Annotated in this window: 39 protein-coding genes (1 of these 39 running past the window's edge); 22 read left to right on the forward strand and 17 right to left on the reverse strand. The window is 58.9% G+C overall.

Annotated features, from left to right (window positions below):
• Nucleotides 1–63, reverse strand: the 5' portion of a protein-coding gene (folP, locus tag BEN47_RS15360; protein WP_070729472.1) for a dihydropteroate synthase. It extends 816 nt beyond the left edge of the window; 63 of the gene's 879 nt are visible here — the first part of the coding sequence; its start codon is at nt 61–63; its stop codon lies off the left edge, out of view.
• A gap of 132 nt (nt 64–195) precedes the next feature.
• Between folP and BEN47_RS15365 the strand changes: the two genes are divergently transcribed.
• The 5 genes from BEN47_RS15365 to BEN47_RS15385 all read left to right on the forward strand — a co-directional run bounded on the left by BEN47_RS15365 (nt 196) and on the right by BEN47_RS15385 (nt 4394).
• The gene (locus tag BEN47_RS15365) at nt 196–732 is read left to right on the forward strand and encodes a DUF1599 domain-containing protein (RefSeq protein WP_070729406.1); all 537 of its coding nucleotides are present in this window, start codon (nt 196–198) and stop codon (nt 730–732) included.
• 120 nt (nt 733–852) lie between these two features.
• Nucleotides 853–2022 carry a BT_3928 family protein gene (locus BEN47_RS15370; RefSeq protein ID WP_070729410.1) on the forward strand — a complete coding sequence of 390 codons (1170 nt, stop codon included), beginning with the start codon at nt 853–855 and terminating at the stop codon, nt 2020–2022.
• A gap of 49 nt (nt 2023–2071) precedes the next feature.
• Nucleotides 2072–3130 (forward strand): ABC transporter permease, encoded by a 1059-nt coding sequence (locus BEN47_RS15375; RefSeq protein ID WP_070729411.1) that lies wholly within the window; start codon nt 2072–2074, stop codon nt 3128–3130.
• A gap of 3 nt (nt 3131–3133) precedes the next feature.
• Entirely contained in the window at nt 3134–3664 is a 531-nt protein-coding gene (locus BEN47_RS15380) for a shikimate kinase (protein WP_125921711.1), read from the forward strand.
• A gap of 55 nt (nt 3665–3719) precedes the next feature.
• Nucleotides 3720–4394 (forward strand): sterol desaturase family protein, encoded by a 675-nt coding sequence (locus BEN47_RS15385; protein WP_083322473.1) that lies wholly within the window; start codon nt 3720–3722, stop codon nt 4392–4394.
• Between the two features lie 78 nt (nt 4395–4472).
• Here BEN47_RS15385 and BEN47_RS15390 read toward each other — a convergent pair whose 3' ends face one another.
• From BEN47_RS15390 to BEN47_RS15405, 4 genes are all read right to left on the reverse strand, one after another.
• A complete protein-coding gene (locus tag BEN47_RS15390; protein ID WP_070729416.1) occupies nt 4473–4652 on the reverse strand; it encodes a hypothetical protein in 180 nt (59 codons plus the stop codon).
• A gap of 334 nt (nt 4653–4986) precedes the next feature.
• Entirely contained in the window at nt 4987–5853 is an 867-nt protein-coding gene (locus tag BEN47_RS15395; RefSeq protein ID WP_239691629.1) for a TPM domain-containing protein, read from the reverse strand.
• Nucleotides 5850–6308 (reverse strand): TPM domain-containing protein, encoded by a 459-nt coding sequence (locus BEN47_RS15400; protein WP_070729419.1) that lies wholly within the window; start codon nt 6306–6308, stop codon nt 5850–5852. Before BEN47_RS15400 ends, BEN47_RS15395 begins: the two co-directional genes overlap by 4 nt.
• Nucleotides 6309–6430: 122 nt before the next feature.
• Nucleotides 6431–7009 carry a LemA family protein gene (locus BEN47_RS15405; protein WP_070729421.1) on the reverse strand — a complete coding sequence of 193 codons (579 nt, stop codon included), beginning with the start codon at nt 7007–7009 and terminating at the stop codon, nt 6431–6433.
• A 186-nt stretch (nt 7010–7195) separates the two neighbouring features.
• On the opposite strand from BEN47_RS15405, the gene BEN47_RS15410 reads away from it, so the two are divergent.
• The 5 genes from BEN47_RS15410 (at nt 7196) to BEN47_RS15430 (ending at nt 12352) form a co-directional block, all read left to right on the forward strand.
• Nucleotides 7196–8197, forward strand: a complete 1002-nt coding sequence (locus tag BEN47_RS15410) for a sugar phosphate nucleotidyltransferase (RefSeq protein WP_070729423.1) — start codon at nt 7196–7198, stop codon at nt 8195–8197.
• Between the two features lie 59 nt (nt 8198–8256).
• Nucleotides 8257–8667 (forward strand): hypothetical protein, encoded by a 411-nt coding sequence (locus BEN47_RS15415; protein WP_070729425.1) that lies wholly within the window; start codon nt 8257–8259, stop codon nt 8665–8667.
• Nucleotides 8634–9350 (forward strand): hypothetical protein, encoded by a 717-nt coding sequence (locus tag BEN47_RS15420; RefSeq protein ID WP_070729427.1) that lies wholly within the window; start codon nt 8634–8636, stop codon nt 9348–9350. The genes BEN47_RS15415 and BEN47_RS15420 overlap by 34 nt, the downstream gene beginning before the upstream one ends.
• 80 nt (nt 9351–9430) lie before the next feature.
• A complete protein-coding gene (locus tag BEN47_RS15425; RefSeq protein ID WP_083322474.1) occupies nt 9431–11662 on the forward strand; it encodes a prolyl oligopeptidase family serine peptidase in 2232 nt (743 codons plus the stop codon).
• A gap of 174 nt (nt 11663–11836) precedes the next feature.
• Complete coding sequence (locus BEN47_RS15430; RefSeq protein ID WP_125921712.1) at nt 11837–12352, forward strand: hypothetical protein; 516 nt, start codon at nt 11837–11839, stop codon at nt 12350–12352.
• Nucleotides 12353–12426: 74 nt separating this feature from the next.
• Here the strand turns inward: BEN47_RS15430 and ahcY are convergent, their stop codons facing one another.
• Nucleotides 12427–13746 (reverse strand): adenosylhomocysteinase, encoded by a 1320-nt coding sequence (ahcY, locus tag BEN47_RS15435; protein WP_070729429.1) that lies wholly within the window; start codon nt 13744–13746, stop codon nt 12427–12429.
• 131 nt (nt 13747–13877) lie between these two features.
• A complete protein-coding gene (locus BEN47_RS15440) occupies nt 13878–14639 on the reverse strand; it encodes a DUF4397 domain-containing protein (protein ID WP_083322475.1) in 762 nt (253 codons plus the stop codon).
• A gap of 154 nt (nt 14640–14793) precedes the next feature.
• Here BEN47_RS15440 and BEN47_RS15445 point away from each other — a divergent pair, with 154 nt between their 5' ends.
• The 4 genes from BEN47_RS15445 to metK all read left to right on the forward strand — a co-directional run bounded on the left by BEN47_RS15445 (nt 14794) and on the right by metK (nt 19045).
• Nucleotides 14794–15405, forward strand: coding sequence for a hypothetical protein (locus BEN47_RS15445; protein ID WP_070729435.1), 612 nt, complete (start codon nt 14794–14796; stop codon nt 15403–15405).
• A 29-nt stretch (nt 15406–15434) separates the two neighbouring features.
• Nucleotides 15435–16679: a class I SAM-dependent methyltransferase gene (locus tag BEN47_RS15450; RefSeq protein ID WP_070729437.1), complete on the forward strand. Its 1245-nt coding sequence runs from the start codon at nt 15435–15437 to the stop codon at nt 16677–16679.
• A gap of 98 nt (nt 16680–16777) precedes the next feature.
• Entirely contained in the window at nt 16778–17512 is a 735-nt protein-coding gene (locus tag BEN47_RS15455; RefSeq protein ID WP_070729438.1) for an SDR family NAD(P)-dependent oxidoreductase, read from the forward strand.
• 270 nt (nt 17513–17782) lie between these two features.
• On the forward strand, nt 17783–19045 hold the full coding sequence (metK, locus tag BEN47_RS15460; protein ID WP_070729440.1) for a methionine adenosyltransferase: 1263 nt from the start codon (nt 17783–17785) through the stop codon (nt 19043–19045).
• A 97-nt stretch (nt 19046–19142) separates the two neighbouring features.
• On the opposite strand, the gene hpf is transcribed toward metK, so the two are convergent.
• The 4 genes from hpf to BEN47_RS15480 all read right to left on the reverse strand — a co-directional run bounded on the left by hpf (nt 19143) and on the right by BEN47_RS15480 (nt 22053).
• Entirely contained in the window at nt 19143–19442 is a 300-nt protein-coding gene (hpf, locus tag BEN47_RS15465; protein ID WP_070729442.1) for a ribosome hibernation-promoting factor, HPF/YfiA family, read from the reverse strand.
• A 38-nt stretch (nt 19443–19480) separates the two neighbouring features.
• A complete protein-coding gene (locus tag BEN47_RS15470; protein ID WP_070729476.1) occupies nt 19481–20359 on the reverse strand; it encodes a tyrosine-type recombinase/integrase in 879 nt (292 codons plus the stop codon).
• A 164-nt stretch (nt 20360–20523) separates the two neighbouring features.
• Nucleotides 20524–20718, reverse strand: a complete 195-nt coding sequence (rpsU, locus tag BEN47_RS15475) for a 30S ribosomal protein S21 (protein WP_035564799.1) — start codon at nt 20716–20718, stop codon at nt 20524–20526.
• Between the two features lie 189 nt (nt 20719–20907).
• Nucleotides 20908–22053: an acyl-CoA dehydrogenase family protein gene (locus tag BEN47_RS15480; RefSeq protein ID WP_070729444.1), complete on the reverse strand. Its 1146-nt coding sequence runs from the start codon at nt 22051–22053 to the stop codon at nt 20908–20910.
• 255 nt (nt 22054–22308) lie between these two features.
• Here BEN47_RS15480 and BEN47_RS15485 point away from each other — a divergent pair, with 255 nt between their 5' ends.
• The 6 genes from BEN47_RS15485 to BEN47_RS15510 all read left to right on the forward strand — a co-directional run bounded on the left by BEN47_RS15485 (nt 22309) and on the right by BEN47_RS15510 (nt 30238).
• Nucleotides 22309–23256 (forward strand): polysaccharide biosynthesis/export family protein, encoded by a 948-nt coding sequence (locus BEN47_RS15485; protein ID WP_125921713.1) that lies wholly within the window; start codon nt 22309–22311, stop codon nt 23254–23256.
• A gap of 68 nt (nt 23257–23324) precedes the next feature.
• A complete protein-coding gene (locus BEN47_RS15490) occupies nt 23325–25832 on the forward strand; it encodes a polysaccharide biosynthesis tyrosine autokinase (protein ID WP_070729448.1) in 2508 nt (835 codons plus the stop codon).
• 96 nt (nt 25833–25928) lie between these two features.
• A complete protein-coding gene (locus BEN47_RS15495; RefSeq protein WP_239691630.1) occupies nt 25929–26615 on the forward strand; it encodes a tyrosine-protein phosphatase in 687 nt (228 codons plus the stop codon).
• A gap of 76 nt (nt 26616–26691) precedes the next feature.
• The gene (locus tag BEN47_RS15500; protein ID WP_070729452.1) at nt 26692–27714 is read left to right on the forward strand and encodes an NAD-dependent epimerase/dehydratase family protein; all 1023 of its coding nucleotides are present in this window, start codon (nt 26692–26694) and stop codon (nt 27712–27714) included.
• 167 nt (nt 27715–27881) lie between these two features.
• Entirely contained in the window at nt 27882–29279 is a 1398-nt protein-coding gene (locus BEN47_RS15505) for a tetratricopeptide repeat protein (protein WP_070729477.1), read from the forward strand.
• A gap of 128 nt (nt 29280–29407) precedes the next feature.
• A complete protein-coding gene (locus tag BEN47_RS15510; RefSeq protein WP_070729454.1) occupies nt 29408–30238 on the forward strand; it encodes a phosphosulfolactate synthase in 831 nt (276 codons plus the stop codon).
• An 80-nt stretch (nt 30239–30318) separates the two neighbouring features.
• On the opposite strand, the gene BEN47_RS15515 is transcribed toward BEN47_RS15510, so the two are convergent.
• The gene (locus BEN47_RS15515) at nt 30319–33690 is read right to left on the reverse strand and encodes a T9SS type A sorting domain-containing protein (RefSeq protein ID WP_083322476.1); all 3372 of its coding nucleotides are present in this window, start codon (nt 33688–33690) and stop codon (nt 30319–30321) included.
• Between the two features lie 203 nt (nt 33691–33893).
• Nucleotides 33894–34817, reverse strand: a complete 924-nt coding sequence (locus BEN47_RS15520) for a bestrophin family protein (protein WP_070729458.1) — start codon at nt 34815–34817, stop codon at nt 33894–33896.
• A 526-nt stretch (nt 34818–35343) separates the two neighbouring features.
• Here BEN47_RS15520 and BEN47_RS15525 point away from each other — a divergent pair.
• Together BEN47_RS15525 and BEN47_RS15530 are read left to right on the forward strand one after the other, a co-directional pair.
• Nucleotides 35344–36018, forward strand: coding sequence for a DedA family protein (locus BEN47_RS15525; protein WP_070729460.1), 675 nt, complete (start codon nt 35344–35346; stop codon nt 36016–36018).
• A gap of 170 nt (nt 36019–36188) precedes the next feature.
• The gene (locus BEN47_RS15530) at nt 36189–36938 is read left to right on the forward strand and encodes a shikimate dehydrogenase family protein (RefSeq protein ID WP_070729461.1); all 750 of its coding nucleotides are present in this window, start codon (nt 36189–36191) and stop codon (nt 36936–36938) included.
• A 139-nt stretch (nt 36939–37077) separates the two neighbouring features.
• Here BEN47_RS15530 and BEN47_RS15535 read toward each other — a convergent pair whose 3' ends face one another.
• The 4 genes from BEN47_RS15535 to BEN47_RS15550 all read right to left on the reverse strand — a co-directional run bounded on the left by BEN47_RS15535 (nt 37078) and on the right by BEN47_RS15550 (nt 43557).
• Nucleotides 37078–39594, reverse strand: coding sequence for a TonB-dependent receptor (locus BEN47_RS15535; RefSeq protein ID WP_070729462.1), 2517 nt, complete (start codon nt 39592–39594; stop codon nt 37078–37080).
• Nucleotides 39595–39798: 204 nt separating this feature from the next.
• Entirely contained in the window at nt 39799–40539 is a 741-nt protein-coding gene (locus BEN47_RS15540; protein ID WP_070729463.1) for a LytR/AlgR family response regulator transcription factor, read from the reverse strand.
• Nucleotides 40536–41735 carry a sensor histidine kinase gene (locus BEN47_RS15545; RefSeq protein ID WP_083322477.1) on the reverse strand — a complete coding sequence of 400 codons (1200 nt, stop codon included), beginning with the start codon at nt 41733–41735 and terminating at the stop codon, nt 40536–40538. Before BEN47_RS15545 ends, BEN47_RS15540 begins: the two co-directional genes overlap by 4 nt.
• Before the next feature lie 415 nt (nt 41736–42150).
• Nucleotides 42151–43557: a serine hydrolase gene (locus BEN47_RS15550; RefSeq protein WP_070729464.1), complete on the reverse strand. Its 1407-nt coding sequence runs from the start codon at nt 43555–43557 to the stop codon at nt 42151–42153.
• Between the last annotated feature and the right edge of the window lie 540 nt (nt 43558–44097).

The raw sequence follows: 44097 nt of genomic DNA on the forward strand, positions 1-44097 counted from the left end.
GCCGTGGGGCGAGAGGAGCGAATTGGGGTAAGAGGGAAAGAGGGCAGGAGAGTAGGAGGGCATGAGCGTGGCCGGACGGAACAAGGGCTCAATATCCGTAGACGGTAGCGAACTTGCAGCGGCGATGGGCACCTGATTACATTCCCTCTTCCCCCTGCCCTCTTCCCCCCTGACCTCTTCCCCCCTGCCCCAACCGTGCAAACTCCCGACCACTACGACCTGCTGCTGGACCGCTGCCGCACCCTGTTTCTGGCCAAAACCCACGACTACGGCACGGCCTGGCGCATTCTGCGTCTGCCGTCGGTCACGGACCAGATTTTCATCAAAGCCAACCGCGTCCGCACCATCCAGGAAACCGGCGTGCAGCTGGTGGCCGACGACGTGAACGAGGAGTTCGTGGCCATCGTCAACTACTGCCTCATTGCTCTGATGCAGCTGCACCTGCCCGCCGGCACCCCGCTGGACATGAGTGCCGAGGCCGTGGCCGCCGCCTACGACCATGAGGCAGCCGAAAACCGCCGCCTGCTGCTGGCCAAAAACCACGACTACGGCGAAGCCTGGCGCCAGATGCGCGTGGCCAGCATCACGGACCTCATTCTGATGAAGCTGCACCGCGTGAAGCAGCTCGAAAACATCGGCGGCGACGCCTGGGTGAGCGAGAGCGTGGAAGGCAGCTACCGCGACATGCTGAACTACGCCGTGTTCGCGCTGATTTTGCGCGGCGAGGAATAGCTAACGCAGCAACCGCCAACAAGAAAGTCGTGTCCAGCACGACCGCGCAGTTATCGCGGCCCACCACCAAACCAAACTTTGCGCGCTGTCCAGCCGTTTGCCACGGACTTACTTTGTCTTATGTCAACTCCTAGTTTCAGTACCGAAACGGCACCAGTGCCGCACCCGCTACGCACCCTCACCCGCATTGCGTGGTTTTTGCTGGGGGCGTTATTCATCTTTTCCGGTCTTATCAAGCTGAACGACCCGGTGGGCACGGCCATCAAGCTGGAAGAATACTTTGAGGTCTTCGCCGTCGATTTTGGCTCGTTCTTTCTCTATTTCAAAGGCATTGCGCGCACCCTTTCCATTGTGCTCAGCTCGATGGAGGTGATTTTGGGCGTGGCCCTGCTCCTGCGCTGGCACATGCGCCACACGTTGTGGGCGCTGCTGACGCTGCTGGTATTCTTCACCTTTCTGACATTCTATTCGGCCGCTTTCAACAAGGTGACCGACTGCGGCTGCTTCGGCGACTTCATCAAGCTCACGCCCTGGACGTCGTTTGCCAAAGACGTGTTTTTGCTGGTGCTGTGGGCCATTGTGTTCTTCAACCAGCGGTTTTTGCGCCACGCCTACGTGCAGGGCACGCAAGGCATTATGACCATGACGTTTGTTTCGGCCATTGCCATTGGCATTGGGATGCGGGCGCTGGGCCACCTGCCGTATCTTGACTTTCTGCCCTACAAGGTGGGCAACGACATTGGTAAACTGATGAAGCCTGCCGAGCCCGCCCGCTACCGATACACCATGACGCGCAATGGCGAAACCAAGGAGTTTGACAAGTACCCCACCGATTCCACTTGGCAGTACCAAGCCATGGCGACCCTCAACCCGGAGCAGTCGCGCCCAGTCATCACCGATTTTGAGATTTCGGACGTGAACGGCAACTCCTACACCGGGGAATTGCTCAAGGGCAACAAGCTGGTACTCATCGTGCAGAACACTAACAAGACCGACCGCGACCGGTTTGAGGCCATCAACGCGCTGATGACCGCCGCCGCCAAGTCGCGCAAAGACATCACGGCGCTCACCATCACCAGCACCAGCCCGGCTAAGTTCGACTCGTTCCGGCACGACATGAACCTGTCCGGCCCCTACTACTTTGCCGACGCCACGGTGCTCAAATCCATCATTCGCTCCAACCCCGGCCTGGTCATTCTGAACAATGGCGTGGTACAGGCTAAGTACCATTACCACGACATCCCCGAGCTGTTTGAGGTAGAGAAAGCGCTGGCGCAAACCTTCCGATAACCCGGCAGCTGCTTCGGCGTCGGACTGCTCACACTGATTGGTTACCTCCATGCTTTCTTTTATCCTCCGTCGTTTGGCCCAGGGCCTGCTGGTTTTGGTGGGGGTGGCCTGCACGGTGTTCCTGCTGTTCAACGTGCTGCCCGGCGACCCGGCCGCCCTACTAGCCGGCCAGCGCACGGACCTGGCCACCAAGGCCGCCATCACCGCCGACCTGGGCCTGGACAAGCCGCTGCCGGCCCGCCTGGCGGGCTACCTCAACGACGTGTCGCCACTGGGCCTGCACCCGCGCGACTCGGCCGGCCAGGCGCGCTACGGCGGCGTGGCGCTGCTGCCGCTGGGCGGCCAGGCCCTGGTGTTGAAGACGCCCTACCTGCGGCGCTCTTTTCAAAGCAACAAGGACGTGCTGCGCATTCTGCTCGATTATTTCCCCGGCACCATGTGGCTGGCGCTGGCGGCCATGGTCATTGCCAGCATCGGGGGCGTGGCGTTTGGAGTGGCGGCGGCGCTGCGGCCCCAGTCCGGGCTCGACCGCACGCTGGTGACCACCTCGGTGCTGGGCATTTCGGTGCCGTCGTTTGTGGCCGCCATTGTCATTGCCGTCACGTTTGGCTTCTACTGGAGCCACTGGACCGGCCTGAGCCTGACCGGCCAGCTGTACGAAACCGACCCTTTCACGGGCGAAAGGCACCTGGTGCTGCGCAACCTGCTGCTGCCAGCCATTGCGCTGGGCATCCGGCCGCTGGCCATTATCACGCAGCTCACGCGCTCCAGCATGCTCGACGTGCTGAGCCAGGACTACATCCGCACGGCGCGGGCCAAGGGCCTGAGCCAGCGGGCCACCGTGCTGCACCACGCCCTGCGCAACGCCCTCAACCCGGTGGTCACGGCGGTGTCGGGGTGGCTGGCGTCGCTCATGGCGGGCGCGTTTTTCATCGAGTACATCTTCAACTGGAAAGGCCTGGGCACTGTGACGCTGCGGGCCGTGGAAAACCTGGACTTCCCGGTGGTGATGGGCGCAACCCTGTTTGTGGCGGCGCTGTTCGTGGTCATAAATATTGTGGTCGATGTGTTGTATGCAGTGCTCGACCCACGCGTAAAACTCAGCTAGACCGTGAAACTCTTCCTCATTGGCATGCCCGGCTCGGGCAAAACGACGCTGGGCCGGGCCTTGGCCGACCATTTCTCGCTGCCGTTTCTGGACCTCGATGCCGAGATTGTGGCGCGGGCCGGACAGGTCATTCCCGCTATTTTTCTGCAGCATGGCGAGGCGCATTTCCGTCAACTGGAGGCCGACACGCTGCGCGAAGTCACGGCGCAGCCCGGCCCGCTGGTGCTGGCTACCGGGGGCGGCACGCCCTGTTTCCACCACAATCTGGCGGTGCTGCAGGCCCACGGCGTCACCCTTTGGCTCGATGTGCCGGTGCCCCTGCTCGCGGCCCGGCTGGCGGCGGCGGCCGAAACCAAAAGCCGGCCCCTGCTGGCTACCAGCGGCCCCACCGAAAAGTGGCTGCTCGAAACCCTAAGCACGCGTACGCAGTTTTACCAGCAGGCCCGGCTGCGCTGCCCGGCCGATGCCTGCACGGCCACAGCCGTGGCTGCCCAACTGGCCGCTGCGGGCATTGTGCTGAGCGAAAACACGTGATTACCGCTTGGCGCGTAAATTTGTTAATTACTATCGTTCGACGTAAGCTACCTCTATGCAATCAGTAACCACCGAAGAACCAGGCGTTATGCCCACGCCTGCTGCTGCCTCGGCCTCCGTTCGGCCCAAGCACAAAGGCTCGGCACAGCTGTTCAAAAACCCTGTTCTGGAGCGTCTTTCGCACACGCACATCGCGCTGCCGGTAGGAATTTTCGCGGCCACGGCCGCTTTAAGTCTGTATTACGGCCTCACCCACGGCTTTATGACGGGGCTGGCGGCGCTGGGGCTTTTCCTGGCAGGCTTGTTTGCGTTCACCTTCGCGGAGTACGCGGTGCACCGCTACCTGTACCATATTCCGGCCACCACCCCGGGCCGGGCCAAGTTCCAGTACACCTTCCACGGCGTGCACCACGAGTACCCCAAGGATAAGACGCGGCTGGCCATGCCGCCCATTGTCACGGTCTTTGTGGCGTCGCTGCTGTTCTTTATTTTCCGCTTCAGCTTCGGCTCGTATGCGTTTGGGCTGCTTTCGGGCTTCACGTTTGGGTACGCCATGTACCTGTTTGTGCATTATGCCATTCACGCCTATTCGCCGCCCAAAAACTTCCTGAAAGTGTGGTGGACGCACCACAGCCAGCACCACTATCGGCAAGATGAAGTGGCTTTTGGCGTGTCGAGCACCCTCTGGGACCACCTCATTGGCACCATGCCTACCAAGAAAGCCGGATAGAGTTTTCACTGCTTTCTCACAACAAAAAAGGGCGCCTCCGCAGTGGAGGCGCCCTTTTTTGTTTGCGCTTTGATGGTCCTACACGCGCGGGCCGCGCATTTTTCTTACCACGAACCAGAGCAGGAACACCACCACCAACACCAGAATAATGCCGGTATAGGCACCCGCCTTAAAGATACCTGCAATGGCGTCGCAGCCGGTGAGCGTGGTAGCCAGTGCAAACAGGAACAAAAACAGGGAGTAGCGCGAGAGATTCATGACAAGGAAAAGAAGAGGATTAAAGAGGTAGCCGGGCGTCAGTGCGCCGGCAAGTACCTGCTGATACTGTAACAACCCCAAAAAGGTTAAGCTACGGCACGTGGGGGCACCAAATTGGCAAGCGTGGCACGGAGGGCCCAGTGAATTCGGAACGGTTTCGGAGCTGGTCAGCGTGGTGCGAACCCTGAAACCACTCAAGGCAGCCATCTAAAGATGCGCTGTCATGCTGATGCAGGAAGCAATTCTATCAAAGTAGAGCAAGTCGTTCAGCGGCGAGAGGATGCTTCCTGCGTCAGCATGACAGGGCGTTAGCCATGCGACTGTCCCACGTTGCTTACCAGCTGCCACTGGCGCCGCCGCCGCCGCTGCTGCCGCCTCCAAAACCGCCGAAGCCGCCGCCGCCGCCGCCAAAGCCGCCCCCACCGCCACCAAACCCGCCACCTCCAAAGCCGCCACCGAACAGGATGGGTGGAATAAAGCCCCCGCCAATGCCGCGGTTGCCGCGCCCGCCGCCCCCGCCGCGCTTGCGCAGCAAAACGAAGACGAGCACCAGAATGCCGATAATCAGCCAGAACGGCGGGCCCGAGCCGGAGCTTCGGCGCCCGCGCTGGGGCCGCACGTCTTCCGGGTCGGCCTTGTATTCGCCTTTGGCGAGGGCGATGAGCTGGTCGGTGGCCCGGTCAAGGCCGGCGTAGTATTGGTTTTGGCGGAAAGCCGGCACCATCGTGTTGCTGATGATGCGCTTGGCAATGGCGTCGGGCACAGCCCCTTCCAGCCCATAGCCGGTTTGGATGCGGGCCACGTGCTCCTGGTTGGCCACCAGAATCAGAATGCCGTTGTTGTTTTCCTTGCTGCCAATGCCCCAGGCCTGGTACAGCTTCTGGGCGTAGCTGGCTATTTCGTCGCCTTCCAGGCTGGGCACGGTCACCACGGCAATCTGTGACGACGTACTGTCGTTGTACGCCACCAGCTTGCGTTCCAGCGCATCGGCTTCGCCGGGCTGCATCAGGTTGGCCAGGTCGTTGACCAGACGCGGCGGGTTGGGCCGCGACGGAATGGTTTGGGCCGAGGCCAGCACGGCCGGCAGCACCCACAGTAGCAGAAGCAGCAACGGGCGCCACAGCGGCCCCATCGCCACCCGCAAGCCGGGCACTCCGCCACGTGGCTTCAACAGCTGGGCGTCAGCCACTTGATTTTTCATGCGTCGGAAGACGGCCTGGGGCCGCCGAAAGAAATGGAATCGTCCAGCTCGTTCTGGTCGGTGCGGGCGTCGTAAGGGAAGTAGCGCTTGAGCTGCTCGCCCACCATGGTAATGCCGCGCTCCAGGCCCAGCACGTATTTCTCGTGTCGGAATTGCTCCAGCACAGCTTCCTTGGTTGTCTCCCAGAAATCATCGGGCACGGCCGCGTTGATGGCCGAATCGCCAATCACGGCAAACTGCCGGCTCTGCCAGGCCAGGTAAAACAGCACGCCGTTGCGGGCCGCCGTCTTGTGCATGTTGAGCTCGCCAAACACCTGCGCGGCGCGGTCCAGTGGCTCGGGCGTGGGGCAGGAGTCTTCCAGATGCACCCGGATTTCGCCCGAAGTCATCGTCTCGGCTTGCCGAATGGCCGCCACCAGGGCCGCGTCCTGTTCGGGGGTGAGAAGGGATTTCATTCTTTTGAGTATTGAGTTTTAAGTGATGAGTGTTGAATCAGGAATGGCTGCAGGTAGGTCGCGGTCGACCCTGACTGGCTGGCAATCCTAACTCAACACTCAAAATTCACACCTCAAAACTTCTAAAATTGAACCGTGGGCGCCTTACCTGCACCCGCGTCGGCTTCGAAATAGCCTTTGGGCTGGAAGCCGAACATGCCCGAAAACAGGTTGTTGGGGAAGCGCTTGGTGAAGGTGTTGTAGTCCTGCACCGAGCCGTTGAAGTTGTCGCGGGCCACGGCAATGCGGTTTTCGGTGCCTTCAATCTGGGCTTGCAGCTCCTGGAAGTTGGCGTTGGTTTTCAGCTCGGGGTAGTTTTCCGACACAGCCAACAAGCGACCCAGGCCGGCGGAGAGCTGGCTTTGGGCTTCCTGGAAGCGCTGAATATTTTCGGGCGTGAGCTGGTCGGCGTTGAGCTGCACGCTGGTGGCCTTGGCCCGCGCTTCAATTACGGCAGTGAGAGTGGCTTGCTCCTGCTTGGCGGCGCCCTTCACGGTGTTTACCAGGTTGGGAATGAGGTCGGAGCGGCGCTGGTACTGGCTTTGCACCTGAGCCCATTTGGTTTTCACGTTCTGGTCGCGCTCCACCATGCCGTTGTAGCCGCAGGAAGATTGGGTGAGCAACAGGGCGATGCCCGCGAAATAAAGAAGAAAGCGTTTCATGGTGGGGTGGTGTGTGAAGGGGGTTGGGGAAAGAAGCTGCATGTTGTGGCCGCAGAAAACCACAGGCCCGCAAACCGGGTTGGTTCCGGGCTTGGCGCAAAGTACGTAGCTTGGCCGTAGTAGTTGTAGCTTGCTCCGTAGCCGGACTTGCTCGGCTGTGTCTTTTTCGCTTCCCCCTCTTCGATAATGAAAGCTGTTATCCCCGTTGCCGGCATTGGTTCGCGCCTCCGCCCCCACACCCACACCCAGCCCAAAAGCCTGGTGCCGGTGGCCGGCAATACCATCCTGGGTCACATCATCGACCGGCTTCAGGCCGCCGGCCTCACCGAGTTCGTGTTCATTGTGGGGTACCTGGGTGATAAAATTGTGCGCTACGTGCGCCGCCACTACCCCGACCTCAACGCCACTTTCGTGGTGCAGGAGCCCCGCGAAGGCATCGGCCACGCCCTGTGGCTGGCCCGCGAGGAGTTCCGCCACGACCCGGACGGCGTGCTCATCATGCTCGGCGACACCATTGTGGACGTGGACCTGCCCGCCCTGCTGGCCACGCCCGGCTCGGTGCTGGCCGTGAAGGAAGTGAAGACGCCCAGCATGTTCGGGCTGGTGGAAACCGGCGCCGGCGGCCGCGTGAGCAAGGTGGTGGAGAAGCCCAAAATTCCAAAGTCCAACTTCGCCATGGTGGGCCTCTACAAGCTGGCCTACCCCGAAAATTTCGCCAAAGCCCTGGAATGGCTGCGCGAAACCGACGTGCGCACCCACGGCGAATTCCAGCTCACCGACGCCCTCATGCACCTCATCGAGGAAGGCGAGGTGATGACCACAGCTTCGGTAGACAACTGGTTTGACTGCGGCCGCAAGGAAACGCTGCTAGAAGCCAACGCCCGCCTGCTCAACACGGCCGAGTTTCTGGAGCCGCGCGACTACTCCGAGTTTCCGGATGCCGTGATTATTCCGCCGGTCAGCATCGGGCGCGGCTGCCAGATTTCGCACTCCATCATTGGCCCCAACGTGGCCATCGGCGACAAAACCATCATCAAAAACTGCATCCTGACCGACTCCATCATCGGCACTTACTCGGAACTAAGCTCGGCCGTGATGCACGACTGCATCGTGGGTTCCGACGCCTCGTTCCGGGGCATGAACCACTCGCTGAACATCGGGGATAATACGGAGATTGATTATAGCTGAGAAAAGCGGTGCTGGGCAGTCTGTTCGTACTTTTCGGTCTCCAATTCCTTTTGCTGCGTATGATTTTCCGCCGTCTGCTTTTCGCCTGCGCTGTTGCTTTGCCCGTGCTGGCTTCGGCCCAAACGCCCCTTGGCCAGCCTTCCCTCGATGAATCGAAGGTGCAAATCTGGTGCGCCACAGTGCGGTTTGTGTACGACGATGCCGGCCGGCCCAACCTGAAGAGCAGCGTGCGCTGCGAAGGCGGCAATCTTGATGCGCTGGCTGCCAGCATTCGGCCCGATAGCCTGCGCGTATACAGCGTGCTGTACCAGCCCATTGAAGGCCGGGGCAGCGTTTACCAGGGCAAGAAGGATAACCCGGCGCGGCTCGCGGCCCTCAGCAAAGCCATTATCAGCAAATTGAAAGGCTCCCCGGCCCGCCGCCGCGACCCCGCCGCATGGCCCGCGTGGAAGCCCTCGAAGCCGCCTTGAACAACTACGTGGTATCGGGCACGCCGCTGGGCGACGTGAGCGCCGCCATGACGCCCGAAACCGCCGACACCACTGCCACCGGCGCCATGGCTGCCATGGGCCCCGCCGAGGCGGCTGAAGCCCAGGCCGTGGCCGAGCGGGAAGCCGCCGGCGGGGCCGCGGCCCCTACCGAAACGGCCGGTCCGGGCAACCTGCTCAACCAGTTTGCGGGGCCATTGGCCCTTATTCTGGGCATTTTGAGCCTGGTGCTATACATCATGCTCCGCGTGACGCTGGGCCAGTGGCGCCGCCAGCAGCGCCGCGAAACCCTCACGGCCAAGCAGGCGGCCCAGGCCGCGCAAGCCGCCGCCGCCGAAACCAGCGCCGCCGTAGCCGACTCGGTGGCGCGGGTGAAGCGGGCCGAGGCCCTGGTGCTGGCCGCCGTGCCCGCCGCCAGCGCCGCTGCGCCCGCGCCCACCAACCTCAGCCCGGCGCAGCGCCTGGAAGTGGAACGCCTGGTGAGCCAGCGCGTAGACGAAGAGCTGCACTGGCTGCGGGCCAATCTGCCCGAGCTGATTGCGGCCGCGGTTGCCGAGCCGGCCGGGCTGGCGCCTGCCCACCCGGATGAGCCCGCCGCGGCAGCTGCGCCATCGGAAAACAGTGGGCCAACCAAGCCCATTGCCGATGACGTGCAAATGGGTTAACTTCCGTAAGTGCTGATGCCGAAGGCTATTGTTCTACTGCGGGTTGCTGGCCCAATCGGCTTTACTTCCGTCCATATCATATGAAAGCTGCCATTCCCCTGCTTGGCGCCCTGGCGACCCTGGCAGCCTGCCGGGCCACTTCAAAGCCCGAGTCCAACACGCTGCCCGGCAACCAGGCCATTACTGAAATGACGACTCCCGAAAGCGGCGAGCCCAGCCGCAAGGCCGGCCTAGCCCTTATTGCCCTTCCGCCCGTGAAATACCCCGCAAGCCGCCAATCAACCATTACCGACACCTATTTCGGCGTTAAAGTCCTTGACCCGTACCGCTGGCTCGAAGACCTGGACTCGCCCGAAACCAAGGCCTGGGTAACGGCGCAGAACGAAATCACCTTTGCCTATCTAAACCAGATTCCGTTCCGGGATAAAATCCGGGCGCGGCTCACCAAAATCTGGAATTACGAGCGGTACGGCGTGCCGGAGCAGGTGGGCGAAGAACTGGTGTTCAGCAAGAACGACGGCCTGCAAAACCAGCCGGTGCTGTACCGGCAGCGGGGCACCGAGGCGCCCACGGTGCTGCTCGACCCCAATAAGTTTTCCAAAGGCGGCACCACCGCCCTGGCCGCCAGCGAGTTCAGCAACGACCACCGCTACCTGGCCTACGCCACCAGCAGCGGCGGCTCCGACTGGAACCAGGTCCGCATCCTGGACCTGAAGACCAACAAGCTTCTGCCCGAGGAGCTGAACTGGGTGAAAGTATCGAGCACGTCCTGGACCAAAACCGGCTTTTACTACAGCCGCTACGACGCGCCCAAAACCGGCGAAAACAACCTGTCCGGCAAAAACGAATTCCACAAGGTGTACTTCCACCAGCTGAACACGCCGCAGTCGGCCGACAAGCTGGTGTACGAAAACCCGAAAATGGCCCTTGGCTTCCGCATCGCGGGCGCCACCGAGGACGAGCGGTTTCTGGGCCTGTATCTCACCGATGGCAAATCGGATGGTAACCGCCTGCAAGTGCGCGACCTCACCGACCCCAAACAAGCCACCACCTGGACCACGCTCCTTGCGTCCTACGAATTCAACAATACCATAGTCGGCAACGTGGGCGGCGAGGTGCTGGTGCTCACCAACTACAAGGCGCCGCGCTACCGCGTGGTCCGCATCGACCCCAAGCGCCCCCAGGAAGCCAACTGGCACGACGTGCTACCTGAAAGCACCAACAAGCTGGAAAGCGTAAGCCACGTGGGCGGCCGCCTCATTGCCGACTACCTGCACGACGCCAGCTCCCAAGTAAAAGTATATTCGGAGCTGGGCCAGTTCCAGCACGATGTGCAGCTGCCCGCCATTGGCACGGCCAGCGGCTTTGGCGGCCGGCGCGCTGATAAGGTGGTGTACTACGCCTTCACTTCTTTCACCTATCCCACCACGATTTATAAGTACGACCTGGCTACCAATACCAGCACCGTATTCCGGGCTCCCAAGGTGGACGTGAACCCGCAGGATTACGTGACCACGCAGGTGTTCTACCCCAGCAAGGACGGCACAAAAATTCCTATGTTCATCGTGCACAAGAAGGGCGTGGCGCTGAACGGCAAGAACGCTACTTACCTCTATGCCTACGGCGGGTTCAACGTGTCGCTCACGCCGGGCTTTTCGGTGGCGCGCATGCTATGGCTCGAAAACGGCGGCATTCTGGCCATCCCGAACCTGCGCGGCGGCGGCGAGTACGGCGAGGCCTGGCACCAGGCCGGCATGACGCCCAACAAGCAGAACGTATTCGACGACTTCATTGCCGCCGCCGAATACCTCAAGGCCAACAAGTATACCGATTACGACCACTTGGCCATTGCGGGCGGCTCCAACGGCGGCCTGTTGGTGGGCGCCACCATGAACCAGCGCCCTGACCTCTGCAAAGTGGCCCTGCCCGCCGTGGGCGTGATGGACATGCTGCGCTACCAGAAGTTCACCATCGGCTGGAACTGGGCCCCCGAATACGGCACTTCCGATGACCGGGCGCAATTTGAAAACCTGCGCCAGTTCTCGCCCCTGCACAACCTCAAGCCCGAAACCAATTATCCCGCCACCCTCATCACCACCGCCGACCACGACGACCGGGTGGTGCCCGCCCACTCCTTCAAATTCGCGGCGGCCTTGCAAGCGGCCAACTACGGCGCCAACCCCATGCTCATCCGCATCGACGTGAACGCCGGCCACGGCGCCGGCAAAAGCACCAAGCTGCAAATCGATGAGTGGGCCGACGTGTGGAGCTTCTGCTATGCCAACATGAACGTGACGCCGGAGCTGCAGTAGCGCTAAGAGCAGTGCAGGCGTAGCATCTTACTTCCCGGCGTTTGCGTCTTTCTGAAAGTCATACACCCGTCATCGTTCAACGACAGGACGCAAAATGTTGCGTCTCTACATCCCGCACACTAACTGGGGATTGGCTCTGGATTGGTTTCGCCTCACCTTTTTCGCTTTCTACCCATGCTGAATCTACTTTGGTCACTTCCAAATGTACTGGTGCTGCTGAGCATCCTCTACATCTTCCTTCAGGCAGCCAAGCTGCTCAGGCAACACGTTGGCGTAGGGGCCGCGCTGTTTTTTGGGTTCGGCCTGTTGCTGATTGGCTGTAGCAAATCGGGAACGGGCACTCCGAATACCGGGGCGGCCAATTTGTTAACCACAGTACCTTCAAATGCGCCATTTGCTAACGCTTCTGCCTTAAAGCAGGTAGCGCTGGGCGGTAGCAACCAACTCTTTCTGCGGGCCGATTACTACACCGAAAACGGCCGCATCACCAAACCGCGAGGGCTTTATGCAGGGGTGTCTGGGTTTATGCTGGGCCATACCTGGCAACCAGTGACCGGATTCCTGGAAAAACGTGGCAACCAGTTGCACTACACGGCAATCATTAATCACCATTGGAGCTTACTTGGGGTGCGCGTGTTCACCCAAAGTGGGGAGCTTTTCGAGGGCGTAATGCCTCCAGCCAAGAACTGAGCACAGGCCGCATCTCATAAAAAAACCGCCTAGCGTAATGCCAGGCGGTTTTTTTATTATCTATCCAAGACGGCCTAGTAGCGGTACAGGTCCGACTTGAACGGGCCCTCCGTGGGCACCTTGATGTAGTCGGCTTGGTGAGTCGTCAGCTCATCCAGCTCCACGCCAATTTTGGCGAGGTGCAAGCGGGCCACTTTCTCGTCCAAATGCTTGGGCAGGGTGTATACCTGGTTTTCGTACTGGTCGGCGCGCTCCCATAGCTCCAGTTGCGCCAACACCTGGTTGGTGAACGACGCGGACATCACGAACGAGGGGTGGCCGGTGGCGCAGCCCAGGTTCACGAGGCGGCCTTCGGCGAGGATGATTACCTCTTTGCCTTCGATGGTGTAGATGTCAACCTGGGGCTTCACCGTGTCCTTGGTGTGGCCGTAGTTGCCATTCAGCCACGCCATGTCAATCTCATCGTCAAAGTGACCGATGTTGCAGACAATGGCTTTGTCCTTCAGGCTGCGGAAGTGCGTCTCGGTGAGGATGTCGCAGTTGCCGGTAGCCGTCACCACGATGTCTGCTTCCTTCACGGCATTGGCCAGCTTCTTCACCGCAAAGCCGTCCATAGCAGCCTGCAGAGCACAGATGGGGTCAATTTCGGTCACGATAACGCGAGCACCGGCACCGGCCAGCGAAGCCGCCGTGCCTTTTCCTACGTCGCCGTAGCCGGCCACTACGGCCACTTTGCCGGCCATCATCACGTCGGTCGCCCGGCGGATAGCATCCACGGCCGACTCTTTGCAGCCGTATTTGTTGTCAAACTTCGACTTCGTCACCGAGTCGTTCACGTTGATGGCGGGGAACAGCAACGAACCGTTTTTCACCCGCTCGTACAGGCGCAACACGCCGGTAGTGGTTTCTTCCGAAACGCCCTTGATGCCCGCAGCTAGCTCGGGGTACTGGTTCAGCACCATGTTGGTGAGGTCACCACCGTCGTCCAGAATCATGTTCAGCGGCTGGCGGTCTTCGCCGAAATACAGCGTCTGCTCGATGCACCAGTTGAACTCTTCTTCGTTCATGCCTTTCCAGGCGTACACCGGAATGCCGGCGGCGGCAATGGCAGCAGCGGCGTGGTCCTGGGTCGAGAAGATGTTGCACGACGACCAGGTCACTTCCGCACCCAGTGCTTTCAGGGTCTCGATGAGGACCGCCGTCTGGATGGTCATGTGCAGGCAGCCGGCAATGCGAGCCCCCTTAAAGGGCTGCGACGCGCCGAATTCCTCGCGCAGGCTCATCAGACCGGGCATCTCCGCCTCAGCCAAACGGATTTCCTTGCGGCCCCATTCGGCGAGGCTCATGTCCTTTACTTTGTACGGAACGTACGTTTTGGTCGTGGTTTCCACCATGATAGAATTATATTGTTGATTCGCGTTTCAACCGCAAAGATACTTGATTTGTTCGCCATTGGGCATAAAAAAACCCGCGTCTTGTAACGCAGGCTTTTCATGCGACAAACGCCGAAGCGTTAGACAGCCAGTTAGTTGTGCTGGAGGATGACGGCCTGGGGCTGCTGGGCGGCAGGAACGGCGCCACCGGCAATACCGCGCAGCACGATGCTGTATATTTTTCCTGCTTCGTAGTTTTTGGTGCCCGTTCCGGTACCCGAGCCATCGCCCACAGCCAGCACCTGCGTACGGGGACCCGCAGGGGTTGCCCCGGCAGCAGTAACCGTCAGGTTAATGGTACCAGCCGTCAGGGTCCGGAAACCGGAGGCGGCTCCAAAGGCAACGTCTCCACTCACGTCGGTGCCATTGGCGCCGGGCACGGGGTTGGGCACCGTGAGCTGCACCGGGCTGGGGGCTCCCACTGCCAGGTGCACCACCCGCACCTTCACCGTGCCCGTAGCCGGGGCCGTGAGGTCGTCAGACACAGTGAGCAGCGCCGCGCTGCCAATGGTGCCCGTGGGCGAAAATGCGAACACTGAATAGTTCTGGTTTTTGGCTACCGTGATGGCCTGGCTGGCCACGGCCTGTGAGCCGTTGTTGATGCGAAGTGTGGGGGTGCCGGCGTTTACGTCGAGGTAGGCCGTGGCTTGGCCGTAGTTGAGCTGGCCCACCTGCTGGTCGGCGATAAAGGCAGTGATTTGGGTATTGGCAGCGGCAGCGGAGTGCGAAATGAGCACCTTGCCGCGGTCAGGTGCCGGCGCAGCGGGCTCGTCTTCTTTGCTGCAAGCAGCGAGTAGCAGGGTGGCAGGCAGCAAAGCCTGAATGGCGCGGCGAAGAAAGAGTGTTGTTGCCATAGGAATTGAATAGGTTAGAGATGAAGTGCGCCGCCTGAAAACACCAGCCGACTTGGCCTGAACGTGCGACGCAACTTGTTTGTTGAGTCGCTGTTTATAAAAAATTGGGCTGCTCCAGGGATTCCTGCTCGTAGTGCTTTCCTATCTTTGTTGTATGCAGAAAATTAACCAGCTAGCGGCCTCACAATGGCGGCTACGCGGCTTGGCTACCGTGGCCCTATCGGGCGGTCTGTTTGGTGCCGCACTGGCCCAAACGGCCCCCAATACCATTCGGCTACATCCCGACGATGCCGAGCGGGGCCTTAATGGTCCGCAGCACAACTTCGACTTTCTGCCCCCCGGCAAAAGCGGGGACCAGTACCAGTCGGCTGGCTTCTTCGGCCAAAAGCTGCGGCCGTTTCTGGCTGGCAACGAGGAGGCCCTTGACCACTTAAACGACTATCGCCGCCAAAAAACCCTCTATCTGGCCGACCGTATGCTGGCCGTGGGTTCGTTTGCCGTCTACGGCCAGCAGATTTTTGCCAACGGCGACCGGCAGTATTTCAACAACACCCAAAAAGCAGCTATTGCCGTCTTTGCCACCAGCGTGCTGGCCACGGTGTTCATCAACCGCAATACCAACAAGCACCTGCAGCGCGCCGTGACGGCTTACAATGCTGATGTGGCGCACATGTCGCTGTGGCCGCGCCTGCGGCCTTCCTCCTTCGGCTTGAGCGCCGCGTCCACGGGGCAGCCCCTGCTGGCCGTGCGCTGGCTGGTGCGCTAACCGTTGGTTTTTTCCGTATAAGTTCTTCCATGGACTACCCCTTGCCCGAAGCGGCCAGGCGCTACGTTGCCGCGCACCTGCACGACGACCCCGCGCACCTCGCCCTTCAAGCCCGCCGCCATCCTGGTTTGCCCGTGCCCGAGCTGGTACGCCAGATTCAGGCCCGCCAGAAAGCCCGCGCCAAGCTGCCCGCCTGGGCCGACAACGCCGACCTTATTTTCCCGCCAGCACTATCTGTCGAGCAAGCGTCGTCGGCTCGCACCGCGGCTTTTAAGGCCGGGTTAGTGGAGGGCCAGCGGCTGGCCGACCTCACCGGCGGTTTTGGCGCCGACACGGCCCACTTTGCGGCCCGCGTCGCGCAGGTCGACTACGTGGAGCGCGACCCGAAGCTGGTCCAAATTGTGGCTTATAACATGGCGCAGCTCGGTGTTGCCAACGTGACGGTCCACGCCGCCGATGCCGTGGCGTTCCTAAAAAGTACGCCCCATCACTACGATTGGCTGTACCTCGACCCGGCCCGGCGAGACACGGCCGCCCGCAAGATTTTCTTGCTACGCGACTGCGAGCCCGATGTGGTAAAGCTGTTGCCGCTGCTGCTTCACAAAGCCGACAAGGTCTTGCTGAAGACTTCGCCCATGCTCGATATTGAGCACGCCGTGCTGGGCCTGGGGCACGTACGCCGGCTGTGGGTGCTGGCTGTGGACAACGAGGTAAAGGAAGTCCTCTACGAATTGGGCCAGGAGCCCGCCATCGACCCCGAACGCCATGCCCTCAACCTGCGGCGGGACGGCACTCAGCAGGAATTCCGCCTCAACCGCGCCCGCGAAGCCCGCGCCACGCCCCGCTACGCTGAGGCGCAGCAGTTTCTCTACGAGCCCAATGCCGCCGTGCTCAAAGCCGGGGCTTTCCGGAGCATTGGCACGGCCTTCGAGCTCCTGAAACTGCACCAGCACAGTCACCTGTACACGTCCGATGTGCTGCGGGCTGATTTTCCGGGGCGCATTTTCAGGGTTCTCGCCACCGAAAAAGCCGATGGCACTACCCTCAAGGCTTATTTGGGCCCTGAGGCCCGGGCGCACGTCACCACCCGCAATTTTCCCGATTCAGTGGCTGATTTCCGGCGCCGAACCGGGATACGGGAAGGCGGGGATATTTACCTGTTTGCCACCACCGACTTGCGCGGCCGGCTGGTGGTGCTGGTATGCGAAAAAATCGTCATTAGCGCTTCCACAACCGAGTCGTCGGTTGATGCTGAGCGGAAGCCGCTCGGCTAATAATTTGGCACACTGCGGCGTGAAATCGGCCACGGCCCCAAACGCTGCGTAATACAAAACAGCGCCCCATTATTGAGCCGGTCACAAATACTTATACGATGCGTTTTAAAGACAAAGTGTGCCTGGTTACGGGCGGAACCTCCGGCATTGGCCGGGCTACCTGCGTACGCCTAGGCGCCGAAGGTGCCAAGGTCATTGTGCTGGGCCGAGATGCTGTTGACGGTGCAATAACCGTGAAAACCATCAAAATGGGAGGTGGGCACGCTGTGTTTATGGCCTGCGACCTGGCCAAGCCCCGCGCCATCACCGCCACCGTCAACAAAGTAGTGGCCAAGTACAACCGGATAGATGTGCTGGTATGCGACGCCGCCATGATGACCTTTGAGCCCCTGATAGAACTCCCCCTGCCCAAGTGGGACCTGCTCATGCAAGTGAACCTGCGTTCGCTGGCTCAGCTCACACAATTGTGTTTGCCACATATGCCCGCGGGCAGCTCCATCGTAGCCATCAGTTCCGTCCACGCCCAACAAACCACCGCCAACGTAGTGCCCTACGCCACCAGCAAAGGCGCCATGGAAGCCTTTGTGCGCGGCATGAGCCTGGAACTGGACTTCCGCCAGACCCGCATCAACGCCGTGGCACCCGGCGCCGTGGATACTCCCATGCTCTGGGGCAACCCCAATGTGAAAAGCGGCGCCGAGCAAATCGACAAAGCCACCGTGGGCCAACCCGAAGAGCTGGCCGCCGCCATTGCCTTCATGGCTTCCTCAGAAGCCAGTTTCATTCACGGCACCACGCTGGCCGTGGATGGGGGCCGGCTGGCGCAGCTGTAGGGCACTTTACCGTGGTCGAGCCGTCTGGCCGCTTGTACTTTTCTCACCGAAAACGTTGTCCATAATTACTGAGTGGCGAATAACCAGACCCTGATTATTCGGGATTCAAGGAAGCATTGGTTGGGACGCCACGTGAGTGAGGCGCCCATCGGTACACTTCACCGTAATCGATGCCTCAGATTTCCGTAGTTTTGCATGGCCTTAGCCCACTTATTAGCTGGCTCATAAGGCCCTCTTGCTTTTCCTTTTTTGTTCTTAGCCGCGCATTCAATGCCCTATCTGTTCACTTCCGAATCGGTTTCGGAAGGCCATCCCGATAAAGTCGCCGACCAGATTTCCGACGCCATTCTCGACGAATACCTCCGCCAGGACCCCACGGCCAAAGTAGCTTGTGAAACGCTCGTAACCACCGACTTTGCGCTTGTTGCCGGCGAGATTAAGTCCACGGCCCACGTTGATGCCGAACCCATCATTCGCGAAACCATTCGCCGCATTGGGTACAACAAACCCGAATACCTGTTCAACGCCGACACCTGCGAGGTGATGAACCGCCTGCACGAGCAGTCGCCCGACATCAACCAGGGCGTAGAGCGCGCCAAGGACGAAGACCAAGGCGCCGGCGACCAGGGCATGATGTTTGGCTACGCCAGTCACGAGACGGCCAACTACATGCCGCTGGCCCTCGACCTGTCTCACCGCTTGCTCCAGGAGTTGGCCGCCATTCGCCGCGAGGGCCGGGAGATGCCCTACCTGCGGCCCGACGCCAAGAGCCAAGTCACCATCCGGTACTCCGACGACCACCTCCCGGAAGCTATCGATACCATCGTCATCAGCACGCAGCATGACGAGTTCGACCCCTCGGAGAGTGCGATGCTGGACCGCATCAAAGCCGACGTGCTGGCTACGCTCATCCCGCGCGTGAAAGCAGGCCTGAGCGCCGATGCCCAAGCCCTGTTTACCGACGGTATCACTTACCACATCAATCCCACCGGCAAGTTTGTCATCGGTGGTCCCCACGGCGATTCAGGACTCACCGGCCGCAAAATCATCGTAGACACCTACGGCGGCAAGGGCGCCCACGGCGGCGGCGCCTTCTCCGGCAAAGACTCCTCCAAGGTAGACCGCTCGGCCGCTTACGCTGCCCGGCACATCGCCAAAAACCTGGTAGCCGCCGGCGTGGCCGAACAGGTCCTCGTGCAGGTAGCCTACGCCATCGGCGTGGCCCAGCCCGTGGGCGTGTTCGTGACCACCTACGGCACTACGAAAGCCAAAGGCAGCAACGGGGCCACCCTCACCGACGGTGAAATTGCCGAGAAAGTGAATAAGCTGTTCGACCTGCGCCCCTATGCCATTGTGCAGCGATTCGGCCTCCAGAACCCCATTTTTGCTCAGACGGCTGCTTACGGCCACATGGGCCGCCAGCCCGGCACGGTGCAGGCAACCATGAAGGACGGAAGCGTGAAGACTTTCGAAACCTTTACCTGGGAAAAGCTGGACTACGTAGCCAAAATTAAAACCGAATTTGCGTTATAATCCTGGTGCCTTAGTGGCACAAAGCCACAAGAAAAGCCCCGTTTGCTGACTAGCAAACGGGGCTTTTTATTGATTCAAGCGAGGGCTTGTGTGAGAATTAGTGGCTGAGCGTTTTTTCCTTGTATTTGGTAATCTGACGACGCAAGCTCTCGGCGGCGGCATCGGCGGCGGCTTCGAATGAAGCGGCATCTTCCTGGCTGAAAAGCGTGGTGCCGGGCACCAGCAGCTTTATCTCAACTGTTTTGTTTTCAATTCCGTCTTTGTTGTTGAGGCGCATGATAACCTCGCCGCCGGTTACTTTATCGTAAAAAGTCTCGAGCTTATTGAGACGTTGCTGCACGAAGTCAAGCAGTTTTTGGTCGGCGTCGAAGTGCACCGAATGCATCTGTACTTTCATAAAGCAGTTGATTAAGAAGGTAAAAGGGTAAAGGAAACTCAAGCCCGTGGGTGGGCTTGTTCAAATACGGATTTTAGGCGGTCAACGGACAGGTGCGTGTAAACTTGGGTGGCGGCCAGACTCGCATGCCCCAGCAATTCTTTGATGGAATTTAAGTCGGCCCCCTTGCCCAGCAAATGGGTAGCAAACGCGTGGCGGAGCGCGTGCGGGTGCTGCTGCGCGCCCGACGTGGTAATTTGGCTTAGGTAACGCTTCACGGTGCGGTACACGAATTTTTCGTACATCGGCTCGCCTTTATCGGTAAGGAGCAATGGCCCGGCCACCGCGCCAAATTCATGCGCCCGGCGCGCTTGGTACCGCTCAATAACGAGTTTCAGCGACGGGTTGAGTGGCACCAGGCGCTGCTTGTTTCCTTTGCCGGTCACGCGCACCGTGCTGGCCCCCAGGCTCACGTCATCGGCGTGGATGCCGATAAGCTCCGACAAGCGAATGCCCGTACCGTACAGCATCTCCAGCACCAACTGGTCACGCTGCCCCGCAAATTCATCCCCGAACTCGAATGTGTTCAACAGGCCGTTCAACGCATCCTCCGGCACAAACTCGGGGAGTTTTTTTGCCATTTTTGGGGCCTTGATGCGCAGCATGGGGTTGGCCTCAATGGTTCCGGCGCGCAACAGGAACTTGTAGTAGGAACGCAGGCACGCCACTTTGCGGTTCACGGTGCGCGGGTCCAGGTGCTGCTGCATGAGCTCCACCACCCAGCCCCGGATGAGCGGGTGCGTGGCCTGCGCGGTATCGGCCAAGTCGTACGCCGATTTTAAGAAGGCAGCAAACTGGCCCAGGTCCGTCTGGTAAGAAGTAACCGTATGGGCACTGTACCGTCGTTCAAAGCGCAAAAAATCAAGAAAAGCCTCCATGCCAACACCAAAAAAAGCCCGGCGTGTGAGCCGGGCATCCAATGTACTCCTTTTTTATTTCTCAGCAAACAACCACTGCCACACGGACGTGAAAAAACCGGCCGGCTTGCCATGTAAGGCAAACCAGCCGGTTCTAGCAATGCTAACGGTTCCCGAGATTCGGGCTATTCGTTCGGCTGGCCGTAGGTGGCGAGCTTGTAAACAGCCTTCTGCTTCATCTTACGCTCCGTGATGCTGGGCTTCTGGAAGAACGTGCGACGACGCAGCTCTTTCAGCACGCCGGTGCGCTCAAACTTCTTTTTGAAGCGCTTCAGGGCGCGGTCAACCGATTCGTTGTCTTTGATTTGAATGATAATCATATCAGGGAATGAGGGAGATTTTCTGAGGAGGGCGGCCTAAACCGGGCCGCAAAGATAAACCACAGATTTAACAGATTCTAACGGATTTAACAGATTTTTTATGGTTCTGCCCCTGAGTCGGCGTGAGGCGCTATTTTAGCTCCTCACGCGACTAGCAGAAACCCCAAAACTCGGCTAACTTCGGGGTTTTTACTTCAGCAAGGCCCGGGCAATTACCAGTTTCTGGATTTCGCTGGTCCCTTCGCCGATGGTGCATAGCTTGGCGTCGCGGTAGTACTTCTCGGCCGGGTAGTCCTTGGTGTAGCCGTAGCCACCGAAAATCTGCACGCCTTCGTTGGCAACGCGCACGCTCACTTCCGAGGCGTAGAGCTTGGCCATGGCCGACTCCAGGTTCACGTTCTGGCCGCGGTCCTTCATGTCGGCGGCGCGGTAGGTGAGCTGGCTGGCGGCTTCAATTTCAGTCGCCATATCAGCCAGTTTGAAGGCAATGCCCTGGAAGCTGCTGATGGGCTGGTTGAACTGGTGACGCTCTTTGCTGTACTGCACCGCGGCTTCGAAAGCCCCTTGGGCAATGCCCAAGCTGAGGGCCGCAATGCTGATGCGGCCGCCATCAAGCACTTTCAGCGACTGCACAAAGCCGTCGCCCACTTTGCCGATAACGTTCTCTTTGGGCACTTTGCAGTCCGTGAAAATCAGCTCCGTAGTTTCCGACGCCCGCATACCGAGCTTGTCTTCCTTGCGGCCAGCGGCAAAACCTGGCGTGCCGCGCTCGATGATAAAGGCCGTCATGCCGTGGGAGTCGCCTACTTCGCCGGTGCGCACAATGACCACAGCCACGTTGCCGGACTTGCCGTGGGTGATGAAGTTTTTGGCCCCGTTGATAATATAGTTTTCGCCGCTCTCATCGAGCACGGCCGTGGTGCGCATGTTACCGGCATCGGAGCCGGTATTGGGCTCCGTCAGGCCCCAGGCACCAATCCACTCGCCCGAGGCAAGCTTGGGCAGGTATTTCTGCTTCTGCTCCTCGGAAGCGTGCTGCAGGATGTGGCCGGTGCAGAGCGAGTTGTGCGCTGCCATGCTCAAGCCAATGCTGCCGTCAATCTTGGCCAGTTCGGCAATGGCCGTTACGTACTCCATATAGCCAAAGCCCGAGCCACCATACTGCTGGGGCACGAGCACCCCCATCAGGCCCAGTTCGCCAAGCTTATGAAAAACCTCAATGGGAAACTCCTGGCTTTCGTCCCATTTCATCATATCGGGCTTGATGTGCTGGGCGCCAAAGTCGCGCACCATCTGGGCAATCATGGTTTGGTTTTCGGTGGCTACGGCTTCCATACTATTGAGTAAACTTGAGGGTGGGATTTGAGAAATCAGGACAGGCAACTAACTGCTTAACCAACAACTCTGGTTTTCGGCCTACAAAAGTACGCTTTAAGCGCTGGCAAAAGCTAGGCATCTGGCACCGCGTAACGGGTTGAACTTGAATAGGCGCCGCAAAATCGTTACTTTTGAGGCTTTTTGAGAGAAACTTGGTTTTGAACGCCAATTTTTTTCATTGTTTCCAATTTGATTCCGTATTAATTGGCCTTCATGCCGACCTTTCTTCTTTGCCGCTTCGCGCGGCTGTGGCTGCTGGCACTGCCCGCAATGCTGCTTTTTTCGTCGTGCGCCACGACCAAACACTACAACCAGCGCACGCTGTTTCGCCTGACCGACAGGCAGGGCAAACAGCTTGACAGCACCAAATTACGCATCGCCGTGAACCGGTCGGAGCGCAATTATGTCATCCAGGCCAATGATTTTTTGGAGGTGCGGGTGAATACCAATAAAGGCGAACGAATACTGGACCCTAACGGCGAACTGCAGTTTGGGCAGCCCTCCGGTGGAGGTTTGCCTGCTCGCGGCGGTGCTGGTGGTATTGGTGGTGGCATTGGTAGTGGTGGAGGCACCACACGAAACGCAGGCCAAGGAGGAGGTTCTGCTACGCAGGGAACAGGTGGCTCTGTTTTTCTGGTGCAAGCTGATGGCACGGTAGTACTGCCGATGGTGAACCGCGTGCGCGTGAACGGTTTAACATTACTGGAGGCCGATAGCATGCTGGCCATTCGCTACAATGAATTCTATAAAGAGTCGTTTGTCACAACCCGCGTCACCAACAACCGCGTTATTATACTGGGGGCAACCAGTGGGCAGGTCATCCCTCTCAATAACGACAACATGAACCTGTTGGAGGTGCTGGCACTGGCCGGTGGAGTAGACGGGGCCGGCGGCGCGTCGGCATTATACCGCAATGGTGGACGCGTCAACAACATTCGCATTATCAGAGGCGATTTGAAGAACCCCCGGGTGCAACAAATCGATTTGTCAACCCTTGACGGCATGCGGCGGGCCAACCTACAGGTGGAGCCTAATGACGTTATTTATGTGGAACCCATCCGCCGTCCACTGCTCGATGCCTTGGTTGATGCAGGCCCCATTTTGAGCCTGTCGTCTTTGGTACTTACTACCACGTTTTTCTTACTCAGTCAATTTAGATAATATAACGGTCATTTATTCCCGTCTATTGATTTAGGTATTTTCAAGCCTGATTTGACACTATACTCATAATGGCTACTAACGAAAACAGAGAACTGGAAGAGCTTATTCGCAACGCTACCGGCGGCACGGCATTTCCCTCCGAGGCGCCGGCTGTGGGTACTGGCGAGACCGAGGAGGAATCTGCCAGTCTGGACATCACTACGCTTGTGCTGGTAGCACGGCGCAGCTTGCTGTGGATGCTTCTGCTAATTACCCTGGGGCTTACGGCTTCCTGGCTCTACCTGCGCTATACTAAGCCTGTTTACAAGTCGGCATCTTTACTTAAAATTGACGAGCGCAACGAAGGCAGTGCCCTTGGTTTGGGTGGTCAGGGGGCTTCAGCAGCATTACCCAATGGCCGAGCTAAACTAGCTGGCGAAGTCGAGCTAATTAAATCCAACATCATTTACCAGCGACTTAAAGACTCTCTAGCCCTGGATGTGAACTACTACGTGCAGGGCACGGTATTGGAGTCGGAATTATATAGAACCTCGCCTTTCCGCGTCAAGTACAGCATCACGGACCCGAGCCTATATAACCGTAAATTTGAATTGCGGTTCACCGCTCCTGGACGGTTCAGACTGGAGTTTGTGGGCCAGGGCCGACCACTTGGGGGAGAATATGCATTAGGCCAGCAGATAAAATTTCCGGGCATTCAGCTTCAGGTGCTGGGAACGAAGAATTTGGTGACTGACACGCCAGACGATGCCAGCTACCATTTCACTATTCAGGACGATTATACGGTCAACGCCTATCTGGATAAAAATCTGACGGTTGAGATTATCAACCCCGAGGCCAGCACAATACAAATTGCCTTTAATGATTTTAATCCCAGCAAAGCTCAGGATATTGTTAACAATATAGACGCGGTATATTTGGAAGAGCGACTTGCCCAAAAACAGGAAAGCACAATTAGCAAGCTTCGTTTTCTGGACCAGATTCTGGACCAAAACGGGCAGAACCTGGAAGATGCCGAAGACCGGCTGCAAAACTTTGTGCAAAAAACCGGCACTTACGACAGCAAAGGCGAATTTGAGGCCATCAGTGCAAAGCTGGAAAAATTTGAGACGGAGCGGCTGAAGCTCACCGACAACATTGCCCTGTTGGCTGCAATAACTAACATGGCTAACCAGGAACGCCTGACCCGCGACGAAACTCAAACCGTGGAGCAAAGCTTGCCCGCCTTGGCTGGCATTGAAGATGCGCAGTTGGGGCAGGAGCTTAATCAACTCAACTCGCTGCAATGGCGACTGCGCCGGGTGTCGCGCTCCTACAACGAGAGCACCGAAGCCATTCAGGGTATCCGGGATGACATTGCCTTCACACGGGCTTCACTGAAGCGCTTGCTGCGGCAAAACCAAGTATTGCTGCAAAAGGAGCTTGCGCGCCTTGACCAGCAGCGGGCCAAGCTCAACGGCGAGCTGCAAAGCCTACCAGCTAAAAGCACGCAGTTGGAGCGGTTGAAGCGCCCATTGGATTTGTACACTAGCTCGTACCTGCAGCTTATGGACCGCAAAGTGCAGTTCAATATCGAAAAAGCTGGTGCTACGGCCGATTTCAAAGTACTTTCCCCTGCCTCGCCTCCATCGGCGCCCATTTCTCCCAATCGGCTCATTGTGTATGCCATTGGCTTGGCGGGAGGGCTTGTGCTGGGACTGGGGCTAATTGCGGTGCGGTACTTCATGCACAATACCATCACCAATGTGCGGGAGTTGGAGCGGAGTACCAAAGCGTCGGTGCTGGGCATTATCCCCACCTATGATAAGGAGAAAATGGAGGTGTCGCGGCTGGTGGTAGATAAAAACCCCAAATCGGCTATTTCGGAGTCCATTCGTTCCATAAGAACCAACCTAGACTTTATCAGCTCGGCCAAGAAGAAGCGGATGATATCGGTCACCTCCACAATTTCGGGAGAGGGCAAAACATTTGTTACCGTGAACCTGGGAGGCATTATTGCATTGTCTGGTCAACGGGTTATTATCCTGGACTTGGACATGCGTAAACCCAAAGTCAACCTGGCTTTTGGGGCCGGCAATGCGAAGGGAATAAGTACCATTCTCATTGAGCGCCACAGCATTCAAGAATGTATCCAGCCTACATCCATCGAATCGATGCAGTTCATTTCGGCAGGACCAACCCCGCCGAATCCTTCCGAGTTGATTTTGAGCGACAAGTTTGACTTGATGATTCAGGAGTTATTTCTGTCTTACGATGTTATTCTGCTTGATACTCCGCCAGTTGGCTTGGTAACCGATGGCATTCTCATCATGCGCAAGGTTGATATTCCACTCTACATTGTACGGGCTGGCTATTCACGAAAGGCCTTCATTAAGAACATGAACCGGTTGATGCGCAGTAGTAATCTCACGCGCATGTGTACCATTCTCAACGACGCCAGTTCGCGTGGCGCGGGCTACGGCTACGGCTACGGATATGGATATGGCTATGGCTATGGCGCTTATGGCCAGGGCTACTACGAGGAGCCCGCCGCCAAGCCGCTTACCTTCGGCGAGAAGCTGAAGAAATTCTTCAGCTAACACCCGTACTTAATGGCTTCTTTTCTGCAGCGGCTTTTCGGAAACAAGCCGGCAGCTCGGGCTATTTCGGCTAGTTTTGCCCAGCTGGGGGCTGATATGCACTCCCACCTGCTGCCGGGCCTCGACGACGGCGCGGAAACGGTAGAACACTCCCTGGACTTGCTCCGGGCCCTGCGGGAGGCCGGTTTTCGGAAGCTGATAATGACGCCCCACATCATGGGCGACTTCTACAAGAATACCCCGGAGGGGATTCGGGCGGCCCTGCAGGTCCTGCGTGACGCTGCCGCCACCGCGGGCCTGGGCGATGTGGAGCTGGCTTGCGCGGCGGAATATTACCTGGATGAATTTCTGGGCCGCAAGCTGGCCGATGGTACCGAGATGCTGACCTTCGGCGGCGACAAACGCTACCTGCTGTTTGAAACCTCGTACATGAACGAGCCCCTGAACCTGTACGAAATTATTTTTGAGCTTCACGCCCAGGGGTATCAACCCGTGTTGGCCCACCCGGAACGGTATACGTACCTACACGGCCGTTTTTCGGATATCGAGGCCTTGCGCCGCGACCATGGTGTGTTGCTCCAGGTTAATTTGAATTCGCTGGCCGGCTACTATTCCCCAGCTGCCAAACGGGTGGCCGAAGAGTTGATTGATGGCGGTTTGGTTGACTTTGTGGGCACTGATACGCACCATTTGCGCCACACCGAAACCCTGGTGCGCAAAGCCCTGCCACTCCCTTACATGGAAAAGCTTCTCCGATTGCCACTGCTCAACCAAACACTTTGAGGCCATTGCCTGCTGTTGGATGTTTCCGTTGCTGGTCCCCCCTCTGCAGACCTCCTCAAATTCCCAATATTCCTTCATGATATTCGTTACCGGCGGAACCGGCCTAATAGGCTCCTTTCTGTTGCAGGCACTGCGTGCACGCGGCTTAGCGGTGCGGGCATTGCACCGGGGCGCCCTGCCCACCCATGCCGCGCCGGGCGTGGACTGGGTAGCCGGCGATTTGCTCGATACCGAGTTGCTACGCGTGGCCCTCACGCCCGATGTGACGCACGTATTCCATTGCGCGGGGCTGGTGTCCTACGCGCCGCAAGACGAAGACTTGCTACTTAACGTGAACGTGCAAGGGACCGCGGCCATTGTGGACGCCTGCCTGGAGCGGCCGGGCATCCGACTGGCCCACGTGTCTTCCGTAGCGGCGCTGGGTGGCCCTGCCGCCAGAAGTACAACTGACGCAAACGGCGCACTTCCCATCACCGAAAAGAATACCTGGGACCTTGGAGCCGCGCATCCGGCTTACGCCACCTCCAAGTATTTGGGTGAGCTGGAAGTGTGGCGTGGCGTGGCCGAAGGGCTTTCCGCTGTCATCGTCAATCCGTCGGTGGTACTGGGGCCCGGCGACTGGCACCGGAGCAGCACCCGGCTGCTGCGCTACACCCACCAGGAACACCGATTTTACACCACCGGCCTCATCAATTTTGTGGATGTGCGGGATGTGGTAGCCCAATTGCTGGCCCTGACGCTGGACCAGCCGGAAATAGGCGGGGAACGGTACATCCTGAGTGCAGAGGCGGTACCGCTGGCTACTTTTTTCCGCATGGCCGCGGAGGCTATGGGGCGGCGGCCGCCCACGGTGGCGGTGCCCAACTGGGCCGCCGAGCTTATCTGGCGCCTGGAGCACGCGCGGGCCGTGCTGACCGGGGCCCGGCCGCTTATTACCAAAGATACTGCCCGGGCCGGACAGCAACCCGTGGTGTATGCGCACGCCAAAGTACAAAGCGCTACCGGCCTCAATTTCCGTCCGTTAGCCGAGACACTGGCGTGGTGTGCCGCCGAATTGGCTGGTAACCCAACCACGTCCCCGGCGGTTATCGTATCTTAGCAAGAGCCAGATTGCACGGTTTTGGCTAACATTTGTTATTATTGATAGAGAACCGATAAAGTGGAGTGGAACGGCGTTTGCAAGCAACTGGCTACTAGTTGGCTGGTGTTTCGTTCTCCGATTCACAAAACGGATTAATCCACTTACCTTATTGCGGTATTATGCGCATGAACGAACATTTTGAAAATCACCGGGCCGTGTTGGATGTCGTGCGCCGTTTTGAGCGCATGGTAGCCCAGCAAGAGCCTGTATTCTTCGATTTAGAAGACTTCGAGAACATCATCGACCACTACGTTACCAACGCCGAGTTTGACAAAGCCCTGCAGGCCTGTGACGCGGCCCTGGGCCAGTATCCTTTCTCGACGGAGCTGCTGATTGACCGCGCGCAAGTGACGGCCATGCGCGGCGACTACACCGAAGCCGAACGCCAGATTGACGAAGTAGCGGCCCTCGACCCCACCAACGCCGACGTGGCCGTGACGCGGGGCATCATCAGCACCCAGCGCGGTGAATTTGCGCAGGCGGTTGACTTTTTTCGGGCGGGCTTGGAACAGGAGCCCGAGCGCGAAGACATCCACTTCAACCTGGGCCTGGCCTTTCAGAGCTGGCAGAAATTTAAGAGTGCTGCCAAGCATTACAAGCAAAGCCTGCGCCTGAACCCCGACAATGAGACGGGGGTGCAGGAGCTGCTGCACTGCCTGGATATTACGGCCCGGCTGGAGGAGCACGAGGACTTCTTTAAAGGCTTTACCGACGACGACCCGTACTCCGCTACGGCGTGGTACAACTTAGGGCAGTACTGGTACCGCCGCGAGGACTTCACCAAGGCAGCTGAGGCGTTTGATTACGCCGTGGTCATCAGCTCCGACTTTCATGACGCCCACCACTGGCTGGCCGACACCTTTGTTTGCCAGCAGGAGTACCAGAAAGCCATTGCCGAGTTTGAGCAGGCTTACCCTCCGGGCGAGCCCACCGATGAGGCCCTGTGCAACATTGGGGAGTGCTACGAGAAGCTGCGCGACTGGGAGCCGGCCCGGCGCTACTACCGTCAGGCCCTGGAGATTAACCCCGAGATGGACGAGGCGTGGTTTGGCCAGGGCGTGCTACTGCAAGAGCAGGGCCGCTGGTTTGAGGCCATTCACTACTTCCGCAAGGCCACCGAGATATACGCCGAAAGCGGCGAGTATTGGTCGGCCCTGGGCGCGGCCGAGAACCAGGTGGGCAACGTGGTCAGCGCCTTGGAATCGTACGAGAAAGCCACCGAGGTAGCTCCCGACGATGCGCAGGGCTGGGTGAGCTGGAGCGCCATTCTGTACGAGCAAGGCCATTTTAGCGAGGCAGTGGAACTGGTGCGTCACGCGGTGAACCTGCACCCGCACGAGGCGCATTTCCACTACATGCTGTGCGCGTATCTGCTGGCTGATGGGCGCATGCGCGAAGCCTACACCGTCCTCGAAACGGCCCTCACGCTCAGTTATGAGCAGCACGTGCTGTTGTTCGATTACTTCCCCGAGCTGCGCGAGCAGCCCGGTTTGAAGAAGCTGATTGAGCAGTTCCGGAAATAACACTTCCGGTTAACGCTACTTTTGCAACCGCCCGTCGTACGACGGGCGGTTTTTGTTTGCCGGCACCACCCAGTATTCCTGGCCGGCTCGCAAAACCCGTTGTTCCCCTCTTTAATCAGTTAGAATTGATGAATTACGACCTCTCTCAGCTTCCAGAGCGCACCCCCAAGCCCCGCGAGCAAGGCTACACCATGATGATGGACAAGGGCATGAGCCTGCGTGAGGTAGAAGACTTCCTGGAAGTAGGCGCCGCTTACACGGATATTGTGAAGCTGGGCTGGGCCACGTCCTACGTAGTGCCCAACCTCAAGCGCAAGCTCGAAATTTACCGGGCAGCCGACATTCCGGTGTATTTCGGCGGCACCTTATTTGAGGCCTTTATCATTCGCAACCAATTCGACGATTACCGCCGCCTGCTGGACACTTACGGCATGGAATACGCCGAAGTATCGGACGGCAGCATTGACCTCGACCACGAGCACAAATGCGAGTACATCCGCGAGCTGAGCAAAGCCGTGCGGGTGCTGAGCGAAGTGGGCTCGAAAGATGCCGAAAAAATCATTCCGCCCTACAAATGGATAGCACAGATGGAAGCCGAGCTGGCGGCCGGGGCCATTAAAGTCATCGGTGAAGCCCGCGAGGGCGGCAACGTTGGCCTATTTCGCAGCACCGGCGAAGTACGCTCGGGCCTAGTAGAGGAAATCCTGACCAAGATTCCTTCGGAAAAAATTCTGTGGGAAGCCCCTCAGAAAGCCCAGCAGGTCTGGTTCATTAAGCTGCTGGGTGCCAACGTGAATCTCGGCAACATTGCCCCCAATGAAGTGGTGAGCCTGGAGACCATCCGCTTGGGTTTGCGCGGCGATACGTTCTCGCACTTCCTGGACATGGACGCGGTGGACCCCATGTTCCGGCCCGCCGCCAAGACGGGCAAACCCGGCACTTCCATGCCTCGCGGGTAACCCACAAACTTGCCAGACACAAGGACACAAAAAAACCGGCCTCCTGATGGAGGCCGGTTTTTTGTGTCCTTGTGCTGCAATTATTGCTTCACAATTTTCAGATTCTGCGTCTCGCCCGTGGGCAGCGTCACACCAACCAAGTAGAGACCGGCCTTGAGGTCACCGAGGTTCTTTACCGAGAGGTCGGAGATGCCGGAGCTTAGCTCTACCGACTCCTGGCGAATAAGACGGCCAGTCATATCGGTGATGCGCAACAGGCCTTTGCCAGCAACTACCGATTGCAGTACCAGGCGCAGCTCGTTGCCGTTAATCGGGTTAGGGTACGCAACCATGGCGGTTGCCAAGGCCTTGCCCGTGAACAGGACCGTGCGAGGAGCGAAGAAGGCATCTTTGCCATCTATATCAATCTGGCGGAGGCGGTAGTAGCGCGTACCTACTTTATTAGCCTCCGTGTCAACATAGCGGTAGCTGGTTTTCTTTGTGCTGTTAGCCGAGGCGCTAGCCACCGAACCCAGCGTGCGGAACTGCTTGCCATCGGTCGAAACCTGAACTTCGAAGCCTTTGCTGTTGAATTCGGATGCCGTCTCCCAGGTTACCAAAGCATCAGTACCCACGCGCTTGGCGTCGAAAGTAGTGAGGGTAACGGGCAACGGCAATGCGCCTTGCTGCTCGCTCAACGTGAAGGTTGCAAAAGTCGTCACACCGTTTTTAACCAGAATGTTGTTGCTATTGGAATCGCGACCCAACTGGAAGAAGGTATTGCCACCGTTAGTGGATACATACAGCGACAAACGGCTTTCATCTACGCTGCCGCTGAAATCAGCAGGGTTCTCGTTGTTGGTGCGCAGGTTCACCAGCTCATTATCCAGGAAGCGGAATTCGAGTCGGGCGTTCAGGCCGCCGGTATTGGAGTTTGGGTTGCCGGGCTGTACGCCGAACACACGGCGAATGCCAGGCTTGGGAGGGGTAGCGTTGAAAGCAGTCGGCGGATAGTTGTCGCCGTTGTTACGGGTTACCAATACACCACCGGGCTCGTTGCCAATAAAGGTCAACGTCATGCCGATGTTGCTGAAATCCTGGGGGACACCCACCGTAGCAACCTGGTTGGTGCGCAGGAAACCACGGAAGAAGGTAGTTTCCGTTTCTCCCAGCAGACGAGCTGCTCGTATCACCGTGGTAATACCACCGGAAATGTCCGTCACATCGCCTTCAAACGTAACAAAGTTGGTGTCAATGTTGGCAATGTTTGTTTGCAGGATGCCATTGATGAAACGCAGGTAGCCACCGGCTTTCACTTCAAAGTTATTCGTGAGGGTCTTGATGCTGCTTGCGCCGCCATCAATTTCAACATTAATGAAGCCGTTTGGCGAACCGCTGATGGTTTGGTTGCCGGCGCTCTTGAAGCTAATAATGCCTGCATTGCGTTGAATGAAGCTACCGTGGGGGTTATCGAAGTTACCGAAGACATCCAGTCGGCCGATAACCAACCGGAGAATACTGCGGTCTAGCTGCGAGTTGCCTTGCAGAGTCAGGTTGCGCGTTTGCGCATTGCCCGAACCGGTGTTATCATAGCCAGGGTCGGCGGGAACTGGCGAAACACTACCGTCCGGATTGATTACTGTAGTGGCTGGGGTAGGCGCCTTGACCGCATCACTATAGATGTTGGGGTAAGGTTTCGGCGTTCCGCTGGAAAAATTTGGGATAATAGCGTTTTTGGTTGCGGTAGGCACGCCTTCAGTCCAGTTGAGCGGGTCAAACCAGTTGTCGTTCACACCGCCAGTCCACACAGTATTTACAACGGGCTCACCGTTGACCGTAAAGTTGGCCGTGTAGGGAGCAGCGGGGGTGCGGTCAAGAACAGAAAAATTAGTACCCGTCGAAGTGTTTCTGCCGTTGGCTTGCAGGTAAGCGTCTACACTGTATCCACCCACTACCGTGACACCCGCCAGCAGGTTCCGTGCAGCATTGCTAAGAGAGAAAGTACGCGTGCGGGAGCCATCAGCATTTTCTACCACACCCCGTTGGGTGAGTTCCAATGCCGTATATCCACCACCGCCAGAAGTTGACTGACGCACACGGAAGTTAAGAATTACATTTTCAACCACATTTGCACCATTCTCGGTGGTGGTAGCGGTGCCGCCATTCAGGACCAACTGGCCATTGACGATATCGAAGGTGCCAAGATTAGCGCCATCAAAGTCGGGGTTGTCCGAAACGTTGTTTGCGTCGTAGGTTATGTTAGGACCGTTCGATGGCGCAATGAATATGGTAGTGTTGGTAAGAGTAGGGGTAATAGTGGGCGTACCGGTAACGGTAAACACCGAAGTCTGCCGTGGCCCCAAGATGCTGATGGGGTCACCAGCTGCATTCATACCGCTAGCTGAAACAGCTATGTCGAAGCGGTAGCTGGTGCCGGCACCACCGGTCGTGGCAATCATCAAGATGTTACGCGCGGCATTGGTGAGCGAAAAGGTGCGCGTCATTGTGGCACCATCGAAGCCAGTTTGCACAAGGGCCAACGTCTGGCCGGAACCAAAACCGGCGTTGGGGCTGCTCAAGGTGCCGGGCGATACTACAAATGCAATAGATGCCTGGTCGAACGTATCGCCGTTCTTTTCGGCAATCTGTATGGAGCCGCCCTGCAACAACAGTCGGCCATCGTTGGCATCAAGCACACCAAAGTCGGTGCCGTTGAAAACGCCGGGGCCGGGTGTGGTAGCAGTAGCGTCGTAGGTGGTAGTTGTAGCATTGGCCGCAGTAGTACCCGAAGTAACGATGACGTTGCGCAGGGTTGCAGTCGATACTTCAGCAGGAGGAGGGGTAGCAGTTGCGGTGAATTGCGAACGGCGACGCGGCGCAGATGTATTTATTACGTCACCATCTACATTCTGACCAGTGGCACTGACGTTAATATCGAACCGATAGTCTGTGCCGCTGCCCGCCGTAGCTGATGCCAACGCAAGAAGATTACGCCCACCGTTAGTCAAAGAGAAAGTACGCGTGCGAGTGCTGGCATCATAGCTTGTTTGAGTCAACGCAAGCGACTGATTAAATGCTGGATTAGTGCCGTCAGTGAGCGTACCGCGGTTGATAACATAGCCTACCTGAGCTGAGGTAAATGTTTCGCCTTGAGCCTCAACGATTTGAATAGCTCCGCCTTCCAATAATAGTCTTCCTGTGCTAGTATCAAAGGTGCCAAAATTGGTGCCAGCAAATATGCCTCCTCCAATACCGGTTCCGCCTGTCGTTGGCACAGCATCATAGGTATTAGTACTGGCGCTGGTGCTAGTGCCTGCAGTAACTAAGACGTTGCGAAAATTTATCGTCGAAGTAGATTGTGCCAACGACTTCTGCGACGCACCCAAACCGACAAATACGGCAAAGAGCGGAATGAGGAAGTTGAAGAGGCTCCGCTGTCGCAACAGCTTTTGAGTAAAGGTTAAAGTTTGCATGAATATGGAAATTGGATGAAAACAGGAAGGAAATGACGGATTAAGTCGTAATGAGGCGCATATACGCAGGAGGTTAAAAAAAGTCTACCACTACAGAAAGATTTAAAAATATTTGTAAAACAATCCAAATCAGCCAAAAAGCCAAAAACCAAATTCTTTCGTTCTACATGTCTACCAACTCGTTAAACCAGCAGCGTGCACGTTTAGTGCACAACGCTGTACGGAACGGAAGCCAGTGCCTTTTTTTCGGCCGGGAGCTCTACTCCCAGCAAGTCGTGGACACTGACTCGGATTTTATTGGAAAGCTGGGTGATGGGCAAGTCGTTGCTGTCGTACCCAAACGGATTCTCAATTTCGTTGCCAATCATTTCCAGGCCCAGCATGGCGTAGGCGCCAATCATGGTAACGGGTACCATCCACCAGCCGCAGGAGTCTACCAGCACTAGGGGCATTATTAGGATGAAGATGGTGATGTAGCACTTGATGAAGAAGCTGTAGGAATAGGGAATGGGCGTGGCCTTGATGCGCTCGCAGGTACCGTTCACGGCCATCATGCTCAGGTAGTGCTGCTTGATGTTGATGAGGTGAATGGGGTCAAAAATCTGTACCTGGCGCAGCTGCTCCACGCTTTCCATGAGCACGGCAATTATGGTGGAGGCCACGCTCTCGGCTTTCTGAAGGCGCTCGATGATGTCGGGCGTGGCCTCCATTTTATCGAAGCGCACCTTGTTGCGCAGGCTGCCTTCTACCGCGATGGGGAAGTTGGAGATGAGGGCTGCGAAGTAGCGCCGGCTGGATTTGGCCTCGCGGGGCAGCAGGGCGTTCATTTCCATGGCCAGGCCCCGGCACTGCGATACCAGCACGCCCCACACCTTGCGGCCTTCGTAGTAGCGGTCGTAGGCGGTGTTGGTGCGAAACACCAGCAGCAAGCTGAGCAGAATGCCCAGAATGGAAAGATACTCGCGGCCAATCCGGACGTTTAGCGTATGAAAATCCAGGCTGGTAACGGCAATAACACCCCCGTATAAACCCACCAAGGCCACGCGTTTCAGCAACAAGCGAATAACGGTGGAAGTCTGAAAATGCCGCAACGCGCGCCACCAGTCACCTCCTTGATAGACAATCATCTTACGGGTATAATTTTAGTCTTGCAACGGCAATTTTATAGTTGGTGCTGGGCCAGCACAATCACGAGGGCAGTGGTAATAAGAGTATTTTAAAATAGCTGCTGCTTGCGCACGGGTAACACGTGATATACCATCACGAGTCGTGCCACATTTTGGATAAGCCAGTGCTTTTCCAGCTTTATTTTGAAATTTTGAAGAGACAAAGCATTGAATAGCATAGGTGCCTGTAGTGTGCCGGGCAAAACTTGATTTTTCGGGCAGAAAAAGAAGGCAGATTCCTACGCATAGCCTCGGCAGTAGCTTAGGGCGCACAAAGATACAGGGCCGGGCCTGCTTATCAAAGAGATAAACGCAAGCTGCGGGCCCAGGACCTTGGCGGAATAGCACACGAGCAGGCACCGGAATAGCACACGAGCAGGCACGCGTGTTGGCGCAGCCAGCACCGGGCACTTTTCAGGCATGTGGCAGCCTTAGCACCGACACTTCACCTCCGGTCCGTTTTCTTTGCACTTCATTTACGCCTGGCATGGAACTCATCAAACATTTTTTCGACATCGTCCTGCACCTGGATGTGCACCTCAAACTGTTGGTGCACGACTACGGCAACTTGGTTTACCTCATCCTGTTCCTCATCATCTTCACCGAGACGGGGGTTATCGTGTTTCCCTTCCTGCCCGGCGACTCGCTGCTGTTTGTGGCCGGCACGCTGGCGGCCCAGCCCAACCCTGATACGGGCGCGCCGTTGCTCAACATCTTCATCCTTATCCCGCTGCTGATGGCGGCCGCTTTCATTGGCGACAACCTCAACTACTTTGTGGGCGACTACCTGGGGCCTCGGGTGTTTCGCGAGAACTACAAATTCCTGAACCGCAAGTACCTGGACCAGACCCAGGCGTTTTATGCTAAGCACGGCGGCAAGACCATCATCATGGCGCGCTTCGTGCCCATTGTGCGCACGTTTGCCCCGTTTGTGGCCGGAGTAGGCACCATGACCTATCGGTTCTTTGTCACCTATAGCCTGGCCGGGGCTGCTATCTGGGTGATTTCACTATCCTTGGCAGGCTACTTTTTTGGCAATTTCGCCTGGGTTCAGAAGAACTTCACGCTGGTTATCTACGGCATCATCCTCGTCTCGATAATGCCGCCGCTGTGGTCGTTCCTGAAAAGCAAATTCGGGCCGCAGCCCGCTACCGAAGCCTAGCTGGTACTCCGGCTGCTCAGGTCAACAGGCAACCGATTACAGGCACTGGCACGATGCCAGCGGAATCCCGGAATTATAATTTGGTAAAAAAGCGCCCCGGCATACAGTTGTTTGGGGCGCTTTTTCTATGTTATTTTGAACAACTCCCGTCTTCAGTTTCTACCCCGCACATGCGCCAGTTTGGGCTTATTGGCCGTACTCTCAGCCACTCGTTTTCGCAGACTTATTTCACGCAGAAATTCTATTCCCTGGGGCTGGCAGCGCATCAATATGACCTCTTTGAGCTGGCTACTATTGGGGAGTTGCCCGGCCTGGTGGCCGCCCATCCCAACCTGGTGGGGCTGAACGTGACCGTGCCCTACAAGGAAACGGTGGTTCCGTATCTCGATGAGCTGGCCGCCTCAGCCAGCCGGGTGGGCGCCGTAAACGTCATCGAGCGCACCGCCGATAGCCGCCTGGTGGGCCACAATACCGATTACGTGGGTTTCCGGAATTCCTTGCGCACCTTCTTCCCCCATCGGGGCGAGGCGGGCCGCGCTCTGCTTCTCGGCGCCGGCGGTGCCGCCAAGGCCGTGGAAGTGGCACTGCAGGAGCTGGGCATTCCGTACTGGAATGTGACGCGCGGCCTGCTCGGGCCCGGCCTCACCTACGAGGACCTTTCGCCCGAGCTGCTGGCCGCGCACCCGCTCATCATCAACGCCACGCCGCTGGGCACGTTCCCCAACATTGCGGAGTGCCCGCGCTTGCCGTACGAGGCCCTCACCGACCAGCATTACCTCTACGACCTGGTGTACAACCCCACCGAAACGCTATTCATGGCCAAAGGGAAAGAGGCCGGCGCGCACGTCAAGAACGGCTTTGAGATGCTGTGCCTGCAGGCCGAGGCCGCCTGGGACATCTGGCACAGAAACGTGCGATGAGAAGGAAAACAAAAAGGAACGTCATGCTGGGCGGAGCCGAATCATCTCCCCCGCAATACTAAAACTGATTAGTAGCGCGGTAGGGATGTTTTGGCTGCGCGGACGCTAGATGAGCATGACGTTCTTTTACTACGACTTGCTACTGTTGGCCTTGGGTTTCGCCGGCTTTGGTGTCGTCGTTGCGGATGCTGCGGCGCTGCTTGGGGGGCGCGTTTTCGATTTTGCCAAAGCGGTAGCCGAAGGCCAGGCGGATGCCGCGCAGGGCAATGTAGTTGTGCTGCTCCAGGTTAAAAAACGGGGTATTGACGTTAGAACTAAGGTCGCGGCGGGCCGTCAGGAAGTTGTCGGCGTTGAGCGTGAGGTCGCCTTTTTCCTTCAGAATGGTCTTTTTGAAGCCGATGGAGTACCAGTTCCAGGCGGCGGCGCGGCCTTGCAGCTGCACGCGGGAGGAGTTGATGCCGCCGAAGAACTGCGCGCTCAGGCTTTTGCTGAATTTGTAGGTGGAATTGGCGTTGATGTTGAATATCAGGCCCTCGTTGCTGGTGTTGAGGAAGCCGGAGCGCAGCATGACGTAGGTGAACGTGCTGGAGCCGCTGACTTCCCACTTCGTGGTGGGCTTGAAGGAGCCGAACACGCTGCCGCCGTAGCTGCGGTTCTGGCCAATGTTGTCGTAGGTGGTGATGGTGGTGTCGAGGCGCTGGCTGCGCACAGTTTCGATGGCGTTGTTGGTTTGGCGGGTGAAGAGCGAGAAGTTCAGCACCGAGCCTTTCAGGAACGTGCTGTAGTTCAGCTCGTAGCTATCCGTAAACTCGGGGTCAAGCTCGGGGTTGCCGCGGCTCACGTTGAATTTATCGACGCGGTTTTCGTAGGGGTTCAGGTAGTAAATCTGGGGGCGTTGGATGCGGCGGCTGTAGGCCAGCCGCAGGGTGTTGCCGGGCTTGCGGGCGTAGCTGATGTTGGCGTTGGGCAGCAGGCTGGTGTAGCCGCTGGTGAAGCGCGTGACGTCGTTTTGCTGGAAGCGGCCGACGATGTCGGTGCGCTCCAGGCGGGTGCCCACGCGGGAGTTCAGCTTTTTGCCCAGCGGAAAGCCGTAGGTGGCGTAGGCCGCGGCCACGTTCTGGTCGTAGTCGAAGCGGTTGGAGCGCAGCTGGTCCACTGCAAAGGGCGCGTCGGTGCCGTTGGCCGTTTGAATCTGGTAGTCGCTGAGCACGCGGCGCAGGATGGTTTTGGCGCCCACTTCCACGCTGCGCTTCTCGCCAATGGGGTGCGTGTAGTCGGACTGCAACGTGGTTTCGAGGTTGCGCGAGAGGTTGTCGCTGCTCTCCCGGTAGTTGGGCAGGCCGGTGGCGGTGAAACCGTCGAACTGGTCGAGCGAGTAGGGCTGCAGGTTGCGGTTGCGCGAGTGCTGGCCCAACACGCTCCACTCCCGGCGCTTCTGGCCATCAAAGGTGCGGGTGTAGGTGCCGTTCACATCGTAATTCTGCGACTGGAACTTGTAGTTCGTGCCGCGGGTGAACAACTGATTGTCGGCCGGCCGCACCAGGGAAACCAAGTTGTTGGTTTGGTCGCTCTTGCTGTCGTTGCGGTTCAGGCCGCTGCTGACGCCCACGGTCAGGTTGTGGTTTTTGGCGGGGTCGTAGTCCAGGGTGAGGCGGCCGTAACCCCCGCCCCCGATGTTGTTGCCGCTACCGTCCTGGGTAAGGGTAGAAACCACGTTTTCGGGTGCCCCGTTGAAATTGACACGGCGCAGGTTGCTGGCGCTGGGGCTGTAGTAGAGGTAGCTGCTCACGTTCGTGCTCACGCCAATCTTGCCGCGGCGGGCATTCAGGCTGAAGTTGCCGTTGGAGCTGCGGTTGCCGGCGGCGGCGCCCACGCTGCCGTTCACGCCCTGCAGGTTGTTGCGCTTCAGAATAATGTTCACGATGCCGGCCGTGCCTTCGCCGTCGTACTTGGCGCCGGGCGTGGTAATGACTTCCACCGAGGCAATCTGGTCGGCGGGCAGTTGCTTGAGGGCGTCGGCCAGGTTGCCGGCCAGGATGCTGCTGGGCTTGTTGTTGATGAGCACCCGGATGTTGGAGCTGCCGCGCAGCTGCACGTTGCCGTCGAGGTCCACGTTCAGCAGGGGCACTTTGCGCAGCACATCGGCGGCCACGCCGCCCTTGTTGGTCAGGTCGCGGTCGGCGTTGTACACGATGCGGTCGGGCTTCACTTCCACGGTTTCCTTTTCGCCGGTCACGGTCACGTCGCCCAGCTGCTGGGCGGTGGCGGTGAGGGCGAGCGGGCCCAGGTCGGTAGTGCCGCTGGTCACGGTCACGTCGCGCACCAGGGCCGCGTAGCCCAGGAAGGTGAGCTGCACCCGGTAGGCACCAGGCGCCAGCCCGCGCAGGCTGAAACGGCCTTTTTCATCGGCCACGGTACCATCCAGGGGAGTTTCGCCGGTGGCGGGCAGCAGGGCCACGGTGGCAAATTCCACCGGCTTTTTGGTGGTGGCGTCGAGCACGGTACCGGTCAGGCGGCCAGTGCCTTTGGGAGCTTCCGGCAGCACCAAGGGCTTGGGCGCGGCACCAGTAGGAGTGGGCGCGGGAGCCTGGGCGAAGGTTTGGGTGCTGGTGCCCACGGCAGCAAGCAACCCTAGCGTAAGTAAGAAAGGCTTCATGGTGAAAAGGGTACTGATTGCAGAAAAAAGGCGGTATTATGAGCGGGGCAAACTGGTTGGAAAACAGAGTTTCGGTGACTTAATCAGACCAATCGGTCAATCATTACACAGGTAGTGCGATGTCCCAAGCGTAAATGGGGTTAATTCGAAAGCAAGCTTTTGGGTGAAATTTTTATTTCTTTTTTTAGGATATTTATCACCGCTTCAGCCCAGCAAGGGCCGCACGGCGTCGGCGTACCCCCGGCTCACGCGCACCACCCGGCCGCCGGCCAGCGTGGCGTGGTAGCCGCCGCTGCCGTCGCGCTCCAGGTCGCACACGGCATCCAGGGCCACCAGCACCGAGCGGTGAATGCGCAGGAACCGCTGCGGGTCGAGGCGCTGCTCCAGCTGCCCCAGTCCCAGGCTGCTGAAAAACTGCCCGCCCGCCGTGTGCAGCGTGGCGTAGTCGCCGGCTGCTTCCACAAACTGGATGTCGGCTACGGGCACGGCCACCAAGCGCCCGCCCTGCGGCACAAACAGACGCGACGGATACGCGGCCGGCGCACTGGCCTCGTCCAGCCGCTGCAGCAGGCGTTCGAGGGCGGCGTCGGGTGCGGCCGGCTGGCTGAGCACCCGCCCCACCGCCTGCCGAAACCGGGCCCGGTCGTAGGGCTTGAGCAGGTAGTCCACGGCCCCGGCCGCGAAGGCATCCAGGGCGTACTGCTGGTAGGCAGTTGAAAAAATGACGCGTGGCACTTCCGTGAGCTGGGCCAGCACCTCAAACCCGGTCAGGCCGGGCATTTGAATGTCGAGAAAGACCACCTCGGGCCGGTGCTCGCGGATGGCGGCCAGCGCCGTCAGCCCGTCGGCGCAGTCGGCCAGCACGGTGAGCTGCGGAAAATCGGCCAGGTACTGCCGCACAATGAGCCGGGCCGGGGCTTCGTCGTCGATGATGAGGGCGGTCATGCGGGCACGGCCTGAGGAGTGGGAACCGGCACGGGCGCCGCCGGGCGGGCCTCGGGCTGCCGCACTGGCAGCACGCAGCTCACACGCAGGCCGTGGGGGACGTTGGCGCTGATTTCGAGGCCGGGGCTGCCCAAGGCCAGCAGGCGGGCGTGGGTGTTGCGCAGACCCAGGCCCGCGGCACTGCCCAGCAGCGCGGCGGGCGCCACCGTGGTGCCCACGCCGGTATCGGCCACCGTGATGCGCACGCCCCCGGGGCCGTAGGGCACCGCCGTCACGGTGAGGCAGCCCCCGGCCACGCTGGGCGCAATGCCGTGGCGCACGGCGTTTTCTACCAGGGGCTGCACCAGCATGGGCGGCACCAGCAGCCCGAGCAGGGCATCGCCAACCACAAACTCGACTTGCAGCCGGGCGCCGAACCGGGCCTGCTCTAGGGCCAGGTAGTCGCGCAGGAAAGCCAGCTCTTCGCCCAGGGGCAGCATTTCGTGGCGCGACGCCACCAGCGCAAACCGGAACGTGTGGGCCAGTTTCGCAATCAATTCGCGGGTGCGTTCCAGCTCCGGCGGCACCGATGCGCTGATAGAGTTGAGCGTATTAAACAGGAAATGCGGGTTGATTTGAGCCTTCAGGGCCGCCACTTCGCTGTGGTGCGCCTGCTCGCGCAGCAGTTGCTCCAAGTGGCCGCGCTGCTGCAGCTGCTGGATAAAGCCCGTGGCGTGCAGCAACCCAAACTGAAAGCCGTAGAACAGCACCGGAATATAGACGTCCCAAGCCTTACCGGAGCCCTGAATGGTGCCCACCCCAAGCCAGCCCGCCGCCGCGTAGTAACTGCCCATCCACACCGCCACCCACAGCGGGCACAGCCACAGGTGGTGCAGCAGGCGCCAGGGCCAGCTCACGCGCCGCAGCGGCCCTCGAAACAACAGCCACCACACCGGCAGCGTCCAAACGGCTTTCAGCGGGTAGTCAATCAGCAGCACCCGGCGCAGGTCATCGGGCAAAGTGCCGGCCTTGTAATCCTGGATGGCGTAGGCAATGGTGCCCGCGTAGAACACCCCGAACAGTACGTAGAACAGCCCATAAAACAGCAGGCCCCTTGCGGTAATGCGGGGCAGCGCCCCCTGCTCTGCCGCGCCAAGGAGGCCGGCGCCGGCCTCCCCCGCCCCCCCCCACCGGGCTGGTGTCCTGGCGGGCTGCAACGGGTAAGAGGGGAGCCTTCATAAGGTAGTAAGCTAGTATGCTGGCAAATGTAAAAGGCTTACCGCCTTATTTATTAAGCATTTCGCCCAATGGCACCGGGCAGCGGTGAATGGTAGCCCGCGCCGCCCAACGGGAGAAGGCTCAACGGGCGGCGCGGACTGCTGCCTGCGGCCTGCAAGCCCGCCGCCTGGCGCGCAGCACTGGTGCGCCAAGCCACTGCCGGCGGAAGAAAGGCCACCACCGCGGCCCGGAAGAGGCCCTGCGCTGGAGCGATAGTAGAGAGAAGGAGCCGATGGCCGAAACGGCGCGATAAAACGCCCGTTTCGACCAGATAAGCAGACTTCGTTGCAGAAGAGGAAGGTAAGAAAAGCACAGGTAAACGCAAGGAAAGCAGGCATTAGTATGGCAGTATACCTATTCTACCTTGGCTGCGGGCTGGGCGTGGCCGCCCTGGTGCAGAATGAGCTGGACCACTTCGCCCTTGTCGTTTTTGGCGAACTCAACCTGCGCAGGCACGCCTTTCAAGGCAAAGAGCACCGGCGAGGTGGCTTCGGTTTCGAACTCGCTCTGGCCGGTGGCCTGCACGAAAATCTTGCCTTCGCGCTGCCGCACCGTGATGCGGAAAGCAGGCGTCAGCTCATACACGCCCACATAGCTGGTAAGCATGGCCGCGTTCAGCGCCACCGGGGCGGCCGGGGCCTGGCCGTGCAGCACCCGGAGCAAGCCGCGGCGCAGGTCGGCCAGGTTCTTGCCGCCGCTGTGGTTGTCGAGCAGCACGATGACCTGCTGGCTCGCCGGCACCCGCACCAGGTAGGAGCCGAAGCCATTGATGCCCCCGTTGTGCTCCTGCCCGAGCACCGACTCCGGCCCCATCTTGGCCGTGAAGGACATCCAGCCGTAGGCGTAGTTTTCTTTTACGGGAGTGAATAGCAGTTTCTTGCTGGCTTCGGAAAGAACTTCACCGCCGTCCAGGGCCTGGCTCCAGCGGTAGAGGTCCTGCACGGTGGAGGTGATGGCGCCCGCGGCATACGGCACGCTCATGGCGATGGGCGGCGTGTTGACCAGGCCGCTGGCCGTGGCCGAGTAGCCGGCGGCGCGGCGCTTGTCGGCGGGCTCCAGGGTATCGTAGGCAGTATTTTTCAGCTTTAAGGGGCGGGCAATCTGTTCCTGGAAAACCTGGGCGTAGGGCTTGCCAGTGACGTTCTCGATAATAGCGCCCAGCAGCACGTAGCCGGAGTTGCTGTAGCGAAACTGCGCGCCGGGTGTGTACTCCAGCGGCAGGGCCGAAAATAGCGCCACCAGCTGCGTGGGCGTCTGAGGGGTGCGCATTACCTCAGTGGCAAACTGGGGCAGGGCCGTGTAGTCGGGCAGGCCGGCGGTGTGCGAGAGCAGGTGGTGCAGCGTTATCTGGCGGCCGGCGGGCTGCGGGTAGTTGGGCAGGTAATCCGACACGTTGCCGTCGAGCCGGAGCAGGCCTTTCTCCACCAGCTGCAGCACCAGGGCGGCCGTGAACTGCTTGGTGAGCGAGCCAATTCGAAACTTGGTTTCGGGGGTGTTGGCCACTTTTTTCTCGCGGTTGGCCAGGCCGTAGCCTTTTTGCAGGAGCACCTGGCCGTGGTCGGCCACCAGCACCGAACCCTGGAATAAGCCCGCCTTTTCGTATTGCTTGATGAAAGCATCGAGCTGCTGGGCCGTGCTGGCGCTAGCAGTAGCGGTGGTGGGCACGGCGGCGGTTTGGGCGTGCAGCGGCGCGGTGGTAGCCAGCAGGCCCAGGAACAACAGACGGGTGCAGGCAGCGGCGGGGCGGAAAAAGTTTTTCATAGGGAAGCAGGCGAAAAGAGGAGTGAGAAGGTGGCTGATGATGAATTCTAAGGCAAACCTATACCGGCCCAAACATCGGCTTTTCGCTATTCAACCAACCCTGCTCTTTCGCCCGGAAACTCCTCTTTTCAACCCGTGAACTCCCATGCGGCACCACCCCTGCTCGCCCGCTGGCCGGTGGCCTGGGGTTGGTGCGGCCCGGCCGGGCGTTCGGAGGATTTTGGGGAGCGTTGGTTGAAAATCGGGTTGCCCTGATGGCCGGCTTCTTACCTTTCGACGTGGAAAATCCTCTCGCTTCGCCCGTTGTTCCCGCCGCTCTTGCGCCTGCCAGGCAGCCCGTTCGCCCGCGCCCGGGGAGCTGGGCACTGCCTCGTTTCGGGTGGTGGCCCACGGTTCGGGACAATACGCCCGTGCCGTGGTGGGTGCACGTGCTGCTCATCCTAGGACGTGTGAACAATTAAAGCCACATCAGGATGGCTCCTAGCGTGACCATTGCCAGAAAGGTACTGGCGTTCTTCTCGTAACGCGAGGCGAGGGCCC

This window comes from Hymenobacter lapidarius (assembly GCF_001816145.1).
GTDB classification, from domain to species: Bacteria; Bacteroidota; Bacteroidia; order Cytophagales; family Hymenobacteraceae; genus Hymenobacter; species Hymenobacter lapidarius.

Bases quoted from the DNA above. Each gene is read 5' to 3' on its own strand.
- BEN47_RS15370 (WP_070729410.1), top strand. From the start codon at position 853: ATGTCAACTCCTAGTTTCAGTACCGAAACGGCACCAGTGCCGCACCCG.
- BEN47_RS15375 (WP_070729411.1), top strand. From the start codon at position 2,072: ATGCTTTCTTTTATCCTCCGTCGTTTGGCCCAGGGCCTGCTGGTTTTG.
- BEN47_RS15385 (WP_083322473.1), top strand. From the start codon at position 3,720: ATGCAATCAGTAACCACCGAAGAACCAGGCGTTATGCCCACGCCTGCT.
- BEN47_RS15390 (WP_070729416.1), bottom strand. From the start codon at position 4,652: ATGAATCTCTCGCGCTACTCCCTGTTTTTGTTCCTGTTTGCACTGGCT.
- BEN47_RS15395 (WP_239691629.1), bottom strand. From the start codon at position 5,853: ATGAAAAATCAAGTGGCTGACGCCCAGCTGTTGAAGCCACGTGGCGGA.
- BEN47_RS15400 (WP_070729419.1), bottom strand. From the start codon at position 6,308: ATGAAATCCCTTCTCACCCCCGAACAGGACGCGGCCCTGGTGGCGGCC.
- BEN47_RS15405 (WP_070729421.1), bottom strand. From the start codon at position 7,009: ATGAAACGCTTTCTTCTTTATTTCGCGGGCATCGCCCTGTTGCTCACC.
- BEN47_RS15410 (WP_070729423.1), top strand. From the start codon at position 7,196: ATGAAAGCTGTTATCCCCGTTGCCGGCATTGGTTCGCGCCTCCGCCCC.
- BEN47_RS15415 (WP_070729425.1), top strand. From the start codon at position 8,257: ATGATTTTCCGCCGTCTGCTTTTCGCCTGCGCTGTTGCTTTGCCCGTG.
- BEN47_RS15420 (WP_070729427.1), top strand. From the start codon at position 8,634: ATGGCCCGCGTGGAAGCCCTCGAAGCCGCCTTGAACAACTACGTGGTA.
- BEN47_RS15425 (WP_083322474.1), top strand. From the start codon at position 9,431: ATGAAAGCTGCCATTCCCCTGCTTGGCGCCCTGGCGACCCTGGCAGCC.
- BEN47_RS15430 (WP_125921712.1), top strand. From the start codon at position 11,837: ATGCTGAATCTACTTTGGTCACTTCCAAATGTACTGGTGCTGCTGAGC.
- ahcY (WP_070729429.1), bottom strand. From the start codon at position 13,746: ATGGTGGAAACCACGACCAAAACGTACGTTCCGTACAAAGTAAAGGAC.
- BEN47_RS15440 (WP_083322475.1), bottom strand. From the start codon at position 14,639: ATGGCAACAACACTCTTTCTTCGCCGCGCCATTCAGGCTTTGCTGCCT.
- BEN47_RS15445 (WP_070729435.1), top strand. From the start codon at position 14,794: ATGCAGAAAATTAACCAGCTAGCGGCCTCACAATGGCGGCTACGCGGC.
- BEN47_RS15450 (WP_070729437.1), top strand. From the start codon at position 15,435: ATGGACTACCCCTTGCCCGAAGCGGCCAGGCGCTACGTTGCCGCGCAC.
- BEN47_RS15455 (WP_070729438.1), top strand. From the start codon at position 16,778: ATGCGTTTTAAAGACAAAGTGTGCCTGGTTACGGGCGGAACCTCCGGC.
- metK (WP_070729440.1), top strand. From the start codon at position 17,783: ATGCCCTATCTGTTCACTTCCGAATCGGTTTCGGAAGGCCATCCCGAT.
- hpf (WP_070729442.1), bottom strand. From the start codon at position 19,442: ATGAAAGTACAGATGCATTCGGTGCACTTCGACGCCGACCAAAAACTG.
- BEN47_RS15470 (WP_070729476.1), bottom strand. From the start codon at position 20,359: ATGGAGGCTTTTCTTGATTTTTTGCGCTTTGAACGACGGTACAGTGCC.
- rpsU (WP_035564799.1), bottom strand. From the start codon at position 20,718: ATGATTATCATTCAAATCAAAGACAACGAATCGGTTGACCGCGCCCTG.
- BEN47_RS15480 (WP_070729444.1), bottom strand. From the start codon at position 22,053: ATGGAAGCCGTAGCCACCGAAAACCAAACCATGATTGCCCAGATGGTG.
- BEN47_RS15485 (WP_125921713.1), top strand. From the start codon at position 22,309: ATGCCGACCTTTCTTCTTTGCCGCTTCGCGCGGCTGTGGCTGCTGGCA.
- BEN47_RS15490 (WP_070729448.1), top strand. From the start codon at position 23,325: ATGGCTACTAACGAAAACAGAGAACTGGAAGAGCTTATTCGCAACGCT.
- BEN47_RS15495 (WP_239691630.1), top strand. From the start codon at position 25,929: ATGCACTCCCACCTGCTGCCGGGCCTCGACGACGGCGCGGAAACGGTA.
- BEN47_RS15500 (WP_070729452.1), top strand. From the start codon at position 26,692: ATGATATTCGTTACCGGCGGAACCGGCCTAATAGGCTCCTTTCTGTTG.
- BEN47_RS15505 (WP_070729477.1), top strand. From the start codon at position 27,882: ATGAACGAACATTTTGAAAATCACCGGGCCGTGTTGGATGTCGTGCGC.
- BEN47_RS15510 (WP_070729454.1), top strand. From the start codon at position 29,408: ATGAATTACGACCTCTCTCAGCTTCCAGAGCGCACCCCCAAGCCCCGC.
- BEN47_RS15515 (WP_083322476.1), bottom strand. From the start codon at position 33,690: ATGCAAACTTTAACCTTTACTCAAAAGCTGTTGCGACAGCGGAGCCTC.
- BEN47_RS15520 (WP_070729458.1), bottom strand. From the start codon at position 34,817: ATGATTGTCTATCAAGGAGGTGACTGGTGGCGCGCGTTGCGGCATTTT.
- BEN47_RS15525 (WP_070729460.1), top strand. From the start codon at position 35,344: ATGGAACTCATCAAACATTTTTTCGACATCGTCCTGCACCTGGATGTG.
- BEN47_RS15530 (WP_070729461.1), top strand. From the start codon at position 36,189: ATGCGCCAGTTTGGGCTTATTGGCCGTACTCTCAGCCACTCGTTTTCG.
- BEN47_RS15535 (WP_070729462.1), bottom strand. From the start codon at position 39,594: ATGAAGCCTTTCTTACTTACGCTAGGGTTGCTTGCTGCCGTGGGCACC.
- BEN47_RS15540 (WP_070729463.1), bottom strand. From the start codon at position 40,539: ATGACCGCCCTCATCATCGACGACGAAGCCCCGGCCCGGCTCATTGTG.
- BEN47_RS15550 (WP_070729464.1), bottom strand. From the start codon at position 43,557: ATGAAAAACTTTTTCCGCCCCGCCGCTGCCTGCACCCGTCTGTTGTTC.